This is a genomic window from Pseudomonas sp. AF32, from assembly GCF_022342325.2.
Classification (GTDB): domain Bacteria; phylum Pseudomonadota; class Gammaproteobacteria; order Pseudomonadales; family Pseudomonadaceae; genus Aquipseudomonas; species Aquipseudomonas uvaldensis.
Genome location: NZ_RQJK02000030.1, coordinates 1 through 57,671, shown reverse-complemented (window position 1 = coordinate 57,671; position 57,671 = coordinate 1). Strand labels below are relative to the sequence as shown.

The following is a 57,671-nucleotide window of genomic DNA, read 5'->3' as shown; positions in this document are numbered from 1 at the left end:
ATGTGGCCGACATGCGCTTCCTGCGCTCTCCGCTGCCGCGCTACCTGGCTCGCCGCAACTTGCAGCATTTCGCTCGTTATATTGCCCGGGAGAACCTGAACGGGAGCTTTCCGATGCAGGCGCTGGAACACGCCCTATTGCCTGCCTGAGATTAATTGCCGGGCGGTCTGGCTGAAATTCAGCCAAGCCTCCTCAGGCGCCAGTGCTTGGTACTGGGCCGTCGAGACCGCTTCGACAGAGCCCTGCGAGGCCCGGATGAGCACCTCGCGCCAAGCATCGACGTCGTTCGCCGGAGCGTACCAGCCTGTATCGCCCAACTGCTCATGGAACACCGCCAATTCACTGGTCACCACGGGGACACCGGCCATGACCGCTTCTTGAAGGATCAGGCCCAGGCCTTCTTCGAGAGAGGGAATCACTACCCAGTCGAATGCTTTGTAAAGTGTTGCGACATTGTCCAAGTGCCCCGTCAACAGCACCTTTCCCAGCAGATCCGGCTGGGCGATCCGCGCCTGCAGCGCCTCGCGCCGCGGCCCTTCACCGACGATGATCAGACGCCAACCGGCCAGCTTTTCCGCAGACTGGGCAAACGCTTCCAGCAGGCAGCCGAACCCTTTGTCATCCACCAGCCGCCCAACGGCTCCGAATAGCCGCAGGTCGGAAACCGGCAAGCCCAAGCGAGCACGGGCCTCTCGACGTGACAGAAGGGCTGATTGGAAAGCTGCTGGATCGAATGCGCTGCGCAACGCCGTGACCGGCGTCCCGAGCGCATCCTGCAAAGCCGTCGCCAGAGTACGAGAAACCGCCACCAGGGCCAGACGCGACGTCGGGAACCCATGTAGCAGTTTTCGGCTTTGGTCGTTGAGTCGCGTCACGCCATGGAAGATCACCACGACCCGTATCTGCGGCATGTTTTTGAGAACAGGCAGCAGGGTCCGGGCGACGCCGAGACCGTCAAGCAGCACGACTCGGGCATCACTGTCGAGCAACGCCTGATGGAAGCGTCTACGCATAAACGGCATGAAGAACCGCCAGACATGCCGCCCCTTCAGACGGGCAGATGAGAGATGCCATTCCCGCGCCTGCCCCATACTGATCTGGCAGGCCGCGTTCGAACCCTGCAAGAACCACGTCTTGACGGGCATTGACGACTCGATCCGCGAAAGTATCTGGTGGTGAACCTTGTGTACCGAAGCGAACGGCGAACCGCCCGCCCACATGACATTAATAATGCTCATTGAGCAGCAAACCTTTCATCGCGCTCCAGGATTCGTGCTGCGAGGCATTTAATAATTGATAAGCCAACCAATGCAGACTCCGAGCAAAAGGACCAGGGACAACTTGGCTTGCTCGCGACGCCTGCGGCGCTCCTTGCGCTGACGTTCCACGGGTACTTCCACGTGGACGCCGAATCCTGTGTGCAAAACAGCATCCCCTTCCAATGTGACCGCCGTCAAGTTCAGTTGTGCATAGCGCAGCGACAGGGCCTTCTCGCCACCGAAGCCGGCAAACGGAGCACACAACCGATATTCCTTGAGCCGGCGAAGGCCAGGATTGAGGGAAAAGCCTTGCCACTCGGGTTTGTCGGAAATCAGTGGGTAGCAGGCCACCCCACGAATGAGCTCACGCTCGCCCAGGCGTATGTAAGGACTGTGTACACACAAGTCGTAAACATAGTTACGCAGCCAGACCTGGAGAATGTCGGGGCGTTGCTCCAGGATCGCGCGTGAATCCTCCACGAAGGCAGGGCGATAGAATTCCCAATCGTCCTCGCAGTGGAAGATATAAGGCGTCTTGACATGCCCGTAGGCCAGATCAATCGAGGCCAACTGCCCCAGCTTCGGCCGATTGATAAATACTGTACAACGGTCTTTCCAGTGCACCGGGATAACGGCATGCACGCCCTCATCGCCAGCGTCTTCGGTAATGAAGACCTCTCGAATCGGCGCGGTATTGAAACGGTCGAAGCTCTCCAGCGTCCGCTTGAGCAGATCGAGCCGACCGCAACTGGTTACCACCAGGGTGATGTCACTCTCGTCGGAAAACTGCACCTGAAATACCACTTAGTCAGACGCCCTCCCGATGTGGGATGGCTGAACGGTTCCTGTCAAACGCCCAGCCTCAGGCGCAATCTTTCCAGCAGGCTCAACGGCGCACGGGGTCGCAGTGGCGGCACCAGCGCTTCGACGATCTTCTGGCCTATACGTGCGAAACTGAATTGCTCCAGCGCCAGCTTCTGTCCGTTACACGCGATACTCCGAGCCAGTTCGGGATCGGCGCGAAGCCGGGCAAGCTTCTCCTGAAGCTGCGGGATGTCGCGATACAACACCACGTTCTGCATATCCTGCAACCCCAATGCGCGGGCTTCGTCAGCTCCTTGATCGAACGCCAACAACACACAGCCGCAGGCCATGGCTTCGAAGTTCTTGATCATGAACTCCCCCATGCCCACATCGGCGCTGACAAAAAAACGGATGCGATTGAGCGTCTCGCAATATTCTTCGCCAGACTTGGTGCGAGTCACCACCAATGACTCGACACGCCCCAGCTCGTCCAACAGCGCCTTGCGGCCACTGTAGGCGACGCTGTTGGTGCTGCCCACGAAAGCCAGCTCGATATCCCGTTCGCGCCCCAGGTCCTGCAGCAAGGATTGATCGTAGCCCTTGGGCACGAATACCGCATCGAATCCTTCGCTTCGCAGGCGTTCCGTGACCATGAAACCGGAGCTGATCACCCTCGCCCAAGGCAGGCGGCGATAGTGGGCACTGAATTTACCGGTGTATTTGCATGGGATGTAGTTCTGATAGGCGTCGTGTTCGAGGATCACCAGGTTAGGGATCGTACGGATGAACCCGGTCTGACGGATCTCTTGCTTGAAGCGCAGGAAGAAGACGATCCGGTCGTAGCGCGATACATCGACGTGACGTCGGAAATAGCTCCGCAGATTGCGTTGCTCCTGACCATCGAGCCAGCGCAGGTCACACTCGCAATGAGCGGCCACGCCGTCATAGAGCCGGTCCAGGATGGCCCGCTGTTCTTTCTGCACCAGAAACAGAACTTTCATCGTCTTCCTTGCGGTACCAAACGACTTGAGAAATAACCGGGAGCCTTTGTGCGTCGAAACACAAAACTCTCCCGCCGTGGCCCCCTACAGCCGCCAGAACAGTTCATGGCGACGCACAGCCTTGCGAAAAAACTCATTCTCGCCATACGGCGATCCCCCGCGCCCGGCCAGTATCCGCTGGATATGACGACGCAGGCGTCGCTTGAACGGCGCTGGCGGTTGCAGATCATGCATCATGCCCAGCGCCATGGCCTTGTCACGCTGGCCTGCCAAACCCAATGGCAGGCTGATGGGATGCATCGGCCGGATCGGATCGAAATACGGCGGCAGCGCAACACCGGCACCCGCATCGCCCATGGGCCAGCGGTCATTGTCGTGCAGGTGATTGGCATAGCCCAACAGGACCGCGGGCTGCCACTCCAGCCCCTCGAGGGCCTGGATCACGGCATCATGGGCGCAGACATGATCGGGATGCGGATCGAGCGCCGGGTGCGGCAGTACGACGACGTCGGGGCAGGCCCTGATGATCAGCTCGCGCAGGTCAGCCAGCAAATTGTTCCAGGTTGGCGCGCCGTCGGCATCGCCAGGCAAGGTGAATGGGTTCAATTGACGAAACAGCCGAGTATCGCTCAAGTCCGCCTCGCGCGACCCCTGGGGATGGCCCGGCGCGGCTTGCATGGCCGCCAGTTGCAGGCAGAAGTAACCCAACTGCACACAATTCGCCTGCGGCACCCCGGCCCAGCGTGGCACAGCAATGCTGTCCCAGGCTCGCAGACGGCCCTTGAGGCGTGCCGCCTCGATGCGGTCCAGGCCCATCTTGCGGTAGTGCTCGGCTTCGATTTCGCCAGCGGTCAGTGTCACGATCCAGGTGTCGTCGGCCCGGCTGTACAAGCCGAACGCCGCCAACTCGGCATCATCGGCATGGGGGGCGATGACCATGACCCGTCGATGCTTCGCCTCCTCCGCCGCAAAGGACCACAGCGTCGGCTCGCCCTGGACCCGGCAGAAACGCCCGCGCAGACGCAGCTCACCCCGGGACAGCACGTCCCCTTGCTCGCTGAGATTGAGGTAGCGCAGGCCGTTGACCCCGCGCTCGAAAGTCTGTCGATCCGGATGTTCACCGCCCGACAACTCGACAACCGGGTCGATGAAGCGTCCCAGCCAGTTGCTTTTGATTCGTAGCGCCAGGACCAGCGTCGCCCCCTCGTCCAGCATTACCCCTTCATCCAGTCGCAACCGCCCGGCATTCAGATGCACCTTGGGTTGCTGGGTGAACGGCGGGAAGCTGTACTGATAGTCGTCCTTGGGCGAATAGAACAGGTGATCGGCGAACCACGCTTCATGGGCAACCCAACCCGACACTGCCAATACCAACGGCAGCCACCAGGCCACCACAACCCCCGACATCACCAGCACTACGAGCGCGAACATCAGTCCGATACGCTTGTTGCGACGGTGGCGCTTGAGTAATTGCTGCTTGCGACTCGTGGAGGCATTCATACGGTAAACACCGGCACCGGGTTGCACCAGCGCTCCTTGTATTCGCGGTCCGCCCGGCCGAAGGAAAAGCGCATTGGCTTGCCGATGGCACGGGCCTGTTCCCAGGCGCTTTGCGTATTAAGGAAGCTCAATACGCTGCCAGGGCTGAACTCACGGGTCTGCGGGTCGACACCGCCGTTGATGTACTCGACACTGATCCACTCGGGCGCTTCAACGCGATAGACCAGTTGAATGGCAATCGGCGCATCGTTGAGCAGGATCACCGAACCGATCAGCAGCTCGCGCAGCAGCTCGATCACCTCGCCCATGCGCTCGGCCCCGGTGGCCGCAAATCCCCAGCGACGCAGGAACAGGTCACAGTAGATCGCGGCCAGTTCCTCGCTGGAGAATGTCTCGACCGACCGCACCACCCCGCCTGCCTCTTCCAGCAAGCGCAACTCGCGGCGCTGGTTATAGCGAAACTTTTTGGACAGCTCTTCCGGTGTTCGCGCCATGGCCAGCTGTTCCTGTTGCGGCTTCAAGCCACTGAAGCGCCCCTCATTGAGGGCCGACAGGTAACGCCCGCGATGGCGCAACGGCGCCTGGGCATTGGCTGCCGCCGGCAGGATCAGCTCAGCATTGCCCAGGTCGAACAAGCCTTTTTTGCCGCTGCGCTTGAGTACGTCCTTGGACAAGGCCAGGTCGCGTCCCCAGGTCGGGATTGCGGCCTTGAGCTCACCCTCATGTTCATAGGCCAGGTAGCGCACGGGAATATCGGCCAGGGCCGCCAGACGCTCGACCACCAACGGATGGGTGGCCACACTGCCACCAAAGCGTTGCCAGGCCTGGGCATAAACCGAAGCATCTACCGCCGTCCAGCCGCGCTCGCGCCAGCCTTGGAATCGATTGAGCATCAGGCCCCCGGTGCCAGTTCGATGACTTGGGGCAAACGCCAGAAAGCCTCACGCACAGCGCGATCCGAGAAGCGCTCACGCAGACGATCACGCATCAGTTCGGCGCATTGGCGACGCTGCACGTCGTCCATGGCCGCCAGGTGCTGAAGCCCTTGAGCCAAGTGTTCGGCGTCGCCCAGCGGAAAGAGGATACCGACACCCTCGACCACTTCCTTCGCCCCACCGCAGGCCGTCGCCAGCAAGGGCACGCCGGCCGCCATGGCTTCGAGCAACACCATGCCGAACGGTTCGTGATCGGAACTCAGGGCGAACACGTCAAAGGCACGGAAGTAACGACGAGCCTCGGACACCTGGCCGAGGAACAGGACGCGGTCGGCAATTCCCAATTCCAGTGCCAGATCCCGAAGGTCCCGCTCCAGGCGCCCCTTGCCGAGAATCGCCAACTGACTGTTACCCGGCAGATAAGCCAATGCGGCGGCGAACCCCCGCAGCAACGTGGCCTGGTCCTTGTCCGGGTGCAGGCGCCCGACATTGCCGACGATCCAGGCGTTCGAATCCAACCCGAGGGTCTGCCGCGCTTCCTCTCGGGAAACCAGGCTGGCCTGGGTGGCGTCGAGATCGATGCGGTTGTAGAGGGTCTGGATCCGGCTGGATGGCCACTTCGGCAGGCAGCGACGCATGTCGTCGCGCACCGCGTCGGAGACCCCGAGCAAACTCAGGCGCTTGCGAAAAATGTGGGCGAACAACCGGCGGGTACGCCGCTGGTAGTCCCCGAAGGCATGGTGCACGCCAATCACCGGCAGGCCGGTACCGAGCAGAGCGATGTAGATCGGCTTGAAGCGATGGGCGATGCAGAAACTGAAGTTGCGCGAAGCGGCGATCCTGCGCAGATCGCCGATGGCACCCAGCTTCAGGCCGCGCACGGCACTGGAGCTGTACTCCATGAACAGCACCTCGTCCGAGGCACAGCCGGCGGCGACCTCGGCATCGGCCGCGCCAGTGAGAAACACGGTGGTCACGCGATAACCAGTGCCCACGAACAGGCTGGCATATTGACGGGCGCAGTCGAGGAACGGCCCGTCATAACCGTGGCAGAACTGCAGCACATGTCGCTCAGCCGAGCGTGTCATAAGCGTCCACGCCGTCTTTGACCACCAGAATGTCTTCCATGATCAGGTATTGCAGGTCGGAGCCGTAAAACATATTCAGCGCGTCGGTCGGCGAGCAGATCATCGGTTCGCCACGGCGGTTGAGCGATGTGTTCAGGGAAACGCCGTTGCCAGTCAGCACCTCGAGCGCCTTCATCATGTCGTAGTAGCGTGGGTTGTATTCGCGCTTGAGTACCTGGGCCCGGGAAGTGCCATCTTCATGGACAACTTCCGGCACGCGGGTTTTCCATTCTTCGGCCACTTCGAAGGTGAAGGTCATGAAAGGCGCGGGGTGATCGACCTTGATCATCTGCGGCGCAACGGTGTCGAGCATCGACGGGCAGAAGGGCCTCCAGCGCTCACGGAACTTGATCTGTTCGTTGATGCGGTCAGCCACGCCGGTAGCGCTCGGGCAACCGATGATCGAACGGCCACCCAAGGCACGCGGACCAAATTCCATGCGCCCCTGGAACCAGGCCACCGGGTTACCGTCGACCATGATTTTCGCAATGCGCTCGGGGGTGTTGTCGATCTTGCGCCACGCCGGTTTGCTCGGGTGACGAGCACACGCGGCGATCACATCTTCGTTGCTGTAGGCCGGGCCGAGGTAGACGTGCTCCATCTTCTCCACCGGCACGCCACGGGCATGGGACACATAGGCCGCCGCGCCTACCGCAGTACCGGCATCACCGGACGCCGGCTGTACGAACAGTTCCTTGACGTCATCGCGGGCGATGATCTTCTGGTTCAGCTTGACGTTCAAGGCGCAGCCGCCGGCGAACGCCAACTTGCCGGTTTCCTTGAGGATGTCGCCCAGGTAGTGATCAATCATTTGCAGCGCAAGCTTCTCGAACAGCGCCTGCATGCTGGCCGCGTAGTGGATATACGGCTCGTCGGCGATGTCACCTTCACGTTTCGGGCCCAGCCACTCGATCAGCTTCGGCGAGAAGTAAAAACCCTTGCCCTTCTCTTTATAGCGACGCAGGCCGATCACGTTGGCGTAGTCGGTATTGATCACCAATTGGCCATTTTCGAACGAAGCCAGGCGCGAGAAATCGTACTTGCTGGCATCGCCATAAGGTGCCATGCCCATGACCTTGAACTCACCGTCGAGCATTTCGAAGCCAAGGAACTCGGTGATCGCACCGTACAGGCCACCAAGGGAATCCGGATCGTAGAATTCCTTGATCTTGTGGATCTTGCCGTTCTCGCCGTAGCCGAAGAAAGTCGTGGCGTATTCGCCCTTGCCATCGATGCCCAGGATCGCGGTTTTTTCCTGGAAGCCCGAACAGTGGTAGGCACTGGAGGCGTGGGCCAGGTGGTGCTCCACCGGTTCGATCTTGACTTTTTTCGGGTCGAAGCCCAGTTGTTCCAGGCACCAGACGATCTTGCGACGATAACGCTTGTAGCGACGGTTACCCATCAGGATCGCATCAAGGGCGCGATCCGGTGCGTACCAGTAGCGCTTGGCGTAGTGCCAGCGCGCTTCGCCGAACAGGCTGATCGGGGCGAACGGAATCGCCACCACGTCGACGTCGGACGGCTTGATGCCTGCCTGTTCCAGGCAGAACTTCGCCGACTCGTAGGGCATGCGGTTCTTTGCATGTTTATCGCGTACGAAGCGCTCCTCCTCAGCCGCCGCGATCAGCTTGCCGTCGATGTACAGCGCGGCGGAAGGATCATGGCTAAGGGCGCCGGACAGGCCAAGAATCGTCAATGCCACAGGGTCTAGCCTCTTATGTCTGCATGCGGGCGACAAGCGCCTCGAAAAATTGATGTGCCGCTCGCCAGGGGCGTTGGGCAGCTAAAGGGCGGGATTATAGCTTAAAAGCGGCGGTAAGCCGCTAGCGGTGAGCGGCTGGCACCTGGGCGCCTGTAAAACCGGGCCTTGCTTGAAGGCCAGGCGCCTGATACGTCCTCTTCGCGAGCAGGCTCGCTCCTACAAGAGCGGGTTTACAAAGCCAGTGTGGGAGCGAGCCTGCTCGCGATAGGGCCGCAGGCCCGCTTCAGGATTCGCTGGCGATGTCCTTTGGCAACCGCTCATCAATCACCCGATACAACCCACAACCCTCAGGCCAGTTACGCATGAACCGCGCCCGATCCCGGGCGTAAGCCGGGGCGAAACTTGCGTGGGAGCGGTGCTGACACATGGAATCCAGGTCAATCAGTGCCCAGCGGTCGTGTTGCCAGAACAGGTTGTGCCCCTTGAGATCGCCGTGGCTGATGCGTTCGCGGATGAGGTCGGCGAACAAACGATCCAGGGCAAGCAGTTCAGGTTCGGGAGCCTCGCCACTTTCCACGTAAGGGGCAAAGCGCTCGATGATGTCCGGCCCCGACAGATGTTCGGTCACCAGATAAGCGCCCCGGCGCAGCCACAGGAAACGCTTTTCCAGCAACGCCAGGGGCTTGGGCGTGGCGATGCCGAGGAAGGCCAGGCGATTACCTTCGCGCCAGGAATGCCAGGCACGACTGGGGCGCCAGAAGCGTTTGAGCCAATGGGCGAAATGCTTGATGTTGTAGCGTTTGATCACCAGAGGACGACCGTCCACCTCGACCTTGCCGACGCTCGCCGCGCCCCCGGTCTTGTAGAGATATCCCCGATCAAGCAAGACGTCGGCCTGCGCCAGCACTGGCGCCATGGCGGCTTCTTCATCGCGACGGATCGCCCTCAGACCAAACGGGCCGCGCTGCACACTGAACAGGCTGCAGTCGCGTCCAACCTTTTCCAGAAAGTCCTTCAACCGCCAGCCGTGCACCTTGTCGACCTGCTTTTGCAGCGCCTCCATGGGCAGCGCATGTTCGGCGTTGCTGAGCAGGTAATGCACCAGGAGCTCTTCGTTGAACGGTTCGATGGCCTTGGGCAGTTGGGCAAAAAACACCCCGAGGTTCTCCAGCACTTTCTGTCGCGATAAAGATTGCCCGGGGGTTTCAGCGCGGATGCCGGCACCGTCGATCAGATAGAGCTTGCCGCCATGGCGCAGCAGGTTGTCCAGATGAAGATCTTCCTGCCACAAGCCCTTGCTGTGCAGTTGTGCAATGGCACCCAAGGCTTCGGCCAGCACTTCTGTCTGTTCATCGGCCAACAATGGTCGATGCTCGACCTGCTTCCAGGCGTCGCCCAGGCTCTCGGCCCCTTCGAGCAACTCGAACAGCAGCCAGCCGCCCTCGCCTTCCTTCAGACCATCGGCGAGCAGCAGCGGCGTGGTCAGCCCCTGTTCAGCCAGCAGGCGGACGCCTTGCAGTTCACGCTGAAAATGGCGGGCAGCCTTGCTACCCACCAGCAGTTTGGCCAGCACCGGCCGGCCGCGCCACACACCGGCACCGACATAACGCTGCCCCGGCAGTACCCGCAGCAGAGAAAGCAGTTGCAGTTGCGCCGACCCGGCGGCGTCCGCCAATTCCAGGCTCAACGGCAGCACTGGATTGCGACCGGCATCTTTGAGTTCGGACAATTGCATCAATGGGCTTCCTTGTGACTGCGCCTGGCGACGAGGCGGCTCATCCAGCTTTCGACCAGCGCCCCCTCGATCGGTTGGTCCAGATAGGTAGACAGCAGCTGACGCACGTCGTTGTCATTCCAGGCGGGTGCGCGACGCAGCAAGGGCTCCAGATCCTTGACCCGGTCGCGCTGACCGAACAACAGCGGTCGGGTCTTCTCCAGGTCGATCAACTGTGCTTGATAGCCGTTCGCGCTCGCCTGCAAAAAGATGTGCTTGGGGTAGAAACACCCGTGAATCTGGCGCATGCCGTGCAGGCGCCGCGCCAATGAACCACAGGCCTTCAGGATGGCAACACGTTGCGCCGACGCCAGGGCCGGCCAGCGCTGTAACAGCGATTCCAGGTCATCCCAGCCGTCGAGCGCGCGGGTCAACAGGAGTGCCCGTACGTCGCCGTCCACCTTGCGCTGGCCGTAGAACACCGCTTGCAGGGCAGGGATTCCCAACTCGCGATAGCGGCTGATGTTGCGAAACTCCCGCGAGAAACTCGGCTCGCCGAAAGGGTGGGACCAGGTCCGGGTCAGGTAATTGCTCTGGCGCTTGAGGTAATACCCCTGTCCTTCCAGTTCAAGCCGGAACACGCTGCTCCAGCCTCCACCCGAGGTATTGGGTTCGTCCACCGCGTCCAATTGCCGGGCCCACAGGGCCTCGAAGCTGTCCAGGCCGTGACGCGCCAGCAAGGGCCGGTCTTCGGCGGCCAGAAAATCAGTCATTCACGCCCCTCGAAAAATCTCACTACATGGCGGATGCGTTTCTTGTCGCACGCATCGAGCCGGTCATGCTGGCGATATTGCAGGTAAAAGCGCAGGCGCTGGGTGGCGGATAGGTGATACTTGGCCACTTTATCCAGGCACGCCAGGTCTTTGGTGATGCGGTATTTGAGCCAGAAGCCACGCCAGAAATCGCCGTTGGGACAGTCGATCAGGAACAGTCGCGACTGGTCGTCTACCAACAGATTGCGCCATTTCAGATCGTTATGGGTGAAACGATGTTCATGCATGGTCCGCGTGTATCCGGCCAGTTGCAGGCTCACCTTGTCGACCCACGTGCGATCGGTCAACCGCTGGTCATGACGTTCGGCCAGGGCCGAGAGGTCTTCGGTATGGGGCAATTCACGGGTGATCATCGCGCCACGGGCATAGGCTGCGCCATGTCGCTCCAGCCCCCAGGCGACGATTTGCGCCGTGGGAATTCCCCATTTGGCGAAACGCTTGAGATTCTGCCATTCGGATTTGACCCGAGGCTTGCCCAGGTAACGCCGCAGGCCCTTGCCTGCCCCGGTGTAGCGCTTGACATAGTAGTTCACGCCGTTGCGCTGCACCCGGATCACCTCCGACAGCGGGTCGCGGGTCAGACGCTCCCCCTCAAGGGCGAACACCGCGTCGAGGCTGCCGAAATCCTGCGCCAGTTCCGCGTAGGCAGGCTCCAGATTCCAACCCGACATCAGAGCGCGTCCCCGTATCGCTGCTTGCGTGCATAGAGCTTGTTGGCCTTGCCTTCGAGCCAGTGCAACAACTGCGCTTCGTCGGCCAGGATCCGGCGCAGCGGCTGCTGGAAATAACCCTTGAGAAAACGCAGCTTGTCGCGACGGGTCAAGCCGATGTCCAGCGCCGAGAAATACAGTGCCGCCAGGTCCTTGTTGCGCCAGCGGCGGGTAATGGCCGGACGGGTCTGGGCGCGATGCAGGTCGATTACCGACAATTTGAGATCTGCGGCGGTGACCGGCTTGTCAGTGTGCAATAGGAAATGACAGATATAGCAGTCGCGATGGTTGACGCCGGCACGGTGCATCATGCCGGTCATGCGCGCCACTTCAGCGATCAGGGCCCGTTTGAGGGCCGGCTCCGGCGGCTGACGGACCCAGTCGATGCTGAAATCCTCGAGGCTGACGGTGGGGGCCAGCTCCTCGGTGATGATGAACGAATGCTGGTCCGCCGGATTGCCGCCCTTTTCGCCATACGCGACGGCGGTCATGGTGGGCACACCGACTTCCTGCAAGCGCTGGATGGCGGCCCATTCCTGCCCCGCGCCGAGGACCGGCAGCTTGGCGGTGACCAGATTCTTGAGGATCTCGCCCCAACCGATGCCCCGGTGGATCTTGACGAAAAAGCCGCGGCCGTTCACCTCGGTGCGCAAGGTGCGCCGGGCTTCCAGTTCACGGTAGACCTCGCCCTTGAGCACCTCGACTTCAGCGAACGCATCGCGCCCGGCCCAAAGGCTCTTGAACGGTTCGGCCAACATCACTTTCATTGTGCGTGCTCCGCCAGAATCACGTCGGCCGCGTGCTGCGGCATGCTGTAGAGGTCCGCCGTTTCGGCGAACGCCAGACCGTTGCGGCTCCAGGCCGCCCGCGCCTCGGCGTCGCTCAGCATTCGCTCCAGGTACCCGGTGAGCTGGGCCTGTTCGAACGGCTCGTCCAACACCAGGCCACTGTCGGCCTCGGCGATGTAGTGGGCGTACCCGCACACCGCACTGACCAGCACCGGCAGCCCGGCCACCAATGCTTCAAGCAGGACGGTGCCAGTGTTTTCGTTGTACGCCGGGTGAATCAACAGGTCGGCGCCCAACAGGAACCGTGGGATGTCACTGCGCCCCTTGAGGAACCGCACGTTGTCACCAAGCCCCAGCGCGGCGCTCTGCAATTGGAATACCTTGGGGTCGTCCTGGCCGATTACAAACAGCCGGGTACGTTTTTTCAGCTCGGGCGGCAGCGCAGCCAGGGCCTTGAGGCTGCGATCCACCCCCTTGGTCTTGAACCCGGAACCGATCTGCACCAGCAGCAGGTCATCCTCGGCCAGTTCGAACTCGGCGCGGAACGCCGCGCGAATCTCGTCGGCATCGACGGGCCGACGGCGGTCCTGGGCGATACCCGGTGGCAACAGATGAAAGCGTTCCAGCGGGGTGCCGTAGTGCTTGATGAACAGCGGCTGCTGGACTTCAGAGATCATCAGCACTTCGGTCCTGGCGTCCCTGGCAAATACCGCCCGCTCGTATTCGGCGAAATGCCGGTAACGACCCCAGCGTCGATACAAGGCGTTACGCAGGTTCTGCGCCTTGTCTTCGAAACAGCCATCGGCGGCGTAGTACACGTCCAGGCCGGGCATCTTGTTGAAGCCGATCAAGCGGTCCACCGGACGCTTGGCAAGATCGGCCTCCATCCATGCGCTGAGTTTCTCGTTGCGACGGTGGTTGAACAGCGCCTTGACCGGCGCGACCAGCACTTCGAAGCCCGGTGGGACGTCGCCTTCCCAGATCAGCGTGTAAACGCGAATCTGATGCCCGCGCCGCTGGCACTCCAGGGCAATGCGCATGAAGTCGCGTTGCAGGCCACCGAAGGGGAAGTACTTATAAAGGACAAAAGCCAATTGCATCAGCGTGATTCCTCAGCCAATAACGTGCTCAGGTGGCTGGCGACACGCTCGGGGTTCAGACGCGTGAAGCACAGGGGCTGCTCGCGTTTCAGGTCGAACCGACGCGCATCTTCGGCGGTCGGCGAGTAGGTGCATTGTTTCTGCATGCACGGCGCACAAGGGAAATCGCTGGCGAGATGGATCTGGCCCTTGCCATAGGCACCGGTCAGTACCGGGTTGGTGGGGCCGAGCAGGGAAATGGTCGGCACGTCCAGGGCGGCGGCCAGGTGACCCAGTCCGGTGTCCACGGCCACACAGGCCTGGGCGCCGGCCAGGACCTTGCCCATCCCGCCCAGGTTCAGCTTCGGCAGCACCAGGGCATTGCGCAGTCCTTTGGCGATACGTTCAGCCCTGGCCTTTTCCGGCGCGCTGCCCCACGGCAACTTCACGACCACGCCGAACTGGCCCATGCGCTCGGCCAACTGACGCCAGTAAAGCTCCGGCCAGTGTTTGGACTCCCAGGTGGTGCCATGCAGGAACACCACGTAAGGGTATTGGCGCGGCAGTTCCACCAGTTTATCGACGCTCAGGCCATAGTTGCCCAAGGTCTGCGGCAGGTCATACCCCAGCGCCAGCGCGAACAACTGCCGCACCCGTTCGACCGCATGTTGACCACGGGCCACCGCCAATCGACGGGAATAGAAGCGCGCGGCCAGGGGTTCGCGGGCCGAGTGTCTGTCCAGGCCCGCCACCGGGGCCTTGACGTATCGGGTCAGCCAGGCGCTCTTGAGCAAGCCCTGGGCGTCGATCACCAGATCGTACTTTTCGGCACGCATGTTGTGTTTGAAGCGTCGCCATTCGCCGCTCTTGACGGTTTGCCAGAGGTTCTTGCGCCAACGCCGGATCGCCACCGGGATGACCTTGCCCACAGCCGGGTGCCAGGTGGGAATTTCGGCGAAACCTTCTTCCACCACCCAATCGAACCGGATGCCGGGGATCGCCCGCGCCGCGTCGGTCAACGCCGGCAGGGTGTGGACCACATCGCCCAGAGAAGAGGTCTTGATCAACAATACCCGCAAGTTACTGGACCTCCACCGGGGTGCCCTGCAAACGCGCCAGGGCATCGTTCACCGCCGGTGGCATGAGCTGGCGCAGGCAGTTGTAATGACCGAAGCGGCAGGTGCGGTCGAAGCACGGGCTGCATTCGATGCCCAGGCGCACCACTTCGACCTTGTCGGCCAACGGTGGGGTAAAGCCTGGCGAGGTGGAGCCATAGACTGCCACCAATGGACGGTTCAAGGCCGCCGCCACGTGCATCAGCCCGGAGTCGTTGGACACCACGGAATCGGCGCAGGAGAGCAGGTCGATGGCTTCGGCCAGGGAGGTTTCGCCACTGAGGTTCACCGACTCCTCTCGCAAGCCGGGAATCAGTCGCGAGCGGATGTCTTCACCCACCGGGTGATCCTTTTTCGAACCGAACAGCCAGACTTGCCAGCCTTCACGGATCTTCGCCTCGGCAACCTGGGCGTAATGCTCCGCCGGCCAGCGCTTGGATTCGCCGAATTCAGCCCCCGGGCACAGCGCCAGCACCGGACGGTCAAGGCTCAGGCCGAATCGGGTCAACGCCGTTTCACGGGTCAACGGGTCGATTTGCAGGCTCGGGCGCGGATAGGGTTTCGGCAGCTCGCTCCCCGGCTCATAGGCCAGGGCCATGAACCGCTCGATCATCAGTGGATAACGGTCCTTGTCCAGCGCGCGCACATCATTGAGCAACCCGTAGCGGAACTCGCCACGCCAGCCGGTGCGTTTCGGGATACCGGCGAAGAATGGCACCAGGGCCGACTTCAATGAGTTGGGCAACAGGATCGCCTGGTCATATTGACCGGCCAGGGATTTGCCGATGCGCCGACGGGTTGCCAGTTCCAGCACGCCATGGCCGAGCGGAAAGCTCAAGGCCTTGCGCACCTGCGGCATGCGTTCAAGGATCGGCCGGCTCCATTCCGGGGCCAGGACGTCGATTTCGCATTGCGGATGGCGCTGCTTGAGGCACTGGAACAGTGTCTGTGCCATCACCATGTCACCGACCCAACTGGGCCCAACGATCAGAATATTCATGTGGCTTCCAAAAACGATACGGGGAGGCCTACGCCTCCCCGCCTCAAAAAACACTGCAACCCGTAGTGGGAGCGGGCTTGCTCGCGAAAGGGCCATTACCTCCGACATCCGTGTTGCCTGACATTGCGCCATCGCGAGCAGGCTCGCTCCCACAATAGTTCTTCATTCCAGGCACGTCGCTGCACAGCAAATCCAACGGTGGGAGCGAACCTGCTCGCGATGAGGCCGGCACACCTGGCCTCCATGTCACCCGACTCGCCGCTTTCGCGAGCAAGCCCGCTCTCACATTCAATCGGTACTCAGTTCAACCCCAGCTCACGCCAGATGCGCATGACCTGCCGACGCTCTTCGACGAACTGGTCGCCGGCGATCACCCCGGCATCTTTCTGCAAGGCCTGGCGGTGAGCGGCGGAGCGGTAGGCTTTATAAGCCTCGCGCAACAAAGTCGCGTCCTCGGCCGGCATCAGCCCGACCTCCTGCAACCCTTCGAGGATGCGGATGTTATCGGTGTAACGCAGCAGCGACGGGTATTGCTCGGACCACGCCAGGGCCGCGTATTGCACCATAAATTCAATATCGACGATACCTCCCGCGTCCTGCTTGAGGTCGAAGGGCGCCGTGGCCTCGAAGGCGTTTGGCGCGGTTCCGGCGGCAGTGGCCTTGCTGCCAAGATTATCGCGCATCTTGGCACGCATCTCGCTGACCTCCTGGCGCAGCGTTGGCAGATCACGCCTGCGCCCGAGCACCTGGGCACGGACTTTCTCGAACGCCTGGCCCACGTCCGGGCTACCCACCAGCACCCGGGCCCTCACCAGCGCCTGGTGCTCCCAGGTCCACGCCTCGTTCTCCTGATAACGGGCGAACGCACCGAGGGAACTGACCAGCAACCCCGACGCACCGGATGGTCGCAGGCGCATATCCACTTCATAAAGCTGTCCGGAGTTGGTCTGGGCAGTCAGCAGGTGAATAATGCGCTGGCCAAGCCGGGTGAAGAACTGTGCCCCGTCGGTGGGCTTCGGTCCGTCGGTTTCCGCCTGGGGGTCGCCGTCGTGGATGAACACCAGATCCAGGTCGGAACCATGCCCCAACTCCAGGCCGCCGACTTTTCCATAACCGACAATGATGAACCCCGGATCGCACAAACTGCCATCGGTGCGCAATGGCACACCATGTTTGGCCACGGTCTGGCGCCAGGCCAGGGCCAATACCTGTTCGAGAATCGCCTCCGCCAGCCAGGTCAGGTAATCACTGACTTTCATCAGCGGCAAGCTCCCGGCGATCTCCGACGCCGCCACTCGCAGGCGGTGCGCCAGCTTGAAATGCCGCAGGGCTTCCATCTGCTGTTCCAGGTCGTCCTCGGGAATTCGCGTCAGACGCTCGCGCAACTCCGCCGCCAGTTCCGGCGCCAGGGGCGGCTTGAACAAACGCCCCTCATTGAGCAACTCATCGAGCAGCAATGGGAAGCGAGTGATCTGCTCGGCAATCCACGGGCTCGCCGCGCATAGCGTCAGCAAACGTCTCAGGGCTCCCGGGTTTTCCGCCAGCAGTACCAGATAGGCCGAACGACGGGCGACAGCCTCCACCAGCGGCAGCACGCGCTCAAGTACAAGATCGGGGTTGTCATGCTCAACCGCCTGGGCCAACAGCCGCGGGATGAACGCATCCAGACGCTCGCGCCCCAGACGCTGCATGGCGCGCAATTGCGGACTGCCGCGCAGGACCGCCAGGGCCCTCAGCGCCTTGGGCGCGTCGATGAATCCGCCCTCCTCCAGCTGACGGCACGCAGCCCCTTCGTCCTGGCTGTCTTCCCACAACGGCAACCATTCGCCGCCCACCACCACTTCGCTTTCGCTTCCCGTCTCTTCATCCGGATCGGCAATGACCTGGCCAAAATGCCAGGCCACGCGGCCACGCCAGTACATCAACTGCTCATGAAACGCCGTCCAGTCGGCAAAACCCAACATGAACGCTATGCGCGCCTGATCCTGCGGGCTGTCCGGAAGCATCTGGGTCTGGCGGTCGGCGATGGCCTGGATGGCATGCTCGGTATAACGAAGGAATTCGTAGCCCTGGCGCAGTTCGTCGATCACCTTGGCCGGCAGATAGCCCTGGCCTTCGAGCGTCGCCAGTACCTTGAGCAACGGACGCTGCTGCAGGCTCAGGTCGCGACCGCCGTGGATCAACTGGAACGCCTGGGCGATGAACTCCACTTCGCGGATGCCGCCCGATCCCAGCTTGATGTTGTCGGCCATGCCCTTGCGCCGCACTTCCTGCTGGATCAGCTGCTTCATGGTGCGCAGCGCCTCGATGGCGGAAAAGTCCAGGTAACGCCGATAGACGAACGGGCGCAGCATGTCGAGCAGTTGCGCACCGGCCACCTGATCACCGGCCACGACCCGCGCCTTGATCATCGCGTAGCGTTCCCAGTCTCGTCCCTGGTCCTGGTAATACTGTTCCAGCGCGTTGAAGCTCAGCACCAGGGCACCGGCCGAGCCGTAGGGTCGCAGGCGCATATCGACACGGAACACGAAACCGTCGACGGTCATCGGGTCCAGGGCCTTGATCAGGCGCTGGCCCAGACGGATGAAGAACTCCTGGTTATCCAGCGCTCGCTTCACACCGACGGTTTCGCCGCCCTCGGGATAGGCGAATATCAGGTCGATGTCCGATGACAGGTTCAACTCCACCGCGCCAAGCTTGCCCATGCCCAGGATGACCATCTGCTGCGGCGCGCCGCTGCGCCGCCCAGTGGGCGTGCCGAACTGCTGGCAGAGACGTTGGTGCAGCCATTGGTAAGCCTGGTCGATGCAGGCGTCGGCCATGTCCGAGAGGTCGCGACAGGTCTGGACCAGGTCGGCCTTGCGATTGAGGTCACGCCAGATGATCCGTACCTGCTGGCGGGTGCGCTGGCGGCGCAGGACCCGACCGAGTTCGTCCTCGGTCTCGGCGGCCTGGACCGCGGCGCCGATCTGCGCGCACATCTCCCCGGCGATCAGGCTGCGATCCAGCTCGCCGCTGCGCACCAACTCCAGTAGCATCACCGGATCACGAAGACTCTGCTCGATGACAAAATCGCTGGCGGCCGCGACGCGCTGGAATTCGGTCCAGCGCTCCGGCGTCCAGGCGCAAAGCCCATGGTCATCATCCAGTGAACCGACCGCCGCACGGAACGACTGCTCGGCACGACTGACCAAAGACTGGAGAATTCCCGGTACCATTTCCGGTATTTGGGCAAGCAGGGGCAGGCTCATGGTCTATCCTTGATCGGCGCGGGAAAGGCTGGATGTAGTGTTTTTCCCATAGACACTACCTGATCGACTGTCGAACAAAGATGATAAATAGCTGAAAATCTGATTTTATTGGCAGCCGACATCAAGTTTTTACCTGTTCGAGTTAGCTCAAGACCAACAGTAACGATTATTCTCACAACGAAACGAGGGGCCAAAAGCCTTTCATGTGTAGTTTTACTACTCGTATATACATTCGGATGGCTGAAACGGCCGACGATTTGTAGTAAAACTACACGCCGCCGAGACAACCTTCGGCAATCCAAGAATTTATATCGTCTGCCCACAAGGCCAGTCGCAAACTCAGGCAACCGATTCTGGTAGCCTTTCCGCCCTGGAGCAAGCCATGCAAGACCTCGATCCCGTCGAAACCCAGGAATGGCTGGACGCCCTGGAATCGGTTCTCGACAAAGAAGGCGAAGACCGCGCTCATTACCTGATGACCCGCATGGGCGAACTCGCGACCCGCAGCGGTTCGCAATTGCCCTATGCCATCACCACGCCGTACCGCAACACGATCCCCGTCACCCACGAAGCACGCATGCCAGGCGACCTGTTCATGGAACGCCGCATTCGCTCGCTGGTACGCTGGAACGCGTTGGCCATGGTCATGCGTACCAACCTGAAAGATTCTGACCTGGGCGGTCACATCTCCAGCTTCGCCTCCAGCGCGACGCTGTATGACATCGGCTTCAACTACTTCTTCCAGGCCCCGACCGACGAACACGGCGGCGACCTGATCTACTTCCAGGGTCACGCATCGCCAGGCGTCTACGCCCGTGCGTTCATGGAAGGCCGTATCTCCGAAGACCAGATGAACAACTTCCGCCAGGAAGTGGACGGCAATGGCCTGTCTTCGTACCCGCACCCTTGGCTGATGCCTGATTTCTGGCAGTTCCCGACCGTTTCCATGGGCCTGGGTCCGATCCAGGCGATTTACCAGGCACGCTTCATGAAGTACCTGGAAGCCCGTGGTTTCATCCAGCCGGGCAAGCAGAAGGTCTGGTGCTTCATGGGCGACGGCGAGTGCGACGAGCCGGAATCCCTGGGCGCGATCTCCCTGGCCGGCCGCGAGAAGCTGGACAACCTGATCTTCGTCATCAACTGCAACCTGCAGCGCCTCGATGGCCCGGTTCGCGGCAACGGCAAGATCATCCAGGAACTCGAAGGCGTGTTCCGTGGTGCCCAGTGGAACGTCAACAAGGTCATCTGGGGCCGTTTCTGGGACCCACTGCTGGCCAAGGACGTCGACGGTATCCTGCAACGTCGCATGGACGAAGTCATCGACGGCGAATACCAGAACTACAAGGCCAAGGACGGCGCGTTCGTCCGCGAGCACTTCTTCAACACGCCTGAACTCAAGGCCATGGTTGCCGATCTGTCCGACGACGAGATCTGGAAACTCAACCGTGGCGGCCACGACCCATACAAGGTCTACGCGGCGTACCATCAGGCGGTCAACCACAAAGAACAGCCAACCGTCATCCTGGCCAAGACCATCAAGGGTTATGGCACCGGTGCCGGCGAAGCGAAGAACACCGCGCACAACACCAAGAAGGTCGATGTCGACAGCCTGCGGTTGTTCCGCGATCGCTTCGACATCCCGGTCAAGGACAGCGAACTGGAAAACCTGCCGTTCTTCAAGCCCGAAGAAGGCAGCGCCGAAGCCCGTTACCTGGCCGAGCGTCGTGCCGCGCTGGGCGGCTTCGTGCCGCAGCGTCGCGCCAAGAGCTTCAGCGTCCCGACGCCTCCTCTGGAAACCCTCAAGGCAATCCTGGACGGCTCGGGCGACCGCGAAATCTCCACCACCATGGCCTTCGTGCGGATCCTCGCGCAACTGGTCAAGGACAAGGAAATCGGCCCGCGCATCGTCCCGATCATTCCGGACGAAGCCCGCACCTTCGGTATGGAAGGCATGTTCCGCCAGTTGGGCATCTACTCGTCCGTCGGCCAGCTCTACGAGCCAGTCGATAAAGACCAAGTGATGTTCTACCGCGAAGACAAGAAGGGCCAGATCCTGGAGGAAGGCATCAACGAAGCGGGCGCCATGAGCTCCTTTATTGCCGCCGGTACTTCGTACTCCAGCCACAACCAGCCGATGCTGCCGTTCTACATCTTCTACTCGATGTTCGGCTTCCAGCGTATCGGCGACCTGGCCTGGGCCGCTGGCGACAGCCGCACCCGTGGCTTCCTGATCGGCGGCACCGCCGGCCGTACCACCCTCAACGGTGAAGGCCTGCAGCACGAAGACGGTCACAGCCACATGCTGGCCGGCACCATCCCGAACTGCCGCACCTATGATCCGACCTACGGCTACGAGCTGGCGGTGATCATCCAGGACGGCATGAAGAAGATGACCGAAGAGCAACAGGACGTCTTCTACTACATCACCGTGATGAACGAGTCCTACCAGCAGCCAGCCATGCCGGCCGGTGTCGAACAAGGCATCGTCAAGGGCATGTACCTGCTCGAGGAAGACACCCGCGAAGCGGCGCACCACGTCCAGCTGATGGGCTCGGGCACCATCCTGCGCGAAGTGCGTGAAGCGGCGAAGATCCTGCGCGAGGAGTTCAATATCGGCGCCGACGTGTGGAGCGTCACCAGCTTCAACGAACTGCGTCGCGATGGCCTGGCCGTGGAGCGCAGCAACCGCCTGCACCCAGCCCAGAAGCCGAAGCTGAGCTACGTCGAAGAATGCCTGAACGGCCGCAAAGGTCCGGTCATCGCCTCTACCGACTACATGAAGCTGTTCGCCGAGCAGATCCGCCAGTGGGTCCCATCCAAGGAATTCAAGGTGCTGGGTACCGACGGCTTCGGCCGTAGCGACAGCCGCAAGAAGCTGCGTCACTTCTTCGAAGTCGACCGTAAGTTCGTTGTGTTGGCAGCCCTGGAAGCCCTGGCTGACCGTGGCGATATCGAACCGAAAGTGGTGGCCGAGGCCATCGTCAAGTTCGGCATCGATCCGGAAAAACGCAACCCACTGGACTGCTGAGGAGAATTTTCGTGAGCGAACTCATTCGCGTACCTGACATCGGCAGCGGTGAAGGTGAAGTAATCGAACTGTTTGTGAAGGTCGGCGACCGTATCGAAGCCGACCAGAGCATCCTGACTCTTGAATCGGACAAGGCCAGCATGGAAGTGCCTGCGCCGAAGGCCGGTGTCATCAAGAGCCTGAAAGTGAAGCTGGGCGATCGCCTGAAAGAAGGCGACGAGCTGCTGGAACTGGAAGTCGAGGGCGCCGCTGCGGCGCCTGAGGCGGCCGCACCCGCTGCTGCCCCGGCGGCTGAAAAGCCTGCCGCTGCACCGGCTGCCGAGGCGGCACCTGCCCCGGCCGCCGCACCGGCTGCCGCTACTGTCCAGGACATTCATGTCCCGGACATCGGTTCGTCGGGCAAGGCCAAGATCATCGAAGTACTGGTCAAGGCCGGCGACACCGTCGAAGCCGACCAGTCGCTGATCACCCTGGAGTCCGACAAGGCCAGCATGGAAATCCCGTCGCCGGCCGCCGGCGTGGTGGAAAGCGTCGAGATCAAGCTGGAAGACGAAGTCGGCACCGGTGACCTGATCCTGAAGTTGAAAGTAGCCGGTGCCGCTGCACCCGCTGCCCCAGCGCCAGCCCCCGCACCTGCTACCGCCAAGACCGAAGCCGCTCCGGCCCCGGCTGCCGCGCCAGCCGCCAAGGTCGAAGCTGCGCCAGCACCGGTCGCCGCGCCTGCGCCAAGCGGTGCCAAAGTCCATGCCGGTCCTGCCGTGCGTCAGTTAGCCCGTGAATTCGGCGTCGAGCTGTCGGCCGTCAGCCCAAGCGGCCCACACGGTCGTGTGTTGAAGGAAGACGTGCAGGCTCACGTCAAGGCCATGATGCAGAAGGCCAAGAACGCCCCTGCCGAAGGCGCCACCGGCGGCGCGGGCATCCCGCCGATCCCGGCGGTGGACTTCAGCCGCTTCGGCGAAACCGAAGAAGTGGCCATGACCCGCCTGATGCAGATCGGCGCGTCGAGCCTGCATCGCAGCTGGCTGAACATCCCGCACGTGACCCAGTTCGACCAGGCCGACATCACCGAGCTGGAAGCCTTCCGCGTCGCGCAGAAAGCCGTGGCGGAAAAGGCCGGCGTGAAGCTGACCGTGCTGCCGTTGCTGCTCAAGGCGTGTGCGCACCTGCTCAAGGAACTGCCGGACTTCAACAGCTCCCTGGCCCCGAGCGGCAAGGCTGTGATCCGCAAGAAGTACGTGCACATCGGCTTTGCCGTCGACACCCCGGAAGGCCTGCTGGTACCGGTCATCCGCAACGTCGACCAGAAGAGCCTGCTGCAACTGGCCGGCGAAGCCGCTGCCCTGGCCGAAAAGGCCCGGAACAAGAAGCTCACCGCCGACGACATGCAGGGTGCCTGCTTCACCATCTCCAGTCTCGGCCACATTGGCGGCACCGGCTTCACGCCGATCGTCAACGCGCCGGAAGTGGCGATCCTGGGCGTCTCCAAGGCCACCATCCAGCCTGTCTGGGACGGCAAGGCCTTCCAGCCCAAGCTGATGCTGCCGCTGTCGCTGTCCTACGATCACCGAGTGATCAACGGCGCCGCCGCTGCACGCTTCACCAAGCGCCTGAGCGACCTGCTGGGCGACATCCGCACCATCTTGCTGTAACCGGACGGCCCTCCTTCACCGGAGGGCCCTCCAGACCGCTGTTTCCGAGCGCCACGCTCGTACCTCAACCCCGCCCGTTTGGCGGGGCTTTTTTTGCGCGCCATAAACACTCGACTGCGCAACGGGAAAAGCACCATCCACTTTTCCTACTCTGAAGAACATAAATGGCTACGTTTCCTGTTGGTTATGGCCGACAACATCTGTCCCCTTCCCTTTGAAAAACAATCCCACGTCGGGCTTTAGCATGGCCCCTGCACGGCTGAGCAACAAACTTCTTCAACTATTACTTTCGAATGGATTCGAATATGTTCAAACCCACCGTCGGCCCTATTGTTGGCCATACTACAAGCGATCATGCACGGATATTCCTGCGCGGCAGTCAATACACTAACAATCCGGTATACGCTGGGCTGCGTTACAGGCTTCAGGGTGACAGTAAGTGGTCAGAAGGCCGCTTTATCCAGCTGCATGCCCACCGTGACATGTCCGATGTCATCGTATTGACTGGCCTCCAGGCCGACAGCCTCTACCAATATCAAGCGGGTTGGCTCACCTTGGAAAGTCCGACCCCGTCCCTGGAAGCTCTTCAGGAACAGTCCGTGCAATGGCCCGAAGATGTCTATTGCCTACGGACTCTGCCTCGCGAAAACGGTGCGCTACAGGCGTATATCGTGGGTTCGTGCCGCTATTTGAGAATCACCGCCGGCACCCCATCGACCCCTGAACGGGGGGACCGGACCTTTGCCGGAATCCAGCGCGTCGTGGACCGGGCCGATCCTCCCATCCGCGGCGTCCTGATGACAGGGGACCAGGTTTATCTCGACGACCTGAATATCGTCGCGCCGGATCGAACCTATAAAGACATCCTGTTCAAATACCGCATTGTCTTTTCTCAGCCCCATATTGGCAAGTTGATGTCCAGCGTACCGACTTACATGATTCTCGACGACCATGAAATCGAAGATAACTGGCCCGCCAACAAACAATTCAAGGATGAAATCCTGTACGCGAATGCCATGAGTGCTTATCGACTTTATCAAGTCAGCCATAGTCCCGCCCATGAACTAACGAGCGACGGAGCATTGAACAGATCGCTGAAGCATTATTGGTATGAACTTTCCCATGGCGATATCGAATGGTTTGTTACCGATAGCCGGACCCAGCGCAATCTGTCATCGCAAGACCGACGCATCCTGGATATAGAACAGGAGCGGGCACTCCTTGCATGGCTCGACAACAGCACAGCCCGAGTCAAGTTCATCGTGACCAGCGTCATGTTCTACCCCGACAGCAAACGTGATGACGGCGATGCCTGGCAGGCCTTCCCGCAACAGCGCCTGCGGCTTCTGGAATACATCCGTCAACGGAAGATCAGGAACGTGATTTTCGTGTCCGGCGATGTCCATGGCTCCATGACCAGTCGTCTGGGCCATAGCGAGGATGCCGATTTCGAGGTGCATACCATCGTTTCCTCGCCGTTCTACAACAGCGAACTGCTGCCATACGCTTCGGCCTCGGATTTTATTTTCGATAACGCCATGGCCCGGACCGGAAACGGTGAATACCGCTATGAGCTGACCAGCCCCGTGATCGGCCAGGATAACTTCGCCCACCTGCGGGTCGCGGCCCAGAGCGTCCAAGTGACGTTCTATGACGGCGACGCAAGGCCCCTGCATACGGTCGAAATCCCGTTGCGCTGACAAACGGTTGCTCTTGCCGTGCCCTCTGATCGACCGGGGGACTGGAGAAATCCGCCGATTGGCCGATAAGGTTTATAGCACTTGGCCTTCATCTCTCTTGTCAGCCAGTGTCGCAATGATGCAACCTTGCGACAATCCTTGAGAACGAGGGCGTCAGCCCGGCGCGATCAGCATTTTCGAAGCGAGTTTCCCCATGAAAAGCCAACCCGATGCCGCCAGCCGTATGGCGGCCGAGGTAGTGACGCAATTACCGGTGCCCTCGCGGCTCGGTATGCTGCGTTTCGAACGGCTGAATGAAGCGAGCTGGGCGCTGCTGTTCCTCGATCCCAATTGCGAGCGTTACTTCGGCGTACCGGCCGTGGAGCTTTGCTCGCTGGTCAGCTCACCCTATGCCAGCCTGATGGAGCCCGAAGCACGCTATCAGTTGCACGACGCGATCCAGCAGCAACTGGCCGAGGCCCCGCATTATCTGGTTCGCTACACGCTGCACACCGCCAAAGGCCCCATGAACCTGCTGGAGATGGGTGAAGCCTACAAGCAACACAACCGCCATCTGCTGCGTGGTTACCTGCTGGCGGTGGACAGCCTGCTGCAAAACGGGCCGTCGACCTCGGCTCCGGCTCTGGATCTGGAAACCCAGAACTCGCGCCTGCAAATCGCCCTGGAGCTGAACCAGCGCGCCCAACAAGAACAGCTTCAGCACCTGGACCGGGTGCGCGCGCAGCAGGACCTGATCCTGTTGCTGACCCGCCAACGCTACAGCGCCAACAATTCCCTGCTGGAAGCTGCCGAACTCATTACTCGCAGTGCCTGCGACATTTACCAGATCGACTGTGCCAGCATCTGGAATCTGGAAGACGGCAAGTTGGTGCCCATTTCAGCCTATAACCGCGCAACCCAGGAATACTTTCGCCCGGATGTAATCGATGCCAACGAGTATCCGAATTACATGGAGGCCTTGCAGACCTGCCGCGCCATCGATGCCCACAACGCGATACGCGACCCACGCACCCGGGAAATGGCTGAAAACCTGCGCGCGCGTAACGTCAACGCCATGCTCGACGCCAGCGTGCGGATCGACGGCCAGGTGGTGGGCGTTCTGTGCCTGGAACAGGTGGGCGCCACCCGCGCCTGGCAGTCGGACGAGATAGCCTTCGCCGGCGAGCTGGCGGACCAGTTCGCCCAGGTTATCAACAATCACAACCGACGCATTGCCACCAGTGCCCTGCACCTGTTCCAGCGCGCCGTGGAACAAAGCGCCAACGCGTTTCTGCTGGTCAACTGCGACGGCGTGGTGGAATACGTCAATCCCAGCTTCACCGCCATCACTCAGTACACCACCGAAGAGGTTCACGGCCAGCGCTTGTCCGAACTGCCAGCCCTGGAAAACCTCAGCGAACTGCTGTTCGACGCGCCCTCGGCCCTGGCGCAGAGCAACAGCTGGCAGGGCGAGTTCAAGAGCCGGCGCAAGAACCTGGAACCGTACTGGGGCCAACTGTCGATTTCCAAGGTGTATGGCGATAATCGCGAGCTGACCCACTACATCGGCATCTACGAAGACATTACCCAGGCCAAGCTCGCCCAGCAGCGCATCGAGCGCCTGGCCTACACCGACAACCTGACCAACCTGGGCAACCGCCCTGCGTTCATTCGCAACCTGGACGAACGCTTCGCACGGGACAGTGACTCGCCCATCAGCCTGCTGCTGGTGGACATCGATAACTTCAAACGCATCAACGACAGCCTCGGCCACCAGACCGGCGACAAATTGCTGATCAGCCTGGCACGGCGCCTGCGCAACAGCCTGAGCCCGAGCGGTAGCCTCGCGCGCTTCGCCAGCAATGAATTTGCCGTACTGCTGGACGACACCGACCTTGAGGCCGGACAGCAAGTCGCCAGTCAATTGCTGATGACGCTCGACAAGCCGATGTTCGTCGACAATCAGCTGATCAGCGTGACCGGCTCCGTGGGCCTGGCCTGTGCGCCGCTGCACGGCCGCGACCCCCAGACCCTGATGCGCAACGCCGGGCTCGCACTGCACAAGGCCAAGGCCAACGGCAAGCATCAGGTCCAGGTGTTCACCGAGGCACTGAATGCCGAGGCCAGCTACAAGCTGTTCGTGGAAAACAACCTGCGCCGCGCCCTGACCCAGAACGAACTGGACGTGTTCTACCAGCCCAAGCTGTGCCTGCGCAGCGGCCGCCTGCTGGGCATGGAGGCACTGCTGCGCTGGAATCATCCGGAAAAGGGCATGATCCGCCCGGACCAGTTCATCAGCGTGGCCGAAGAAACCGGCCTGATCATCCCCATCGGCAAGTGGATCGCCCGCCAGGCTTGCCGCATGAGCAAGGAACTGACCGCCTCCGGGCTGGGCAACCTGCAAGTGGCAATCAACCTCTCGCCCAAGCAGTTCTCTGACCCGGACCTGGTCGCCTCGATCGCCAGTATCCTCAAGGAAGAACAACTGCCCGCACACCTGCTGGAACTGGAGTTGACCGAAGGCCTGCTGCTGGAAGCCACCGAAGACACCCACCAGCAACTCGACCAGCTCAAGCGGTTGGGCCTGACCCTGGCCATGGATGATTTCGGCACCGGTTATTCATCCCTGAGTTACCTGAAAAAATTCCCGATCGATATCATCAAGATCGATCGCAGCTTCATCCATGAGATCCCGGACAATCAGGACGACATGGAAATCACCTCGGCCGTGATCGCCATGGCCCACAACCTGAAGCTCAAGGTCGTGGCCGAAGGCATCGAGACCGCGCAGCAATTGGCTTTCCTGCGCCGTCACCGCTGCGACGTCGGCCAGGGTTACCTGTTCGACCGGCCAATCCCCGGCGGGGAGCTGGTCGAGAAGCTCAAGCGCTATCCGCGCGGTCCGCTCGCGTAGCTCAAGCTTCAAGCTTCAAGCTTCAAGCTTCAAGCTTCAAGCTTCAAGCAAACGATGGCACACTCTCACCACTTGTAGCTTGCAGCTTGCGACTTACAGCTGCCTTCCTAAGAGGACTGATGATGGTCTTGCGCTCGGAAATCCTGGTGAACAAAAACGTGCTGCCTACTCAAGAACAAGCCCTGCCTGGCCGTGAAACCCCGATCAAGGTTCCGGATGAACATTTCGTCAATGGCAACCCACTGCTCGGCCCATTCCCCGGCAATGTTGAATTCGCAATCTTCGGCCTGGGCTGCTTCTGGGGCGCGGAACGGCGTTTCTGGCAACGCGAAGGGGTCTACAGCACTTCGGTGGGCTACGCCGGCGGCTTTACCCCCAACCCCACCTATGAAGAAGTCTGCTCGGGCCTGACCGGCCATAGCGAAGTGGTGCTGGTGGTCTATGAGCCGGAGAAAGTCAGCTATGAGCAACTGCTGGCAATGTTCTGGGAACTGCACAACCCGACCCAGGGCATGCGCCAGGGCAACGACATCGGCACCCAGTACCGTTCGGTGATCTACTGCACCACGCCAGAACAGCTGGCAGCGGCGAAAAAGAGCAAGGAAGTTTTCCAGGCCGAACTGACCAAGGCCGGCCTCGGGGAAATCACCACCGAAATCGACGAAGCGCCGACGTTTTACTATGCCGAGGCTTATCACCAGCAATACCTGGCGAAGAATCCGGAAGGGTATTGCGGGATTGGCGGCACGGGCGTGACCTGCCCGATCTGATTCTTGCCGTGAAAAGCATCGCGAGCAGGCTCGCTTCCACATGGGTTCGGTGTTTGATCATGCTCTTGCGATCAACATCGGTCTCTTGTGGGAGCGAGCCTGCTCGCGATGGCGTCCTGACAGACGCCATCGATTCCCGCTCAGCTTTCTGCAATCAACCAATCCATCTGCCAACCACCCTGGGTCTGCCCGAGTTTCTTCGACAACCAAGGCAGCAGCTCCCGTAACTCCTCCTCCAGCCCCCACGGCGGGTTGGCAATCGCCAGGCCGGAGCCGTTCAGGCTGTTGGGCGTGGCCAACGGATGCACCAACAACTCCACCCGCAACAGCTTCGGCGCACCGGTGCCGGCCAGGTCCTGGTAGAAACGGCGCAACATTCGCTGATCCTTCACCGGGTACCAGATCGCGGCCACCGTCTGGCGCATCCGGCCAATGGCATCCTTGAGGGAGGCGGCACAGCGCTGCATCTCGTCGAGCTTCTCGAACGGCGGATCGATCAACATCAGGCCACGTTTCTCCGCCACCGGCAGCAATGCGCGGGGCACATGCCAACCTTCACCCAGGTGCACCGCCACCCGACGGTCACCTTTCATGTTGTCCTTGAGCAGCACACCGTCCTCGGGATGCTTCTCGTTGAGCAACACCCGATCCTGCGACCGGGTCAGGCGCCGTGCCAGCTCCGGCGACCCCGGGTAGTAGCGCAACTGCCCGTCCGGGTTCATGTCGTGCAGCACTTTCATGTAATCAGCGGTCAGTGCCGGCAAGTCGTCCTGCCCCCATAACCGTGCGATGCCCTCCAGGTATTCACCGGTCCGATTGGCCTGGTCGCCCTGCAGGTCATACAGGCCAATGCCCGCATGGGTATCGAGGTAGGCGAACGGCTGTTCCTTGCGCGACATCAAGGCGATGAGGCGAGTCAGGGTCAGGTGTTTGAACACATCGGCGTGATTGCCGGCGTGGAAGGCGTGGCGATAGTTCATGGCGGCTCCTGCGAAGGGCGACGAGTTTACCTTGAAGCGCATCGGACGTCAGGAGTTCGCAGCCGAGCGGACGAGCGCCGACCGCCCCAACGACCCTCAGCCCAGCTCCAGTAACAAATAAGCGTGCAACGGCGCCTTGGGCCCATTGACCGGCTCATATTCGTCAAGAAAGTGTTCGATCTTACGGCGCAGGATCCGCTCATCGACCCGCTCGAACAGATACGGATGCTCTTCGTCGAGCCACCTGAGCAGGTTAGCCAACAGGCAGTCTTGCGTACCCTCGGCCAATGCTTTCAATAGAACGGCAGGGACCTCCCACCAGGGGAAGGCTCGTCCCGGCTGCCGGGCATTTCCCATGATCGTCAGGGCCTGGCCGTTGATGAGACAACGACTGACGACGGGCAATAACTGGGCGGCATCGACCTCGTCGGATTGAAGGATCGGCTGGAGAAACCGCCCATCCCAGAAGCGGAAAAACACAGGGGTGCCGCCCGGCAACAGCACTTGGGTGAGCCCGCACAAATGCTCGGCAAGGGTTTGCTGATCGACTGAGGAAACCGCCAGCCAGCCCCAATCGAGCGAATCGGTGTTCGCCACCCAGCGAAGGAACTCACCGTCTACAGGAACCACTCCCACATAGGGCATGACCGCTTCCCAGTCGGCATAGGGCGTATCGGCCCAGATCGGGCTGGGTGTGGCCATCGTCGAACGCCTCCAGGCTGCCAATGACATGGCGGTGCTGGCGTTACCGAAGATCGCGAAGAGCTGCTCGGATGTTTGCAATGGATGCCGCTCAAGCCATTCGTAGGGAGACATTCGGCAGTTCATAAGCATCCCCCGGTATCGCAAATGCCGCTCCTGCAGCGTTCACACTCCTCGCAGAACGGTGCCGGACCTTGCAGGCTGAGCATCTGCGCGAGGGACAACCGGGGCGCCACCGCGGCCATCAGCGTCTCGACCTTGCCCGGCGAACCCGGCGCCGCCTTCATCACGGCCACGGGCGCCCCACCGACCTGGATCGGCACGCTGCTGAAAATCCCGCCCGCGCCGATGTTGATCCAGTGCCCGCCCGCCTGGATGGTTGCACTGGCCCCGCCTTCCAGCACCACTTGCTGGCCGGCGCTGACGTGGAAATGCTGGCTGGCACCGAGGGTCTGGCTGGTCACGCGGATGTGTCGGTCACCGCTGACCAGCAAGTGATCGTCCTGGCCGATTTCAACCTGGCGGCGACCACGGGCGATGTGCAGGTCATCGGCCCCAAGCTCATGCCGAGCCGTACCGGCGACGACCACACTGCGCTCATGATCAACCTGCACTCGTTGGTCATGAAGTACATGCTGGGTCCAGTTCCGTTGTGCCCGCAGATAGATTTCTTCAGCCCCCTTGCGATCCTCGATGCGCAATTCGTTGTAGCCACCCCCGCCAGGGCTGCTCTGGCTGCGCAATATGCTGCGGGTCTTGTCCGCTGGCAGATCCAAAGGCGGTGGGTTGGCTCCGTTGGGCAAACAGCCGACCACCAGGGGCTTGTCCACGTCCCCGTCGATGAAGCCCACCAGCACTTCCATGCCGACCCGGGGAATCATCACACCGCCATAGCGATCATGGGCCCATCCCGAGGCCACCCGCAGCCAGCAGCTGGAATGCTCGTTCCGCTGGCCCTCACGATCCCAGATCATCTGCACCTTGACCCGTCCGAACTCGTCGCAATGGATCTCGCTGTCGACCGGTCCCGTCACCACCGCGGGGTGATAACCACGGGCCGAGGGTTTTTCGTAATGCAGCGAGGGGCGGAAAAATACGTCCCACGGCGTCGCAAAAAAAGTATTGCTGTAGCCCTGGAACTCGTCCGCGCTATCCGTGACCGTCTCTTCCAGCACTTGCGGCTGACGGCCCCGGTGAGTGAGGTGTGTCAGGAGCCATAGATCATTCCACTGCACCTGTGGATGCCCGGCGATCTGCATGAAATGTCCGCTGGCGAGGGCGCACTGGTCCCCGCGGCCTTCGGCCAGACGGGAGTCGGCGCCATGGCGCTCCAGTGCACGCCGGGCCAGATGCGTGCCATGCTCGCGATCAGAGAAAAGACCGGGATAGCGATACTCCTCCAGCGCCGGCTGCCGCTGGCTATCCTGGTGGGTTTGCAACAGCAGGCCGGGTTGGCGGAAATCGTAATCGCGCAGCGTCACCGCGTTGGTGCGTGTCTGGAGCCGGACCGCCAGGCGCTTGATCGCCGCTTCCCCGGCGGCCATGCCACTGCCCGGCAGATACAACGTCGGCTCGGGCAGGCGGGGGAAGACGGTCTGATCATCACCAAACACCAGCAAGTGGCCGTCAGGGCTGTGCCGGAAGTGGTAGTGGATTCCGACCTGCGCGCACAACCGTTCGATAAAGGCCAGATCGCTTTCACCGTATTGCACGCAGTATTCACGTTCGGGGTACTCACCACCGAGGCTGAACTGAAACCCATCGCCATGGATGCCATGATCCTTCAGCACCCTGGCGATGATCGAAGGCACGCTCAGGTGCTGGAAAATCCGCTGGTTGATGCGGTGGCGCAGGTAAGCCAGGCGCGGCACCAGCCTGATCTGGTAACGAGTCAGGCGTTTCCCCGGATCGCCTTGGGCCACGCTGTAAACCTGGCCATGAACCCCACGGCCCAAGTGGTCGAACCCCAAGTATGCCTGGCGATGCAACAATGCCTCCAATGCCAGGTCCCCTCGCTCGCTCACCAGCTCTACATCGAAACAATAGGGTTGACTGATGCCCTCCTCGCCCGTGAACTCAAGCACCTTGAACTCATTCGGTCCGTCGTCGAGCGTCAGTGTGAAACGCGGTTGGTTGGCAGACGCGAACATCCGATGTCTCTCTGCAAAATGTAGGTGGACGATTCTGCATGAGCCACACGGAGAGCGGGCTGGAGGTCAGGAAAAACAGATTTGCCTTACATCCGGCGAGATAAAAGCCGCAGCATGTGCTGCATTTTCCGATAGACATCCTTTGCGCCGCAGCCTACGGAACCCGTCCCACGATTGAATCAGCGGCGTCTTACAACCTGACGAGCCTCGGCACTGCAACACGGCGTGATAACGTTCCCTTCGTCGCAAAAAAGCAAAGGACGCCCCCATGACGACTCGCTACGCAAAAATCGCAATGACCCTGGCACTTGCCGCATTCGCCTTCCTGACGGCGTTCAATAACATCACCGACTACCGCTCCAACTTCAATTTCGTCCAGCACGTGCTGAGCATGGACACCACGTTCCCGGACAACGCCGCCCGCTATCGGGCTATCGTCCAGCCATGGCTGTGGCATGGCGCCTATTGGCTGATCATCCTCGGCGAAGCGATCACCGCCGGGCTGCTCGGCTACGGGGCACTGAAATTGTGGCAGGCGCGCAAGGCCGGGGGCGAGACGTTCACACGGGCCAAGCGCTGGACCATCGCCGGCCTGACGACGGGATTCCTCGTCTGGTTCTTTGGCTTCATGGTGGTCGGAGGGGAATGGTTTCTGATGTGGCAATCCGAAGTCTGGAATGGCCAGGACGCTGCGTTCAGATTCTATATGGCGCTGCTGGGTGCACTGATCTTTCTCAACCAGCCCGACGCTACGATCGACTGACAGCGCAAATGAAAACGGCCCACCTCCACTGGAGCCGGGCCGTTTTTTTCATCCAACCTTCGAGCGAGCCGTCCAGGCCTCGCCGAAAGCCTCGCTTAGTTGTTCAGGCGGAAATCTTTCTCGGCCGCTTCGAAGCGCTGCACCATACCGGCGGTAGGCGAGCCCATCTTGCTGACGAAGTAGATGGCCAGGCTGGCGAAGATGAAGCCCGGGATGATTTCGTACAGGCCCAGCAACTCGAAGTGCTTCCAGACGATCACAGTGATCGCACCGACCAGGATACCGGCCAGCGCGCCGTTACGGGTCATGCCTTTCCAAACCACCGAGATCAGGACAACCGGACCGAAAGCGGCACCGAAACCGGCCCAGGCGTAGCTCACCAGGCCCAGCACACGGTTTTCCGGGTTGGCGGCCAGGGCAATGGCAACCAATGCCACCAACAGAACCATGGCACGGCCTACCCAGACCAGTTCCAGCTGGGAAGCGCTCTTGCGCAGGAAGGTCTTGTAGAAGTCTTCAGTCAGGGCGCTGGAGCACACCAGCAACTGGCAGCTCAGGGTACTCATTACCGCCGCCAGGATGGCAGACAGCAGGACACCGGCGATCCATGGGTTGAACAGCAGCTTGGCCAGCTCGATGAACACACGCTCATGGTTCTCGGTCACGGGACCGGCCACTTCAGGGTGTGCCGAGAAGTAAGCGATGCCGAAGAAGCCGACAGCAACGGTGCCACCCAGGCACAGGATCATCCAGGTCATGGAGATGCGACGGGCATTGGCGATGGACTTCACCGAATCGGCTGCCATGAAACGCGCCAGGATGTGCGGCTGGCCGAAATAGCCCAGGCCCCAGCCCATCAGCGAGATGATGCCGATGAAGGTAGTGTTCTTCAGCATGTCGAAGGACGAAGGATCTTTCGCTTCGATGGCCAGGAACGTGGTGTCCACGCCGCCGGTGGCCAGCAGCACGATGATCGGCGTCAGGATCAGGGCGAAGATCATCAGGGTGGCTTGTACGGTGTCAGTCCAGCTCACGGCCAGGAAACCACCGACGAAGGTGTAGGCGATGGTCGCGGCGGCACCGGCCCACAGCGCTGTCTCGTAGGACATGCCGAAAGTGCTTTCGAACAGACGGGCACCGGCCACGATGCCGGAGGCGCAGTAGATGGTGAAGAACACCAGGATGACCACCGCCGAGATGATACGCAGCACACCGCTCTTGTCTTCGAAACGGCTGGAGAAGTAGTCCGGCAGGGTCAGTGCATCGCCGTTATGCTCGGTCTGGACCCGCAGGCGACCGGCTACGAACAGCCAGTTCAGGTAGGCACCAACGATCAGGCCGATGGCGATCCAGCTTTCCGACAGGCCGGACATGTAGATGGCACCAGGCAGGCCCATCAGCAGCCAGCCGCTCATGTCGGAGGCACCGGCGGACAATGCGGTCACGACGCTGCCCAGGCTGCGGCCACCCAGAATGTAATCGGAAAGGTTGTTGGTGGATCGATAAGCCATCAGGCCGATCAGGACCATGGCTGCGATATAGATCACGAAGGTGATCAGGGTGGGATTGCTTACACTCATGAGTTACGCCCTGGCTTTGTTTTTATGTAGCGGTGGCAGTTGAAAGCGCCGACAACACAGACGTTGTAGCGACGATTTGCAGACCCGCGAATTTATGACTGATGTTTCCCCAGGAAAGCCATCAGCCGATGCCCCTCGGCTTGGAACCGGTTGCACCTTGGCCGCGAATGCTATTCAACAAATGAAATAAGGTGCAACCTGTTTCGCTCGAATAAGTTGCACCTGATCGGTTTTTCCACCAGAACTGCGTTTTTTGCTCCATTTTTGTGCAGTAGAGACGGGCGCGCTATGAGCCAACGCACTAAGCCGGTGCAATGTAACGAGATCAGCGCTCACTTCCTGATGAGCAGCCTGATGTTTCGTCAAAAAAAGGGTTGCACCCGGTTGCACCTCATTCAGCTCGGGGCTAATCTTGCCGCCAGCTGATGCCACGCGATACGTGGTAAACATGAGGATAAAAATATGGCTACCACCACCCTTGGGGTCAAACTCGATGACCCGACCCGCGAACGCCTCAAGGCGGCCGCTACCTCGATTGATCGCACGCCACACTGGCTGATCAAGCAGGCAATTTTCAATTACCTGGAAAAACTCGAGGGTGGTGCAACCCTGACCGAGCTGAACGGTTCGACCCGCGTCGACAATGACGAGGCTGGCGATGTCCAGCCTGACCACGCTCACCAGTGCTTCCTGGAGTTTGCCGAAAGCATCCTGCCGCAATCGGTGCTGCGTGCCGCCATCACTGCCGCTTACCGTCGACCGGAACCTGAAGTGGTGCCGATGCTGATCGAGCAGGCTCGCCTGCCGGCGGAGATGGCCGAAGCCACTAACAAGCTGGCCGCTTCGATCGCGGAAAAACTGCGTAACCAGAAGAGTGCCGGTGGTCGCGCCGGTATCGTCCAGGGCCTGCTGCAGGAATTCTCCCTGTCGTCCCAGGAAGGCGTGGCGCTGATGTGCCTGGCCGAAGCGCTGCTGCGTATCCCGGACAAAGGCACCCGCGATGCGCTGATCCGCGACAAGATCAGCACGGGTAACTGGCAGCCGCACCTGGGCAACAGCCCGTCGCTGTTCGTCAACGCCGCGACCTGGGGCCTGCTGCTGACCGGCAAGCTGGTCGCTACCCATAATGAAGCGGGCCTGACCTCCTCCCTGAGCCGCATCATCGGCAAGAGCGGCGAACCGATGATCCGCAAGGGCGTCGACATGGCCATGCGCCTGATGGGCGAGCAGTTCGTCACCGGCGAAACCATCGCCGAAGCCCTGGCCAACGCGAGCAAATTCGAAGCCAAGGGTTTCCGCTACTCCTACGACATGCTGGGTGAAGCCGCACTCACCGAGCACGACGCCCAGAAGTACCTGGCCTCGTATGAACAAGCCATCCACTCGATCGGCAAAGCCTCCCACGGTCGTGGGATTTATGAAGGCCCGGGCATTTCCATCAAGCTTTCGGCCCTGCACCCGCGTTACAGCCGCGCCCAGTACGAGCGCGTCATGGACGAGCTGTACCCGCGCCTGCTGTCGCTGACGCTGCTGGCCAAGCAATACGACATTGGCCTGAACATCGACGCCGAAGAAGCCGACCGCCTCGAATTGTCCCTGGATCTGCTGGAGCGCCTGTGCTTCGAGCCGCAACTGACCGGCTGGAACGGCATCGGTTTCGTGATCCAGGCCTACCAGAAGCGCTGCCCGTATGTGATCGACTACGTCATCGACCTGGCTCGCCGCAGCCGCCATCGCCTGATGATTCGCCTGGTAAAAGGCGCGTACTGGGACAGCGAGATCAAACGCGCCCAGGTCGAAGGCCTGGAAGGCTATCCGGTCTACACCCGCAAGGTGTACACCGACGTGTCCTACATCGCCTGCGCCCGCAAGCTTCTGTCGGTGCCGGAAGCCATCTACCCGCAGTTCGCCACGCACAACGCCCATACGCTGTCGGCTATTTATCACATCGCCGGTCAGAACTATTACCCGGGCCAGTACGAATTCCAGTGCCTGCATGGCATGGGTGAGCCGCTGTACGAACAGGTTGTAGGCAAGGTTTCCGAAGGCAAGCTGAACCGTCCGTGCCGCGTGTACGCTCCGGTCGGCACTCATGAAACACTGCTGGCTTACCTGGTGCGCCGCCTGTTGGAAAACGGCGCGAACACTTCCTTCGTCAACCGCATTGCCGACCAGTCCATTTCCATTCAGGAACTGGTGGCCGACCCGGTCGCCAGCATCGAGCAGATGGCGACCCTGGAAGGCGGTTTCGGCCTGCCGCATCCGCGCATTCCCCTGCCGCGCGACCTGTACGGCAGCGAGCGCGCCAACTCCAGCGGCATCGACATGGCGAACGAACATCGCCTGGCCTCGTTGTCCTGCGCGCTGTTGGCAACCGCCCATAACGACTGGAAAGCCGCGCCGATGCTCGGTTGCGCCGCCAGCGAAGAAACACCGGCTCCGGTCCTGAACCCAGCCGATCATCGCGACGTGGTCGGCCATGTGCAGGAAGCCACGGTGGCTGACGTCGACAATGCCATCCAGTGCGCGCTCAACGCCGCGCCGATCTGGCAGGCCACGCCACCGGCCGAGCGCGCCGCGATCCTGGAGCGCGCCGCCGATCTGATGGAAGGCGAGATCCAGCCATTGATGGGGCTGCTGGCCCGTGAAGCCGGCAAGACCTTCGCCAACGCCATTGCCGAAGTTCGCGAAGCCGTGGATTTCCTGCGCTACTACGCGGTGCAGGCACGCAATGACTTCACCAACGATGCCCACCGCCCATTGGGCCCGGTGGTCTGCATCAGCCCGTGGAACTTCCCGCTGGCCATTTTCAGTGGCCAGGTAGCCGCTGCCCTGGCCGCCGGTAACCCGGTATTGGCCAAGCCAGCCGAACAGACACCATTGGTGGCCGCCCAGGCCGTGCGCCTGCTGCTCGAAGCCGGTATCCCGGAAGGTGTGCTGCAACTGCTGCCGGGCCGTGGCGAAACCGTCGGCGCCCGCCTGGTGGGTGACGAGCGGGTCAAGGGGGTGATGTTCACCGGTTCCACCGAAGTCGCTCGCCTGCTGCAACGCAACATTGCCGGTCGCCTGGACAACCAGGGTCGCCCGATCCCGCTGATCGCTGAAACCGGCGGCCAGAACGCCATGATCGTCGACTCCTCGGCCCTGACCGAACAAGTGGTGATCGACGTAGTGTCGTCGGCCTTCGACAGCGCAGGCCAGCGTTGCTCGGCCCTGCGCGTGTTGTGCTTGCAGGAAGATTCCGCTGACCGTGTCATCGAAATGCTCAAGGGCGCCATGGCCGAATCGCGCCTGGGTAACCCGGAACGCCTGTCGGTGGACATTGGCCCGGTGATCGACGCCGAAGCCAAGACCGGCATCGAGAAACATATCCAGGCCATGCGCGACAAAGGTCGCACCGTTTACCAGATGGCAATTGCCGACAGTGAAGAGTGCAAGCGCGGCACCTTCGTGATGCCGACCCTGATCGAGCTGGAAAGCTTCGATGAACTGCAGCGCGAGATCTTCGGCCCGGTGCTGCACGTAGTGCGTTACAAGCGCAAGGAGCTGGACCAGTTGATCAACCAGATCAATGCCTCCGGCTATGGCCTGACCCTGGGTGTGCATACCCGTATCGATGAAACCATCGCCAAGGTGGTCGACAACGTCCATGCCGGCAACGTCTACGTGAACCGCAACATCGTGGGTGCCGTGGTTGGCGTACAGCCGTTCGGTGGCGAAGGCCTTTCGGGCACCGGGCCAAAGGCCGGTGGTCCGCTGTACCTGTACCGCCTGCTGTCGACTCGTCCTACCGATGCGATCCAGCAGTCGTTCGTTCGCGCCGATGCCGTCAGCGCACCGGACCTGCGCCTGCGCGAGGCCATGAGCAAACCGCTGACCGCGCTGCAAGCCTGGGCCGACAGCCAGAAGCTCGCCGAACTGAGCGCCCTGTGCGTGCAGTTCGCAGCCCAGTCGCAAAGCGGTATCACCCGCCAGCTGACCGGCCCGACCGGTGAACGCAACAGCTACGCCATCCTGCCGCGCGAGCATGTGCTGTGCCTGGCCGAGGTGGAAGGCGACCTGCTGACGCAACTGGCGGCCGTACTGGCCGTAGGCGGCTCGGCCGTGTGGCCGGAAACCGATACCAGCAAGTCCTTGTTCGCACGCTTGCCGAAGGACATTCAGGCGCGCATCCAGCGGATTTCCGATTGGACCAAGGATGACGTGGTGTTCGACGCTGTCCTGCATCACGGCGACTCGGACCAGTTGCGCAGCGTCTGCCAACAAGTGGCCAAGCGTGCCGGCGCCATCGTCGGGGTCCACGGCTTGTCCCAGGGCGAAACCGGCATTGCGCTGGAGCGCCTGGTGATCGAGCGTGCGCTGAGCGTCAACACCGCGGCAGCGGGCGGTAATGCCAGCCTGATGACAATCGGTTGATCGCAGCTACAAGTTTCAAGCTGCAAGCTTCAAGTAAGAGCAGGACTGCAATTGCCCTTACTTGCCGCTTGCAGCATGAAACTTGTGCTGCTCTATCACCCCCATCAATCATCCTGTTCAACCTCTATTCCCCCACCTAGACTCGGCCCATCCCAAAACAAGGTAGGCCGCCATGTCCGAGACGCTGCTCAGTTCCCGCAACCTGGCTTTCGAGCTGTATGAAGTCCTCGACGCCGAGGGCCTGACCCAGCGCGAGCGGTTCGCCGAGCACACCCGCGAAACCTTCGACGCAGCCATTGATACGGCCCGCAACATCGCCGAGAAATATTTTGCGCCGCACAACCGCAAGAACGATGAGAACGAACCGCGCTACGAAGACGGCCAGGCCATTCTGATTCCGGAAGTGAAACCCGCGGTGGACGCCTTTCTGGAGGCGGGCTTCCTCAATGCTGCGCGCAGTTTCGAGGCGGGCGGCATGCAATTGCCGACGCTGCTGTCCCAGGCCTGCTTCGCGCATTTCCAATCGGCCAATGCCGCGTCGACGTCCTATCCATTCCTGACCATGGGCGCGGCGAACCTGATCGAAAGCTTCGGCGACGAGGCGCAGAAGCGCCGCTTCCTGCAACCGATGATCGACGGTCGCTTCTTCGGCACCATGGCCCTGACCGAGCCCCACGCGGGCTCTTCGCTGTCGGATATCCGCACCCGTGCCGAACCCGCACCCGACGGCACTTATCGACTCAAGGGCAACAAGATCTTCATCTCCGGCGGCGACCATCCGCTGTCGGAAAACATCGTGCACATGGTCCTGGCGAAACTGCCGGACGCGCCGCCCGGCGTTAAAGGCATTTCGCTGTTTATCGTGCCCAAGTTCCTGGTCAACGACGACGGCAGCCTCGGCAAGCGTAACGACGTGCTGCTGGCCGGGTTGTTCCACAAAATGGGCTGGCGCGGCACCACCTCCACGGCACTGAACTTCGGCGACAACGGCGACTGTGTCGGTTACCTGGTGGGGAAACCGCACCATGGCCTGAGCTACATGTTCCAGATGATGAACGAGGCACGGATCGGCGTCGGCATGGGCGCGGTAATGCTGGGGTACGCCGGCTACCTGTACTCATTGGAATACGCCCGCGAGCGTCCCCAGGGTCGGTTGCCCGACAGCAAGGATCCGACCACCGCCCCCGTAGCGATCATCCAGCACGCCGACGTGCGCCGCATGCTGCTGACCCAGAAAGCTTATGTAGAAGGCGCTTTCGACCTGGGCCTGTACGCGGCGCGACTGTTCGACGACACCACCACACTCGACAGCGAAGCCGAACGCCGGCGTGCCCACGAACTGTTGGACTTGCTGACTCCAATCGTCAAATCGTGGCCCTCGGAGTTTTGCCTGAAGGCCAACGAACTGGCGATCCAGATTCTCGGCGGTCATGGCTACACCCGCGAATACCCGGTGGAGCAGTATTACCGCGACAATCGCCTGAACCCGATCCACGAAGGCACCCATGGTATCCAGTCCCTGGACCTTCTGGGGCGCAAGCTGGCGCAGAATGGCGGCGCCGGGCTCAAGCAACTGATCCGCCTGGTAGCCGACACCACCGAACGCGCCCAGGCGCACGACTCACTGACGCCACTGCGCCAGCCGCTGGAAGCCCTGGTGGCGAGCCTGCAAACAGTCACCCTTGGCCTGCTGACGGACCTGGCCCAAGGCAAGGTCAACAGCAGCCTCGCCAACTCGGCGCTGTACCTCAAGGTATTCGGCCACATGGTGATCGGCTGGCGCTGGCTGGAACAAGCCATTCGTGCCGAGGAAGGTCTGGCCAGGGGCAATGCCGCGGACAGCGACTTCTATAAAGGCAAGCTGCAAGCGGCGCGGTATTTCCTGACGTGGGAAGTTCCCGGTTGCCACCATGAACTGGCATTGCTTGAGGCGCGGGACGATACGTGCCTGGGGATGCGGGATGAGTGGTTCTGATCCGGGTTTTGTAGCGCGACTCAAGTCGCTATCGCGAGCAGGCTCGCTCCCACATTGGCTCTGGGTGGACACAATATTTTTGTCCACCACAGACTCATTGTGGGAGCGAGCCTGCTCGCGATGACATAAGCACAGGCAACACTGCCTTACGAGCCGAATCGAGCCCTTCAGGCCTGCTGAATCGTCTTGGCAATGACATCCACCGTGGCGCTGACCTGCTCCTGGTAACGATCAAGCTCCGCTTGATGCTGCTTCTGCATTTCAATCTGCTGCGAACACAGGTTCATGGCCGCCAACACCAACAGGCGGTCGCCGATCAGTGTCGGGTATTTGCGCTTGGTATCGGCCAAAGCCGTCTTGAGCATCGCTGCGGCGTCCAGCAGAGCCTGTTCCTGCCCGGCCGGAGCCTTGATCGAATAGTCCTCTCCCAGGATCGAGATGACAGTCACCCCATTGGCACCCTGCTTCATGCGCTGACAGGACCTGCGCTGGCGCGCTCGATCAGCGCCTGGATGCGGGCGGCGGTGGCGCCATGGAGTTCTTCCTGTTCCATCAGGCTCAGTTGCAGGCTCTCGTTTTCGTCCTTGGCCCTGGCAAGTTCCGCGCTCAGGGTTTCATTCAGGCCGGCGAGGTGACGGTTCTGTTGCACCAGGTCATTGACCAGTTGCTCCAGCTGGCTGAGGGATGCTTCCAACATATTGATTTCCAGGCTTTTTCAGGGGGCGCGTACGATAAAGAAAAGTGACCGCCAATGCCACGGTCCAGCGGCGGCGGTACTTCGCTGGCGAGTCGTAAAGACTGTGAATGAGGAGTCTGGTTCCTACCCTTCGTCGCTTTGCCGGGATGCCTTGCGACAAAAGGCCCCAGGTCGCTCAAGACTTCATTCATATGTCCGATAAGCCTGTAAATACCAGCCACAGCCCCGCACGGACGCTCCTTCACCCGGTACATTCCATGTCTCTACGTAATATGAACATCGCGCCGCGGGCGTTCCTCGGGTTTGCCCTGATCGGCGCCCTGATGCTGGCACTCGGGGTATTTGCCCTGAGCCAGATGAGCAAGATCCGCACGTCCGGCGAGAACATCGTCGAAAACAGCGTGCCCAGCATCAAGGCTCTCAACGAATTCACCCAGCTCTCGCTGCGTCTGCGGGTGCTCTCCTATCGCTTGCTGGTCAACCGTGAAGCGGACGTCCAGCAGAAAACCTATGAGCTGTTCGACCAGCGCAACCAACAGTTGCGCACTGCCCAGGCCACGTATGAAAAACTCATCAGCGCTGCGGATGAACGGGCCGCCTATGACCAACTGGTACAACTGCTGGGCCAGTACCGTCAGCTTGAAGATCGGATGAAAACCCTGTCGCGCAACAACCAGATCGATGACTTGCGCGCCCTGCTCAACACCGAACTGTTGAGTAATTCCGATGCCGTCAACGCGGCCATCGGCCGCCTGGTGGAAATCAACAACCTGCAAGCCGAATCCCTGAACCAAGGCGCAACGCAGCAATATTCGATGGCGTTCAACTGGGTCGTCACGCTGCTGGTCATCGCCACCGGCCTGACCCTGTTGTTCGCCTGGCTGCTGACCAACAGCATTACTCGCCCGATCGCCAATGCCCTGGACGCTGCCGAAGAAATCGCCAAGGGTAATCTGACCCGGCCGATCACTGTCGATGGCAGCGACGAAGCCGGTCGCCTGCTGCGGGCGATGTCGACCATGCAGGAAAAACTGCGGGACACCCTGCAGCGTATTTCCGGCTCGGCCACGCAGCTGGCCTCCGCCGCGGAAGAACTCAACAGCGTCACCGACGAAAGCGCTCGGGGCCTGACCCAGCAGAACAACGAAATCGAACAGGCCGCTACGGCGGTGAACGAAATGACCAGCGCCGTGGAAGAAGTGGCACGCAACGCGGTCAGCACCTCCGAAGCCTCGAGAAATGCCACCACTTCCGCCGGCGACGGTCGGGATCTGGTGCAGGAAACGGTGGGCGCCATCGAACGCATGAGCGCCGACGTGCAGAGCACCGCCACGCTGATCGGCAACCTGGCCGACGAATCCCGTGACATCGGCAAGGTCCTGGACGTGATTCGTGGCCTGGCGGACCAGACCAACCTGCTGGCCCTGAACGCAGCCATCGAGGCGGCACGGGCCGGTGAGGCCGGTCGTGGTTTCGCCGTGGTAGCGGACGAGGTCCGTGCCCTGGCCCATCGCACCCAGCAGTCGACCAGCGAGATCGAACGCATGATCGGCAGCATCCAGAGCGGCACCGAGCAGGCTGTGGACTCGATGCGCAACAGCACCGAACGTGCCGAGTCGACTCTGAATATTGCACGGGGCGCCGGCATGTCCCTGGACACGATCAACGCGGCCATCGTCGAGATCAACGAGCGCAATCTGGTGATCGCCAGCGCTGCCGAAGAACAGGCCCAGGTGGCTCGTGAAGTGGACCGCAACCTGGTGAACATCCGCGACCTGTCGGTGCAATCGGCCACCGGCGCCAATCAGACCAGCGCTGCCAGCGCCGAACTGTCGCGCCTGGCGGTGGACCTGAACAGCATGGTTGGGCGTTTCAGCCTCTGACCTTTGAGCATGCCCAGGTCTGACGTGGGCATGCCTCACCTCGCTCCGCGGTTGTCTTCCGGCCCGCGGAGCATTCCTGGCGGCGCTCTCGCACCTCTGGCCCCCTATAGAACCTGAACACTGAACTCGGCGTTTTTTGACGCCGAAACATGATTACGCCAGCCCCTTCAGTTCCGCCATCGGCGTGTCGATAGCGAGATATGGTCCGGTCATCTCCGGGTTCGCCGAGGGTACGTCATGTTTAATACAACTCTAAAAAGTGAACTGACGGCTAGGACAGCCGAATTAACGACATACAAGGGACTGGTTGGCGCCTTGGAACGGTCGATGGCCGTTGTCGAGTTCAGTCCCGACGGCAAGGTGCTCCGTGCGAACGAAAACTTTCTGAAAACCATGGGCTACCGTGCAGAGCAGTTGGCCAGCCTGTCCCACCGCGATTTCTGCACCCCTGCGCTGGCGGGCAGCGCCGAATACCGCGAATTCTGGAACCAATTGCGCGCCGGTCAGTTCGTTTCCGGGACTTTCCAACGGCGCAGCGGGCGCGGCGAGACGGTATGGCTGGAAGCCAGCTATAACCCCGTGGTCGATGAGCACAATCGCGTGGTGAAAGTGGTCAAATACGCCTTGGATGTCACCGCCAAGGTCGCGAACGAGGCGGAAATCCGCGGCAAGCTGGCAGCCCTTGACCGCGCCATGGCGGTGATCGAATTCGACCTCAGCGGCCACATCCTGACCGCAAACGACAACTTCCTGAGGACCATGAACTACACCTTGGCCGAACTCCAGGGTAAACATCACCGGATGTTCTGTGAGCAAAGCCTGGTGAACAGTCCGGAATACAGTGATTTCTGGCGCCGCCTGAACGCCGGTGAGTTTTATAGCGGTCAGTACAAGCGTCTCGGTAAACACGGCAAGGTCGTCTGGCTGGAGGCCAGCTACAACCCGGTCTTCGATGCCGAAGGCAAGCTGTACAAGATCGTGAAGTTCGCCAGCGACATCACCGAACGAGTCGAAAAGTTCGAGGAAGACTCTCGCGGCGCCTCACGCGCCTACCACATCTCCGCCGAGACCGAGCGGGTGGCCGAACAGGGCGCCCAGGTTATTCAGCAGACAGCCAGGGAAATGCGCCAGATCGCCGACAACATCGGCGCCTCCGCGCGTCTGGTCGGACAACTGGGTTCGCGCTCGGAGGAAATCACCGCCATCGTCAACACCATCCGCGGCATCGCCGACCAGACCAACCTGTTGGCCCTCAATGCCGCCATCGAAGCCGCACGGGCCGGCGACCAGGGTCGGGGCTTCGCGGTGGTCGCTGATGAAGTCCGACAGTTGGCGGGGCGCACAAGCCGCTCGACAGCGGAGATCGCCGAGATGATCGGCATGATCCTTTCCGAAACCCGCGAAGCCGTCACAAGCATGAACGTCACCCACGAAGGCGCCCTGCGCGGCGTGACCCTGGCGGACCAGGCCGGATCGGTCATCGTACAGATCCGCACCGGGACGACAGACGCACTCGAAGCCGTGAGCATGTTTGCATCCAAGCTCGACGAGTCCGAGGTCATTCCGAAAACGGCAGTTGGCTGGGTTGGCTGAGAGGGTTCAGGGGGAGCTCGTGTCCTTTGTCATAACGCCCAACGGATGGGATCTCCGTTGGGACAACAGACCGCGCTTATGAAGAATGGGGACTGAAGAATCGAAGAATGCAGAAGAATGGGGACACCCATTAGCCGGCCTCAAGTCAAGGCTAAAAGCCAACCCATCCCTGCAAAATAAATCTGTCCCTTTTTTTGTGGCTTACATAGCGTCACAGTAAATTTCGCCTTATCTACATAGTTTTTATCTCTGAAATCAGAGCCAAAAACTCAGCTTCAGTCAACTCAAATTCCTCACCCTCCTCCATTGCAATCAGCGTGAGGAGCACTCGATCCATGGGCGCAGTTATTTCTAAGCCATGATTTTGATATATTTCAAATGCGGCTTTCGAAATCCTAAAAACCTCGAAACCATCAACCAATGTTTTTTCTAAATCCGTTGCAAGATCGGCTTGTGAGTAAATTATTTCCAGTTCTTCAAAAAAGAAAAAAGGGGGACAGATTTATTTACCAGCACAAAAAACAAATCCGCCCCCTTTTCACACTGCCGATATAAATCCGCAAGCCAAATAAAATAGATTCGGCTATTGCGGCAAAAACGCACATTCCGGCAATCCAACGACAATATCGTAAAAACATTTAATACCCCTTCACAAGTACGAGAAAACAGGGCAGATCGATTAACGAACCAGTAACAAATTAGTTACCCCCTTACTCCCCCTTCCAACCCTATCGCATCCCACTAAAAGGATCCCCAACCGAAGATCCAAATTCAGCAATGGCGGACTTTACTTCAGCACTTACTTCATCAGACAGACTTTTACTTGCCTGAGAACATATAAATGCGTACAACCCCTCCAGACCTAAATACGCAACCACAGAGACAATTACCTGAGCAGCCTCCAAATTACGCCCATCCCAAAGATTTTTAAGCGAACCTTCTATCCTCCCTCTCAACTTATCACAGAGTAACGAGTACGTATGCCACTGTCGCTCACTGAGCTCTGACAGAGCAGCTAAAAACACATAACCACTGCACTCTGAATTCTCAAAGCAGCCCACAACCTCAACAAACTCCAAATACAGCTCAGCTTCAGTCATACCATCTGGCAGAGCAGAATAATAAGAGATATCTTTCATCTAAAATCCATCGGGATATGTGTAATATTCGACGCCTTTTTATAAAGCACCCCATCCTGACCTAACAACTTCCCACCTATTTTTATTTGCGCAGTCCATCCGGAGCCCGAGTTAGATCCAAAGAAAAAAGGGGACAGATTTATTTACCAGCACAACAAATAAATCTGTGCCCTTTTCACCTGTGAGGCAGGGAGGCCGGCCAGATAACTCTCAGAGTTATTTACGAATCAGCACAAAGATGCCACACCATCACCCTCCAATCAATTCAATAATCCGCCCATCACTTCTGACGGACCTGTGGATAATAAACCTTGCTCACCCTCATCAAATTCACCAAGCCTCCTAAAAAGCAGCCCTTTCTTTTCACTTATCAAGTAATGCAAATCCAAATCATCCGATACATTCCCGGACCATCCCACATCCAAAATACTTTTCACATCAAACCCGCTAGGCAGCGCAGCGATATATGAGCAGCGTTCAACCTCAAGAATTTTCGCCAAAAACTCAACTGAATGTCTCGATAGCCGCACAGCACCAAAAAATTTTAACTGCCCATCTGCCTCAACCATGCGTTCTTGCAGTTCACTGCCGCCTACAACTTCATTTCCGCGAAAGCTTAAAGCCCCCCACAACTTTCGGTATCGGATCACTCGTGTATCTGGCTGCCATGCTGAGTTACCAACAAAAAACCAGACGTCGTAACCGAGTAAGTTTTTTCAATTAATGAGAAAATATAATCTAACACCAGAACCAAAGAGCTACTTGATGACTCAGCAACCATAAAACTCGCTACAGAGATGGCCTCGGCCGCCCCTCTCTGCGGACGGTTAATATTGAATACCTCGTTCGGTATAGAAATATTAGGCGCGCTCAAAATTTCAATATCAATAGTCATAGTGATTTCCGATTTCATCATTAAAGTGGGAGCCGCGATTTTGTGGATTTCCCACACCGAAATCATGACCCCTTGCATCATCACGGATCCTTACCGTTCTTACCAAAAAAGGGGGACCCCAAAAAAAGAGCAAAAAAAGGGGACAGATTTATTTACCAGCACAAAAAACAAATCCGCCCCCTTTTCACCTAAACAAACACTATGCGCAAGTCAGCAATCTTTCACGAATAGCATGTTGAGTTGGCAAAGAGATAAAAATATCTTCGCCCACTTCTTGAAAATCATCGACCCATCTGTAAATTTTATAGCCACTATGAAACGCAGATACCAGACTTAACAGTAGAACCTCGTCCAACTCCAATCCGCCCTCATCTAACTCCAAAATCACGAGAGCTTCGTCTGTAACATCTAAAGACAGGGAGCAGCCCTCATTCCGCAAATATTCCTTAAGCGCGCCCCCTTTGAGCATCTCAACTCTTATCCAGGGTTCGCTATTTTGCTGATTACTCCACTGTTTATTGACTTCCCACTTGTTAACTTTCAAGTCAAGAAAGCTGCACTCATTGAAAACTTCTTGATCCTGAATATAAGAGACAGGTACATCGCCCCATGCCCGTCTGACCAATATCTCTCTTTCGGGTAAAGCTATCCCTTGTTTTATAACCACAGCATATTTACTGCTCATTACATATTCCCTGTTTCTTGCAATCGTTTCAGCCCCTTCTCAGCATTTCTAACCAACTGGGCCCGTGCAGACTGAGGCAAACGTTTAAATGCTTTATCGATTTGAGGCGCCAAGAAAAAAGGGGACAGATTTATTTACCAGCCTGACAAATAAATCTGTCCCCTTTTCGTTCATTGATGCTGAAGAATTTGCCGTCTACGATCCATTGGGGCTGTGTCCTTGGTTCGCTGGTGTGTGTTCGCAACTATCACCGTAGACCAAGACCAGCCCCTCTTAATTTTTCGCTTTCAGTTCAATCGCTTAGCCGCTAAGGAAGTGCCATTCAAATCTGCCCCCTTTTCGTCCACCTTACGTTCCTGGCCTATAATCATCAATCGACTTATTTTTTATCTTTCAATAAAGATGCAATGAAATCTGAATTAAAATCTGTCAGAAATTCAATAGCGTCATAGACTTTCCAGCGATGCACCTCGGGCTTATCGATTATAGCAATAAGATGATTTTCAATAAGAGGCACATATTCCGTTTAATTCTCACGCCTCACAAAATCAAAAATCTTGGCTATTTCGAAGATTTACTACTTGCTAAAGCAATGATTTTTGAAAGGATAGAATATATCTGAGCCCTAGCAACTTCGATATCCCCACGATCAGCCACGTTGGAAAAATACCGAGTAACAGCCAAGAGTATCTGGTAATAAGTATCGTCGTACCCATATACCCGATGAGAATAAATCCCCTCGATTTGCTCTGGCTTTTCCATACTTGCTTCCAAAGCAATCAAGCCTTCATGGATGCCCAAACTAGTCAGTAATTTTGCGGCAAAAAATCTCTCCTCATCATTACTAGCATTACGAATGCAGATCTAGCACAGCACTAATTCTTTCCTGCGGGATATCCTCCGGATCCAAGTCCCCTGCGCTCACGGCATAATCTGCATGCCCTGGAACGCTATTCAACAACTCGTACTTTTCAGGCCCCATAAAACACCTTTATTTCTTTACTCTATAATGTAGACCGCCGGCACACAACCCTTGATCAAACATTCACCATCGCGTTTGGCATCCCCCAAATCTCTATGGGCGTTAATCACCGAGTCGCTGTTACTGAAGCAAAAAAATAAAAAAAGGGGACAAAAAATAAGGACAGATTTATTTACCAGCATGACAAATAAATTTGCCCCTTTTTTCGCCACCTTTTCTAACCGCTTCAAACAACCACTACATCACCGGAATCCAAGTAAATTGTATAAGCCTCATAACCACTGTCGTTATCCGGTTCAACAACAATACTGTCGCCTGAGTTAAATAGTATCTGCAGCGCTGCTGCCTCAACCTCTCTAACCGACAGGACATCCTGTAGCAAAAAATCCAATAACGGCGCACTTGTGGATGAATCAGAAAACCGTCTTTGCCCTAACACGCCATTTACTTCATATTTCAAACCACCTTCCACACAAAAAGAGACTCTATATGGAGAGATGCCAGCAGAAATCTGGGGGCGTGAAAATTCCAATTTCGTCATTCGCACACCAAAACATACCATCTCCAGATAACAGCCGGATAGCAGTGAAAAGTCAAAATCAGCCGGTAATGAGTACATACGCCACCTTGATTGATAAATAGCTTCAACGACGAATCGGCGGCAAAGAGTCAGGAAGAAGAGGAACATGTGTATCCCCCTGACCTTTCCCCGGTTTGCCTGTTGCGGGGTTCATTGGTTGCTTGCCGGAGTTCTGCCAGCGCCAATATCCATTCTCATATCCCGGGACAGGTGATGAGCCAGGCGGCATAACTCGGATGTGCTCTCCTTTTGCCGGATCAGTTCCAGGTGGGTAGTAGATTTCCCCACCATTTTTCCCTGGCCGACTGATCCATCCGAATGGAATTACAGGAGCCTGCGGGGGATTTGATATCTGCTCTAGAGTTTGTGGTGTCTTCGCCCCACCTTTCGCACTATTATCCCCAACAACCCCAACCTTAACCCCGGTTGTACCACCCTTCCCCCCAGCCGTCGACGCGAACAATCCCCGATCCGGACTCAATCCATCCGACGCAAGCTCGGCCAGTAATGCAGCGCCATCGCCTTTTTCGGTACGCGTATTCTCGATAATGCCGGTATTGATGGCCCGCTCGTTACTCCGCGTGATTTCCCAAAGTGCTACCGAGCGATTCAGCCCTGAGCTTCTGCCGTCATGCAGCAATTTTTCATTGGCCGAAATCTCATCCGCCAGCTGCTTCGTAATCTGCGCACAGCCCGCCGGATTCTGCAGGCAGTACTGTCCAAACTCCCGGTTTCGGGCTGTGTCGAGGTTGTTGTAAAAATCACGGATGGATTGGCAATCAGCTGGTGATGTGCAGCTGTTGAGCTTTTGTTCTCTCTCCACCAATTCCGCATGGAACAGATAGTTGAACGCGGTCGCTTTCTCGGCAATCTTCGAACCTGTATCGAGATCGCCGTTGACCGCGGCCGCAGCCAGTAGCCCCGTTAGTTGCGAGAGCATCAGTTGCAGATGTTCGTTTTTATCCGCCACCTTGACCATGCTGGGAATCAGCGCTTCGTTCAAACCGGCGGCGACTGCCCCCGTTTTGAAATCACTGCCTGTCAGTTCAGCCAGCAGGCCACCCATGATCGCGTGGGCCACAATTTTCTGAGGGCCGCCATCCGGGAACTTGATGGTATCGCCCACCCAGTTGAAACCGGTCGCCATCGCCACATTGCCGGCCTCTCCCAGCAGGGCAGCATTGAAGTTGCTGCCGAAGCTGCCGCCTCCAATCGCTGTGGAAATGCTACTGGAGATGAGCGCTTTCCCAGTTGTGCGGACTGCCGTGTCAGTCGCGTTACTCCAACGGAAGATATCCTTGGATGAATTACGCGCGCTTGATGCTGAACTTGCCGAACCCGTCGAACCCGCCGACGGCTCGACGCCTTGAGTTGCAGTATTGGCGCTGTCGGCACTGGTAAACCATTCTTTGTCCGCGTATTCGAACGCATAGGCGGTAAAACCGGCAATCGCCGCACTCTTCAAGCTATCGGCGCTCACTGTTTCCTTTAGCGCACGACCCAGGTTGCCTTTGTTCTCAATAGTACTGGTGACTGCGGTGGTACTCAGGCTGGTGGCTACCGCAAGGTTGGTGCCTGACAGTCCGAAGCCGGCCGGGCCCATGATGAACGACATCAAAATCGCGATGGCGATTTTGGCTCCGGCACCCAGACCGGAGTTTTCATACTTGAAGCTGTCGTGGATTTCCTTCACCTGACGCCAGTCGATGTCGCCACGCGCCTCGGCCTGTTTCATCCAGGCCAGGCCCGGTTCAGCCTTCACCATCGCGTCGATGGTCTGGCTGACACTCTGTTTATCGACTTGCTTGACGTCGATACGCAGGCCGTCAACGGCCTTGATGACCAACTGTCCTTGGGCGACAAGCTCGCTCTGGCGCAAGGTTTCGTCGGTGCGTCCCTCGCCTTTCATCTTGTACCAGGCCAGGTCACCTTTGCTCTTGGTGTGGCTTTCGTCGTGGTAGTCCTTGACCCCCTCGAAGATGATTCGCCCACCACTGTCTAGGGTCAGGTCATTGCCACTTTGCAGCTTCGCCACCTGGTAGGTCTGATCCCCACCGCTGATCAGTTTCAGGTTGCCCCCGGCCTTGATCTCGCTGCCGATATGAGTGATCTGAGTCACCTCATCCCGCCTTGCGGCGTTACTGCCCCATCCCCCCTTCTTCTTCATGTCATACAACGAGTAATCCCGATTCTGCTCAGCCAGCAGACTTATCTGCTTAGCCGCAACCAGGTAAGCCTCGTCACCCGCCGTAATCCTGCTCGCCACCACCGACAGGTTGTTGCGCGCAGCAATCGCTACATCCCCGCCCGCATTGAGGGTGGTCGCCTGCTGCTGGACGTGATCCTCTTCCTTGTTGATCTTCTTGCCACTGCGCTTGTAGCGGTATTCGCTGGCGTCTTCGTTCGCTGCCGAGATCAGGGAAACGTCGGTGCCGGTCAGGTTGATATCGCCTTTGGCTTCGAGGTGGCTGGCGACGACGGTCAGGTTTTTGCCGGCGGTGGCGTTCAGGTCACCACCGGCCTGGATTTCGCTGGCATGCTGGACGGTCTGGCGCTGTTCCCAGAAGTGGCGCTTGTCCTTGCGCATCGAGCCGCTTTCTTCGCGAGCCGCGGAGATGACGATGTCTTTTCCGGCGCTCAGTTCGATGTCGTTGCCCGCCGTCATCGCGCCGCCGACGTTCAGCAAGTCACCCGCCGCCCGCACGGTGAGGTTGTTGCCGGCCTCGATGCGCGCGGCATTGTCGACCACCGAGGTTTTCGAACTGAAGCCCGTGCCGCTGTTCTCAACAGTGGTGACGGTGCGGTCGTTGCGAATATCCCCGCTCAACGTCGACAGTTCGACGTCCTTGCCCTTGAGGATGCCGCCTTGCATGTTGACCAGGTCCTTGCCGGCGACCAGCTTGAGGCGCTCGCCGGCCTCGGCCAGGCGCGTGTTGACCAGGTTGTTCCCGGCCGCTGCCGAGAGGTTTTCGCTGGCGTGCAGCGTTCCGGCGTTCTTGAGGTCGGAGCCGGCAATCAGCGTGAGGTCCTTGCCCTGGATCAGCGCGCCATCGGCCATCAACCGGCGGTTGGCCTGGGCCAGGTAGAGCACCGGCACCAGCACATGCTCGCCATTGATCACCTGGTCTTCCATCCAGACGATGTCATGGGTCAGCGCGGCGACCTGCTGCGACGTGAGGGTCACGCCAACGGCCAGGTTCAGTTGTTCCTTGCTGGCGATGGCGTTGCTCATCAGGTACTTGAACACGCCTTCATCGCTGGTCTGCCCGGCAATGAATCGCTGTCCGGTGCGGGCGAGTACCGCCTGCTGGACCAGGCGCTGCTCGTACAGGCCATCGCCCAGGCGCTTCCAGCTGGTGTCGGGGTCGTAACCCAGGTTGCCCAGCAGGTAGTCCGAACTCAGGAACTGCCTGAGGTCGGTCAGCGCAGGGTTGGTTTCGATCAAGTACTTGGGCCCGACGATGGCCCGGCTCGCATCCGAGCCCTGGACGGTGGCCCGGCTCTGGTCACGGCTGCCTTGCGCCGCCGCCGCGCTGTCGACGACGCGGAACAGGCCATTTTCCCCCGTTGGCAAGCTGAACCCGGGCATGCTGGTCGGGTTGACCTGTTGCTGCGCGAGGTCCGGCGGTAACTGCGGGTTGAGCACCACCACCGCAGGCTGCGTGGAGGGGGCGACGTCCGTCGCCGCTGTTCTGGCCGCCCCCGCCAATGGCGCCTGGAACTGCACGATGCTGCTGTTTTCCAGTTTCTGGGTGGCCTGGATGTCGACATTGCCCCCCGATTGAACGACCGCCGGCGCCATCGGCGCACCCGGTGTCACGGTGGTGATGTCACCCACCTGGCGGAAGCTGTTGAGTGCATCGACCGGGACTTCCTTGGGGTTGGCCTGGGCGTTATAGGGAACGATGAAGCGCGAACGGAAACGCTCGTCGGTTCCGTCGGTCACCCTGCCGGTGTTCCAGGTCCGCGTCCTGACGCTGGTACCGGCAGCGGCGCCGACATTGGCAAAGTTGTCCGCCTTGATCAGCAGGTCGGCGCCCGAGGCCATGACGCTGTGGTGGTTGGCTACCGCAAGGCCGTCGATGGTCAGCTTGCCGCCGCTCATCAAGGTGGCGCTGGCCGAGTCCTGGAGCACCACGCTCTGGTAGGTTTCATTGGCGATGTAGTCGACGTTATGGTGGTCGCCGCTGCAGTCGTAGCATTTGACGCTGATGGAACCCGACACCAGTTGATCGGTGGTGGTAAAGACGTCCTTGCGGTTGATCAGGACATTGCTGCGCAGCGACATGTCCTTTGCCGACTCCAGGGTGCCGGAGATGTTCTTGAGCAACTCACTGCGAGCGACGCCATCTCGCGCCGCGACGTTCAGCGCCCCCAGGCTGTAGACGTCGCCAAAATAGTTGGTGAAGGTGTTGAAACGCAGCGCCATGTCCGAGCCGCTGAAGATCAAGCCGCGATCGTTGCGCGCCTCGTTGGCGGTCAACTCCACAGCTTCGGCACCTCCGAGCGTGCCGGTGTTGGTCAGGCGGGTCGCGGCCAGGGAGAACTTGCCGCCACCGGTGATTCGCCCGCCATTATTCACCGCCCCCAGGCCGGTGATGCGGGTGTCGCCGCCCCCGGCCAGGCGCGAGCCGCTGGACAGATCAACGCTGGCCGCGCTCAAGTCAAACCGACCGACGCTTTTGACCCGACTGCTGCCCGTGCCGACATAGGCACCGGTCAGCCTCAGATCGAGAGCATCATCGCTGCCGATGACGCCGGCGTTGTTCCAATTGCCGCCCGTGGCGAGCAGGCTTTTGACGGCGAGCAAGCTACCGCTGTCGGATTGATTGAGCTGGCCGACCTTCAGGTCGAGGACATCGGCCTGGATAACCGAGCTGTTGTCCCAGCGTGCCGCGTCGACGGTCAAGGTCCCCGATGTCGTCAGACTGCCGCCGACGTTACTGAACCTGGCGATGTCCATGTCCAATGTGCCGGTGCCCACATGCCGGACATTGCCGCCAGTGTTCTGGAATGCCGCCATCTGCAAGGACAGATCCTGGGTGGCGGCCTCGATGGTGCCGCGCTGGTTGTTCAGCAATTGAGTAACCGTCAGAGTCGCGGCCCCCTGGGGGCCGACCGAACGCAGCTTGCCGCCCTGGTTGTCAATCGACGCGGCACCGATCAGCAGGCCATTGGCCCCCTCCACCAGGCCGAGCTGGTTGATCAGTGCACCGGTCAGGCCGAAATCGATGGTGTCTCCCGCTGCTCGTCCATCGCTGTTGTCCAGGTCACGGGCCCGTACCGTCAGTGCCTGCTTGGCAAGCAGGTCACCGTTGCGGTTGTCGAGCGTGACGGTGGTGACTTCAGCGGGCCCGGACAGGGCCGACACTTGCCCGCCATTGTTGAGCAGCGCCTGCTTTGCATTGAGCTCGACAGACTGTGCCTGGATCAATCCGGCATCGCCGCCTGCGCTGAGCGATTTGCCGTTGTCCAACACCTTGTCGAGCGTGGCTTTCAACCAGCCCCCGACACTGGCCAGCACGCCGCCACGGTTATCGAGATTGAGTGCCTCGACGTCCACGTTACCGGCCTGGGTGATGGCGCTGCCGTCCCGGTTGACGAAGTCGCCGGAGACATCGACCTTCAAGTCACCCTGGCTGAGCAGGCTGCCGTTGCTGTTATCGACACTACCACCGCGGATCGTCAGCCCCTGTTCGGTGCTGATGATCGCCTTGCCGGTGTTGAGCAATTGCCGGTTGGCCGTCAGGCTCATGGCCTTGACCGAGGCGATATAACCGTCGTTCGTGTTGCTGATGCTGTCGGCGGTCAGGGTGAGTTTTCCCTGGCTGATCAACGTGCCGTTCTGCTGGTTGAAGTTTTTCAGCGTGGCGACGAGGTCGCCCTGGCTGGTGACCTGTCCGCCGCTGTTTTCAACCTCGTTGCCTTCAAGGGTCAGCCCGGCGTCGGAGGCCATTTTGCCGCGGCTGTTATCGAGCTTTTTCGCGTCGATCTTCAGCGTGCTCTTGCCACTGATGACACCTTCACTGTTCTTTAGCGCCCCGGCGACCAGGGTCTGTTCGCCGTCGCTGGCGAGGGTGCCTTTGCCACGGTTATCCAGCGTTCCGGTCGCTGTCGCTTTCAGTTGGCCCTGGCTGACCAGGGTGCCGGCGCGGTTGTCGATGTTTTTGCCGTTGACGGTCAGGGTTCTTCCCGCAGAGAGCGTGCCGCCGCGGTTGTCGAGGGTCTGCGTGGTGGTGGCTTTCAAGTCACGACTGGCGACCACGCTTTGCCCACGGTTGTCGATGCTGGCCGCCGTGAGAACGACGTCGCCCATCTGGTTGCGGGTGTTGTCTGCATTGACCCCGGCTTCGATGACCCCCAGGTTGTTGAGCTGGCCGTCGGCCGTCAGCGTGACGTTGTCACGCGCGGCAATGGCGCGTCGGTTGTTGATGTCGCCCTGGGTGGTGGTTGCCTGGACATGGCGGCCCGCATAAATCTTGTCCTGAGCGTCCAGGCTTTTGGCGTTGATCTCGACGGCGCCCGCCGCCGTGGTCTGAGCCAGACTCAAATGCCCATTGGCATCAAGCTGAATATCCCCACCACTGGCAACCATCTTGCCATCCAGCTTCACCCCCACACCGGCCTCGGTCCCCACCAGCTTGATGGCGCCTGCGTACATGCCGCCCAAGGCCGAGGAGTCGATCGCCAGTTGCGGCTTGGCGCTGCCGTCATCGGCCCGTGCAGTGGCCTTGAGGGTCGCGGCATCGACGTCGTTGCGACCGGCGACGAGGGTCAGGTTTTTCGCCTGGATCTCGGCGTTGATCCGGGCGCTGCGGGTGATGATTTCGAAGCTGTCGATGTTGTTGGCGTTGAGGCCCGCGCCTTCGATGGCGACGCTGCCATGGTCCACTTGGTAGCGACTCAAGCGACCATTTTCGATCACCGGTTTGCCGGTGGTCAGGGTCGCCTTGGGCGTGTTGATGAAGCCACAACCGTTGCAGGTGATGCCGTAGGGGTTGGCGACAATGACATGGGCCGACTGCCCCGCCACTTCGGTGTAGCCACGCAGTTGACTGGGGTTGCCGCCGTTGACTTCGTTGAGAATCGTGGTGGCCGCGGTGCCGCCCAGGTTCGGGTTGCCAAGGATGATCCCACCCAGTTGCGTGGACTGGGTGCGGGAGGTAGCGTTATTGAGGATTACACCGTTGCTGCCGACGTTGTAATCCGTGAACTGGTTGTGGGACAGACCGTTGCCATTGGGCTTGGCGATGTTGACGATGGGCACGCCATTGCCCGCCTGGCCGAGGCTGGTGCCCGGTGCGCTTACGACGATGCCATCGGCCTGAGCCCACATCGGTTGCCAGAACATGACGTTGGCCAACAGGAACGCTAGGCCGCGCTTGGGCATGCCGCAGAACAGATCGCGGTTTTTGTGGGCAGCAGAAGGTTGGCGGTCATCCATGTTCAGGTCTCGTTGCAGCAAGAATTAGAGGAGTACATCCATCCGGAAATAGATCGGCGCTTCGCGCTCGGTGATGGCATCCGGACGTTCCAGGGAATGGGCGAAAGTGACACTGGCGCTCAGGTGCTCGCCGCGGGCAAACAACTCCACCGAGTTGCTCGACATGCGCCCGTGCTGATTGCCGTTGTAGCGGTCACCACGAATCACCCCCTGGTCATAGCCGAGGCTGGTGCCGTATTCGGCGAACACCGGGCGCAGCCACTCCAGGGTGACCGGGCGGCTCCAGCGCAGGTCGTTGCGCCAGTAACCGCCGCTGTCCCCGGACAGCGATTGGTCCTTGTAGCCACGA

At 59.9% G+C, this 57,671-nt stretch carries 40 protein-coding genes and 3 pseudogenes (1 of these 43 running past the window's edge); 13 read left to right on the top strand and 30 right to left on the bottom strand.

From position 1 onward, the window contains the following. A protein-coding gene (locus EGM97_RS23730) for a BUD32 family EKC/KEOPS complex subunit (RefSeq protein WP_238964768.1) crosses the window boundary here: on the top strand, nt 1-149 show its end. It extends 457 nt beyond the left edge of the window; the window shows 149 of its 606 coding nt (coding positions 458-606); the start codon falls outside the window, past its left edge; its stop codon occupies nt 147-149. On the opposite strand, the gene EGM97_RS23725 is transcribed toward EGM97_RS23730, so the two are convergent. The 15 genes from EGM97_RS23725 to glnE form a co-directional block, all read right to left on the bottom strand. Beyond that, a complete protein-coding gene (locus EGM97_RS23725; protein ID WP_238964767.1) occupies nt 135-1,238 on the bottom strand; it encodes a glycosyltransferase in 1,104 nt (367 codons plus the stop codon). The two genes, EGM97_RS23730 and EGM97_RS23725, sit on opposite strands and share 15 nt — an antisense overlap. Nucleotides 1,239-1,286: 48 nt before the next feature. Continuing rightward, a complete protein-coding gene (locus EGM97_RS23720; RefSeq protein ID WP_238964785.1) occupies nt 1,287-2,051 on the bottom strand; it encodes a glycosyltransferase family protein in 765 nt (254 codons plus the stop codon). 56 nt (nt 2,052-2,107) lie between these two features. After that, on the bottom strand, nt 2,108-3,064 hold the full coding sequence (locus EGM97_RS23715; RefSeq protein ID WP_238964766.1) for a glycosyltransferase family protein: 957 nt from the start codon (nt 3,062-3,064) through the stop codon (nt 2,108-2,110). An 84-nt stretch (nt 3,065-3,148) separates the two neighbouring features. After that, entirely contained in the window at nt 3,149-4,564 is a 1,416-nt protein-coding gene (locus EGM97_RS23710) for a PIG-L deacetylase family protein (protein ID WP_238964765.1), read from the bottom strand. Beyond that, nucleotides 4,561-5,457, bottom strand: a complete 897-nt coding sequence (locus tag EGM97_RS23705; protein WP_238964764.1) for an antimicrobial resistance protein Mig-14 — start codon at nt 5,455-5,457, stop codon at nt 4,561-4,563. Before EGM97_RS23705 ends, EGM97_RS23710 begins: the two co-directional genes overlap by 4 nt. Then, entirely contained in the window at nt 5,457-6,587 is a 1,131-nt protein-coding gene (locus EGM97_RS23700) for a glycosyltransferase (RefSeq protein ID WP_238964763.1), read from the bottom strand. Before EGM97_RS23700 ends, EGM97_RS23705 begins: the two co-directional genes overlap by 1 nt. Continuing rightward, entirely contained in the window at nt 6,571-8,328 is a 1,758-nt protein-coding gene (locus EGM97_RS23695; RefSeq protein WP_053147611.1) for a carbamoyltransferase family protein, read from the bottom strand. The genes EGM97_RS23700 and EGM97_RS23695 overlap by 17 nt, the downstream gene beginning before the upstream one ends. A gap of 283 nt (nt 8,329-8,611) precedes the next feature. Further along, nucleotides 8,612-10,063, bottom strand: a complete 1,452-nt coding sequence (locus EGM97_RS23690) for a lipopolysaccharide kinase InaA family protein (protein WP_238964762.1) — start codon at nt 10,061-10,063, stop codon at nt 8,612-8,614. Next, nucleotides 10,063-10,815, bottom strand: a complete 753-nt coding sequence (locus tag EGM97_RS23685; protein ID WP_238964761.1) for a lipopolysaccharide kinase InaA family protein — start codon at nt 10,813-10,815, stop codon at nt 10,063-10,065. Before EGM97_RS23685 ends, EGM97_RS23690 begins: the two co-directional genes overlap by 1 nt. Then, complete coding sequence (locus tag EGM97_RS23680; RefSeq protein ID WP_238964760.1) at nt 10,812-11,546, bottom strand: lipopolysaccharide kinase InaA family protein; 735 nt, start codon at nt 11,544-11,546, stop codon at nt 10,812-10,814. The genes EGM97_RS23685 and EGM97_RS23680 overlap by 4 nt, the downstream gene beginning before the upstream one ends. Further along, the gene (gene rfaP, locus EGM97_RS23675) at nt 11,546-12,352 is read right to left on the bottom strand and encodes a lipopolysaccharide core heptose(I) kinase RfaP (protein ID WP_238964759.1); all 807 of its coding nucleotides are present in this window, start codon (nt 12,350-12,352) and stop codon (nt 11,546-11,548) included. Before rfaP ends, EGM97_RS23680 begins: the two co-directional genes overlap by 1 nt. Further along, nucleotides 12,349-13,473 (bottom strand): glycosyltransferase family 4 protein, encoded by a 1,125-nt coding sequence (locus tag EGM97_RS23670; protein WP_238964758.1) that lies wholly within the window; start codon nt 13,471-13,473, stop codon nt 12,349-12,351. The genes rfaP and EGM97_RS23670 overlap by 4 nt, the downstream gene beginning before the upstream one ends. Next, on the bottom strand, nt 13,473-14,531 hold the full coding sequence (gene waaC / locus EGM97_RS23665) for a lipopolysaccharide heptosyltransferase I (protein WP_238964757.1): 1,059 nt from the start codon (nt 14,529-14,531) through the stop codon (nt 13,473-13,475). The genes EGM97_RS23670 and waaC overlap by 1 nt, the downstream gene beginning before the upstream one ends. Before the next feature lies 1 nt (nt 14,532). Then, nucleotides 14,533-15,567 carry a lipopolysaccharide heptosyltransferase II gene (gene waaF, locus EGM97_RS23660; protein ID WP_238964756.1) on the bottom strand — a complete coding sequence of 345 codons (1,035 nt, stop codon included), beginning with the start codon at nt 15,565-15,567 and terminating at the stop codon, nt 14,533-14,535. A 299-nt stretch (nt 15,568-15,866) separates the two neighbouring features. Continuing rightward, nucleotides 15,867-18,818 carry a bifunctional [glutamate--ammonia ligase]-adenylyl-L-tyrosine phosphorylase/[glutamate--ammonia-ligase] adenylyltransferase gene (gene glnE, locus EGM97_RS23655; protein ID WP_477788861.1) on the bottom strand — a complete coding sequence of 984 codons (2,952 nt, stop codon included), beginning with the start codon at nt 18,816-18,818 and terminating at the stop codon, nt 15,867-15,869. 382 nt (nt 18,819-19,200) lie between these two features. On the opposite strand from glnE, the gene aceE reads away from it, so the two are divergent. From aceE to msrA, 5 genes are all read left to right on the top strand, one after another. Next, nucleotides 19,201-21,846 carry a pyruvate dehydrogenase (acetyl-transferring), homodimeric type gene (aceE, locus tag EGM97_RS23650; protein WP_238964755.1) on the top strand — a complete coding sequence of 882 codons (2,646 nt, stop codon included), beginning with the start codon at nt 19,201-19,203 and terminating at the stop codon, nt 21,844-21,846. Between the two features lie 11 nt (nt 21,847-21,857). Beyond that, a complete protein-coding gene (gene aceF, locus EGM97_RS23645; protein ID WP_238964754.1) occupies nt 21,858-23,495 on the top strand; it encodes a dihydrolipoyllysine-residue acetyltransferase in 1,638 nt (545 codons plus the stop codon). 305 nt (nt 23,496-23,800) lie between these two features. Continuing rightward, nucleotides 23,801-25,195 (top strand): alkaline phosphatase D family protein, encoded by a 1,395-nt coding sequence (locus EGM97_RS23640; protein WP_238964753.1) that lies wholly within the window; start codon nt 23,801-23,803, stop codon nt 25,193-25,195. Between the two features lie 193 nt (nt 25,196-25,388). After that, entirely contained in the window at nt 25,389-28,088 is a 2,700-nt protein-coding gene (locus tag EGM97_RS23635) for a putative bifunctional diguanylate cyclase/phosphodiesterase (RefSeq protein WP_238964752.1), read from the top strand. Nucleotides 28,089-28,210: 122 nt separating this feature from the next. Next, complete coding sequence (gene msrA / locus EGM97_RS23630) at nt 28,211-28,858, top strand: peptide-methionine (S)-S-oxide reductase MsrA (RefSeq protein ID WP_053148168.1); 648 nt, start codon at nt 28,211-28,213, stop codon at nt 28,856-28,858. A gap of 140 nt (nt 28,859-28,998) precedes the next feature. Here msrA and EGM97_RS23625 read toward each other — a convergent pair whose 3' ends face one another. The 3 genes from EGM97_RS23625 to EGM97_RS23615 form a co-directional block, all read right to left on the bottom strand. Beyond that, nucleotides 28,999-29,838 carry a 23S rRNA (adenine(2030)-N(6))-methyltransferase RlmJ gene (locus EGM97_RS23625; RefSeq protein WP_238964751.1) on the bottom strand — a complete coding sequence of 280 codons (840 nt, stop codon included), beginning with the start codon at nt 29,836-29,838 and terminating at the stop codon, nt 28,999-29,001. Nucleotides 29,839-29,934: 96 nt separating this feature from the next. Next, entirely contained in the window at nt 29,935-30,654 is a 720-nt protein-coding gene (locus EGM97_RS23620; protein WP_238964750.1) for a DUF4123 domain-containing protein, read from the bottom strand. Between the two features lie 8 nt (nt 30,655-30,662). Next, complete coding sequence (locus EGM97_RS23615) at nt 30,663-32,690, bottom strand: type VI secretion system Vgr family protein (RefSeq protein ID WP_238964749.1); 2,028 nt, start codon at nt 32,688-32,690, stop codon at nt 30,663-30,665. Between the two features lie 268 nt (nt 32,691-32,958). Between EGM97_RS23615 and EGM97_RS23610 the strand changes: the two genes are divergently transcribed. Further along, nucleotides 32,959-33,453 (top strand): DUF2165 family protein, encoded by a 495-nt coding sequence (locus EGM97_RS23610; protein WP_238964748.1) that lies wholly within the window; start codon nt 32,959-32,961, stop codon nt 33,451-33,453. A 95-nt stretch (nt 33,454-33,548) separates the two neighbouring features. On the opposite strand, the gene putP is transcribed toward EGM97_RS23610, so the two are convergent. Beyond that, entirely contained in the window at nt 33,549-35,033 is a 1,485-nt protein-coding gene (gene putP / locus EGM97_RS23605; protein WP_238964747.1) for a sodium/proline symporter PutP, read from the bottom strand. A gap of 462 nt (nt 35,034-35,495) precedes the next feature. Between putP and putA the strand changes: the two genes are divergently transcribed. Together putA and EGM97_RS23595 are read left to right on the top strand one after the other, a co-directional pair. Next, entirely contained in the window at nt 35,496-39,449 is a 3,954-nt protein-coding gene (putA, locus tag EGM97_RS23600) for a trifunctional transcriptional regulator/proline dehydrogenase/L-glutamate gamma-semialdehyde dehydrogenase (protein WP_238964746.1), read from the top strand. A gap of 172 nt (nt 39,450-39,621) precedes the next feature. Continuing rightward, complete coding sequence (locus tag EGM97_RS23595) at nt 39,622-41,424, top strand: acyl-CoA dehydrogenase (protein ID WP_238964745.1); 1,803 nt, start codon at nt 39,622-39,624, stop codon at nt 41,422-41,424. A 167-nt stretch (nt 41,425-41,591) separates the two neighbouring features. Here the strand turns inward: EGM97_RS23595 and EGM97_RS23590 are convergent, their stop codons facing one another. Beyond that, nucleotides 41,592-41,894, bottom strand: coding sequence for a cell division protein ZapA (locus EGM97_RS23590; protein ID WP_238964744.1), 303 nt, complete (start codon nt 41,892-41,894; stop codon nt 41,592-41,594). Continuing rightward, on the bottom strand, nt 41,891-42,121 hold the full coding sequence (locus EGM97_RS23585; RefSeq protein WP_238964743.1) for a hypothetical protein: 231 nt from the start codon (nt 42,119-42,121) through the stop codon (nt 41,891-41,893). Before EGM97_RS23585 ends, EGM97_RS23590 begins: the two co-directional genes overlap by 4 nt. 107 nt (nt 42,122-42,228) lie before the next feature. Between EGM97_RS23585 and EGM97_RS23580 the strand changes: the two are divergent. The 4 genes and pseudogenes from EGM97_RS23580 to EGM97_RS23565 all read left to right on the top strand — a co-directional run. Next, a pseudogene (locus EGM97_RS23580) lies at nt 42,229-43,149 on the top strand (MCP four helix bundle domain-containing protein); the annotation flags it as partial. Beyond that, entirely contained in the window at nt 43,132-44,004 is an 873-nt protein-coding gene (locus EGM97_RS23575) for a methyl-accepting chemotaxis protein (protein ID WP_477788864.1), read from the top strand. The pseudogene EGM97_RS23580 and the gene EGM97_RS23575, both read left to right, overlap by 18 nt. 237 nt (nt 44,005-44,241) lie before the next feature. Continuing rightward, nucleotides 44,242-45,009: pseudogene (locus EGM97_RS23570) on the top strand (PAS domain-containing protein); the annotation flags it as partial. Further along, entirely contained in the window at nt 44,983-45,597 is a 615-nt protein-coding gene (locus EGM97_RS23565; protein WP_477788863.1) for a methyl-accepting chemotaxis protein, read from the top strand. The pseudogene EGM97_RS23570 and the gene EGM97_RS23565, both read left to right, overlap by 27 nt. Nucleotides 45,598-46,325: 728 nt before the next feature. Here the strand turns inward: EGM97_RS23565 and EGM97_RS23560 are convergent. The 9 genes and pseudogenes from EGM97_RS23560 to EGM97_RS23520 all read right to left on the bottom strand — a co-directional run. Continuing rightward, a complete protein-coding gene (locus EGM97_RS23560) occupies nt 46,326-46,736 on the bottom strand; it encodes a hypothetical protein (protein WP_238964740.1) in 411 nt (136 codons plus the stop codon). 260 nt (nt 46,737-46,996) lie between these two features. Then, nucleotides 46,997-47,386 (bottom strand): hypothetical protein, encoded by a 390-nt coding sequence (locus EGM97_RS23555; RefSeq protein WP_238964739.1) that lies wholly within the window; start codon nt 47,384-47,386, stop codon nt 46,997-46,999. Continuing rightward, a complete protein-coding gene (locus tag EGM97_RS23550; RefSeq protein ID WP_477788860.1) occupies nt 47,383-47,631 on the bottom strand; it encodes a hypothetical protein in 249 nt (82 codons plus the stop codon). Before EGM97_RS23550 ends, EGM97_RS23555 begins: the two co-directional genes overlap by 4 nt. Further along, complete coding sequence (locus EGM97_RS23545) at nt 47,621-47,686, bottom strand: hypothetical protein (protein WP_372239194.1); 66 nt, start codon at nt 47,684-47,686, stop codon at nt 47,621-47,623. Before EGM97_RS23545 ends, EGM97_RS23550 begins: the two co-directional genes overlap by 11 nt. Before the next feature lie 144 nt (nt 47,687-47,830). After that, complete coding sequence (locus EGM97_RS23540) at nt 47,831-48,316, bottom strand: hypothetical protein (RefSeq protein ID WP_072432182.1); 486 nt, start codon at nt 48,314-48,316, stop codon at nt 47,831-47,833. A gap of 348 nt (nt 48,317-48,664) precedes the next feature. Continuing rightward, nucleotides 48,665-49,298, bottom strand: a pseudogene (locus EGM97_RS23535) (hypothetical protein). A 226-nt stretch (nt 49,299-49,524) separates the two neighbouring features. After that, nucleotides 49,525-49,986, bottom strand: a complete 462-nt coding sequence (locus EGM97_RS23530; protein ID WP_143007951.1) for a hypothetical protein — start codon at nt 49,984-49,986, stop codon at nt 49,525-49,527. Further along, nucleotides 49,943-57,268, bottom strand: a complete 7,326-nt coding sequence (locus EGM97_RS23525) for a two-partner secretion domain-containing protein (protein ID WP_477788862.1) — start codon at nt 57,266-57,268, stop codon at nt 49,943-49,945. The genes EGM97_RS23530 and EGM97_RS23525 overlap by 44 nt, the downstream gene beginning before the upstream one ends. A gap of 78 nt (nt 57,269-57,346) precedes the next feature. Continuing rightward, nucleotides 57,347-57,671: ShlB/FhaC/HecB family hemolysin secretion/activation protein (locus tag EGM97_RS23520; RefSeq protein ID WP_477788859.1), on the bottom strand; the 325-nt coding region annotated here is incomplete at its 5' end.

Excerpts from the sequence above, each read along its gene's own strand:
- EGM97_RS23530 (WP_143007951.1), bottom strand. The coding sequence starts at position 49,986 with ATGTTCCTCTTCTTCCTGACTCTTTGCCGCCGATTCGTCGTTGAAGCT.
- EGM97_RS23640 (WP_238964753.1), top strand. The coding sequence starts at position 23,801 with ATGTTCAAACCCACCGTCGGCCCTATTGTTGGCCATACTACAAGCGAT.
- EGM97_RS23690 (WP_238964762.1), bottom strand. The coding sequence starts at position 10,063 with ATGCAATTGTCCGAACTCAAAGATGCCGGTCGCAATCCAGTGCTGCCG.
- aceE (WP_238964755.1), top strand. The coding sequence starts at position 19,201 with ATGCAAGACCTCGATCCCGTCGAAACCCAGGAATGGCTGGACGCCCTG.
- putA (WP_238964746.1), top strand. The coding sequence starts at position 35,496 with ATGGCTACCACCACCCTTGGGGTCAAACTCGATGACCCGACCCGCGAA.
- waaF (WP_238964756.1), bottom strand. The coding sequence starts at position 15,567 with ATGAATATTCTGATCGTTGGGCCCAGTTGGGTCGGTGACATGGTGATG.
- putP (WP_238964747.1), bottom strand. The coding sequence starts at position 35,033 with ATGAGTGTAAGCAATCCCACCCTGATCACCTTCGTGATCTATATCGCA.
- EGM97_RS23590 (WP_238964744.1), bottom strand. The coding sequence starts at position 41,894 with ATGAAGCAGGGTGCCAATGGGGTGACTGTCATCTCGATCCTGGGAGAG.
- EGM97_RS23595 (WP_238964745.1), top strand. The coding sequence starts at position 39,622 with ATGTCCGAGACGCTGCTCAGTTCCCGCAACCTGGCTTTCGAGCTGTAT.
- EGM97_RS23670 (WP_238964758.1), bottom strand. The coding sequence starts at position 13,473 with ATGCAATTGGCTTTTGTCCTTTATAAGTACTTCCCCTTCGGTGGCCTG.
- msrA (WP_053148168.1), top strand. The coding sequence starts at position 28,211 with ATGGTCTTGCGCTCGGAAATCCTGGTGAACAAAAACGTGCTGCCTACT.
- EGM97_RS23700 (WP_238964763.1), bottom strand. The coding sequence starts at position 6,587 with ATGACACGCTCGGCTGAGCGACATGTGCTGCAGTTCTGCCACGGTTAT.
- EGM97_RS23525 (WP_477788862.1), bottom strand. The coding sequence starts at position 57,268 with ATGCCCAAGCGCGGCCTAGCGTTCCTGTTGGCCAACGTCATGTTCTGG.
- EGM97_RS23625 (WP_238964751.1), bottom strand. The coding sequence starts at position 29,838 with ATGAACTATCGCCACGCCTTCCACGCCGGCAATCACGCCGATGTGTTC.
- EGM97_RS23715 (WP_238964766.1), bottom strand. The coding sequence starts at position 3,064 with ATGAAAGTTCTGTTTCTGGTGCAGAAAGAACAGCGGGCCATCCTGGAC.
- EGM97_RS23635 (WP_238964752.1), top strand. The coding sequence starts at position 25,389 with ATGAAAAGCCAACCCGATGCCGCCAGCCGTATGGCGGCCGAGGTAGTG.
- EGM97_RS23575 (WP_477788864.1), top strand. The coding sequence starts at position 43,132 with ATGTCGACCATGCAGGAAAAACTGCGGGACACCCTGCAGCGTATTTCC.
- glnE (WP_477788861.1), bottom strand. The coding sequence starts at position 18,818 with ATGAGCCTGCCCCTGCTTGCCCAAATACCGGAAATGGTACCGGGAATT.
- EGM97_RS23685 (WP_238964761.1), bottom strand. The coding sequence starts at position 10,815 with ATGACTGATTTTCTGGCCGCCGAAGACCGGCCCTTGCTGGCGCGTCAC.
- EGM97_RS23620 (WP_238964750.1), bottom strand. The coding sequence starts at position 30,654 with ATGTCTCCCTACGAATGGCTTGAGCGGCATCCATTGCAAACATCCGAG.
- EGM97_RS23615 (WP_238964749.1), bottom strand. The coding sequence starts at position 32,690 with ATGTTCGCGTCTGCCAACCAACCGCGTTTCACACTGACGCTCGACGAC.
- EGM97_RS23540 (WP_072432182.1), bottom strand. The coding sequence starts at position 48,316 with ATGAGCAGTAAATATGCTGTGGTTATAAAACAAGGGATAGCTTTACCC.
- EGM97_RS23560 (WP_238964740.1), bottom strand. The coding sequence starts at position 46,736 with ATGAAAGATATCTCTTATTATTCTGCTCTGCCAGATGGTATGACTGAA.
- EGM97_RS23680 (WP_238964760.1), bottom strand. The coding sequence starts at position 11,546 with ATGTCGGGTTGGAATCTGGAGCCTGCCTACGCGGAACTGGCGCAGGAT.
- EGM97_RS23550 (WP_477788860.1), bottom strand. The coding sequence starts at position 47,631 with ATGACTATTGATATTGAAATTTTGAGCGCGCCTAATATTTCTATACCG.
- EGM97_RS23585 (WP_238964743.1), bottom strand. The coding sequence starts at position 42,121 with ATGTTGGAAGCATCCCTCAGCCAGCTGGAGCAACTGGTCAATGACCTG.
- EGM97_RS23725 (WP_238964767.1), bottom strand. The coding sequence starts at position 1,238 with ATGAGCATTATTAATGTCATGTGGGCGGGCGGTTCGCCGTTCGCTTCG.
- EGM97_RS23705 (WP_238964764.1), bottom strand. The coding sequence starts at position 5,457 with ATGCTCAATCGATTCCAAGGCTGGCGCGAGCGCGGCTGGACGGCGGTA.
- EGM97_RS23610 (WP_238964748.1), top strand. The coding sequence starts at position 32,959 with ATGACGACTCGCTACGCAAAAATCGCAATGACCCTGGCACTTGCCGCA.
- EGM97_RS23710 (WP_238964765.1), bottom strand. The coding sequence starts at position 4,564 with ATGAATGCCTCCACGAGTCGCAAGCAGCAATTACTCAAGCGCCACCGT.
- rfaP (WP_238964759.1), bottom strand. The coding sequence starts at position 12,352 with ATGAAAGTGATGTTGGCCGAACCGTTCAAGAGCCTTTGGGCCGGGCGC.